45 protein-coding genes and 6 pseudogenes (2 of these 51 cut by a window edge) are annotated in these 57,671 nt (G+C 41.3%); 26 read left to right on the top strand and 25 right to left on the bottom strand.

All coding sequences use genetic code 11. The features are described from left to right. The 3 genes and pseudogenes from HWQ58_RS07575 to HWQ58_RS07565 all read left to right on the top strand — a co-directional run. Positions 1–249, top strand: the 3' portion of a protein-coding gene (locus HWQ58_RS07575) for a CAAD domain-containing protein (RefSeq protein WP_292859808.1). The gene continues 186 nt to the left of window position 1, outside the view; the window shows 249 of its 435 coding nt (coding positions 187–435); its start codon lies off the left edge, out of view; it ends in the stop codon at positions 247–249. A gap of 328 nt (positions 250–577) precedes the next feature. Beyond that, entirely contained in the window at positions 578–985 is a 408-nt protein-coding gene (locus HWQ58_RS07570; RefSeq protein ID WP_292859805.1) for a hypothetical protein, read from the top strand. A gap of 187 nt (positions 986–1,172) precedes the next feature. Next, positions 1,173–1,315 (top strand): annotated as a pseudogene (locus HWQ58_RS07565) (IS701 family transposase); the annotation flags it as partial. 212 nt (positions 1,316–1,527) lie between these two features. Here HWQ58_RS07565 and HWQ58_RS07560 read toward each other — a convergent pair. From HWQ58_RS07560 to HWQ58_RS07545, 4 genes and pseudogenes are all read right to left on the bottom strand, one after another. After that, positions 1,528–2,997, bottom strand: coding sequence for a bifunctional UDP-sugar hydrolase/5'-nucleotidase (locus tag HWQ58_RS07560; RefSeq protein ID WP_292859803.1), 1,470 nt, complete (start codon positions 2,995–2,997; stop codon positions 1,528–1,530). Positions 2,998–3,554: 557 nt separating this feature from the next. Then, on the bottom strand, positions 3,555–4,550 hold the full coding sequence (locus HWQ58_RS07555) for a nucleoside hydrolase (protein ID WP_292859801.1): 996 nt from the start codon (positions 4,548–4,550) through the stop codon (positions 3,555–3,557). Positions 4,551–4,669: 119 nt separating this feature from the next. Next, positions 4,670–5,451 (bottom strand): annotated as a pseudogene (locus tag HWQ58_RS07550) (ISKra4 family transposase); the annotation flags it as partial. A 507-nt stretch (positions 5,452–5,958) separates the two neighbouring features. Continuing rightward, positions 5,959–6,582, bottom strand: a complete 624-nt coding sequence (locus HWQ58_RS07545; protein ID WP_292859798.1) for an NAD(P)H-binding protein — start codon at positions 6,580–6,582, stop codon at positions 5,959–5,961. 198 nt (positions 6,583–6,780) lie between these two features. Between HWQ58_RS07545 and HWQ58_RS07540 the strand changes: the two genes are divergently transcribed. Further along, positions 6,781–7,689 (top strand): LysR family transcriptional regulator, encoded by a 909-nt coding sequence (locus tag HWQ58_RS07540; RefSeq protein ID WP_292859794.1) that lies wholly within the window; start codon positions 6,781–6,783, stop codon positions 7,687–7,689. 93 nt (positions 7,690–7,782) lie between these two features. Here the strand turns inward: HWQ58_RS07540 and HWQ58_RS07535 are convergent, their stop codons facing one another. Beyond that, entirely contained in the window at positions 7,783–9,336 is a 1,554-nt protein-coding gene (locus tag HWQ58_RS07535) for a metallophosphoesterase (protein WP_292859791.1), read from the bottom strand. A gap of 113 nt (positions 9,337–9,449) precedes the next feature. Beyond that, complete coding sequence (locus HWQ58_RS07530; protein ID WP_292859788.1) at positions 9,450–10,421, bottom strand: YegS/Rv2252/BmrU family lipid kinase; 972 nt, start codon at positions 10,419–10,421, stop codon at positions 9,450–9,452. Between the two features lie 188 nt (positions 10,422–10,609). On the opposite strand from HWQ58_RS07530, the gene HWQ58_RS07525 reads away from it, so the two are divergent. The 3 genes from HWQ58_RS07525 to HWQ58_RS07520 all read left to right on the top strand — a co-directional run bounded on the left by HWQ58_RS07525 (position 10,610) and on the right by HWQ58_RS07520 (position 11,669). After that, on the top strand, positions 10,610–10,906 hold the full coding sequence (locus tag HWQ58_RS07525) for a lysozyme inhibitor LprI family protein (protein WP_366837523.1): 297 nt from the start codon (positions 10,610–10,612) through the stop codon (positions 10,904–10,906). Further along, positions 10,881–11,027 (top strand): lysozyme inhibitor LprI family protein, encoded by a 147-nt coding sequence (locus tag HWQ58_RS38370; protein WP_366837521.1) that lies wholly within the window; start codon positions 10,881–10,883, stop codon positions 11,025–11,027. The genes HWQ58_RS07525 and HWQ58_RS38370 overlap by 26 nt, the downstream gene beginning before the upstream one ends. A gap of 90 nt (positions 11,028–11,117) precedes the next feature. Further along, positions 11,118–11,669, top strand: a complete 552-nt coding sequence (locus HWQ58_RS07520) for a Uma2 family endonuclease (RefSeq protein ID WP_292859785.1) — start codon at positions 11,118–11,120, stop codon at positions 11,667–11,669. A gap of 1,236 nt (positions 11,670–12,905) precedes the next feature. Here HWQ58_RS07520 and HWQ58_RS07515 read toward each other — a convergent pair. The 5 genes from HWQ58_RS07515 to HWQ58_RS07495 all read right to left on the bottom strand — a co-directional run bounded on the left by HWQ58_RS07515 (position 12,906) and on the right by HWQ58_RS07495 (position 20,348). Beyond that, on the bottom strand, positions 12,906–13,403 hold the full coding sequence (locus tag HWQ58_RS07515; protein WP_292859782.1) for a hypothetical protein: 498 nt from the start codon (positions 13,401–13,403) through the stop codon (positions 12,906–12,908). An 844-nt stretch (positions 13,404–14,247) separates the two neighbouring features. After that, complete coding sequence (locus HWQ58_RS07510; RefSeq protein WP_292859780.1) at positions 14,248–14,562, bottom strand: hypothetical protein; 315 nt, start codon at positions 14,560–14,562, stop codon at positions 14,248–14,250. Between the two features lie 1,038 nt (positions 14,563–15,600). Beyond that, on the bottom strand, positions 15,601–17,529 hold the full coding sequence (locus HWQ58_RS07505; protein WP_292859777.1) for a TolC family protein: 1,929 nt from the start codon (positions 17,527–17,529) through the stop codon (positions 15,601–15,603). Positions 17,530–17,595: 66 nt separating this feature from the next. Next, complete coding sequence (locus HWQ58_RS07500; RefSeq protein WP_292859774.1) at positions 17,596–18,771, bottom strand: ABC transporter permease; 1,176 nt, start codon at positions 18,769–18,771, stop codon at positions 17,596–17,598. 113 nt (positions 18,772–18,884) lie between these two features. Beyond that, a complete protein-coding gene (locus tag HWQ58_RS07495) occupies positions 18,885–20,348 on the bottom strand; it encodes an HlyD family efflux transporter periplasmic adaptor subunit (RefSeq protein ID WP_292859771.1) in 1,464 nt (487 codons plus the stop codon). A gap of 202 nt (positions 20,349–20,550) precedes the next feature. Between HWQ58_RS07495 and HWQ58_RS07490 the strand changes: the two genes are divergently transcribed. The 5 genes from HWQ58_RS07490 (at position 20,551) to HWQ58_RS38365 (ending at position 27,191) form a co-directional block, all read left to right on the top strand. Beyond that, positions 20,551–20,718, top strand: coding sequence for a hypothetical protein (locus tag HWQ58_RS07490; protein ID WP_292859768.1), 168 nt, complete (start codon positions 20,551–20,553; stop codon positions 20,716–20,718). A 520-nt stretch (positions 20,719–21,238) separates the two neighbouring features. Then, positions 21,239–22,210 carry a hydroxymethylbilane synthase gene (hemC, locus tag HWQ58_RS07485; protein WP_292859765.1) on the top strand — a complete coding sequence of 324 codons (972 nt, stop codon included), beginning with the start codon at positions 21,239–21,241 and terminating at the stop codon, positions 22,208–22,210. Between the two features lie 137 nt (positions 22,211–22,347). Further along, positions 22,348–23,790 carry a glycogen synthase GlgA gene (glgA, locus tag HWQ58_RS07480; protein ID WP_292859763.1) on the top strand — a complete coding sequence of 481 codons (1,443 nt, stop codon included), beginning with the start codon at positions 22,348–22,350 and terminating at the stop codon, positions 23,788–23,790. 667 nt (positions 23,791–24,457) lie between these two features. After that, positions 24,458–25,693 (top strand): FHA domain-containing protein, encoded by a 1,236-nt coding sequence (locus tag HWQ58_RS07475; RefSeq protein ID WP_292859760.1) that lies wholly within the window; start codon positions 24,458–24,460, stop codon positions 25,691–25,693. Positions 25,694–25,772: 79 nt separating this feature from the next. After that, on the top strand, positions 25,773–27,191 hold the full coding sequence (locus tag HWQ58_RS38365; RefSeq protein WP_366837516.1) for a protein kinase: 1,419 nt from the start codon (positions 25,773–25,775) through the stop codon (positions 27,189–27,191). 169 nt (positions 27,192–27,360) lie between these two features. On the opposite strand, the gene HWQ58_RS07460 is transcribed toward HWQ58_RS38365, so the two are convergent. Continuing rightward, positions 27,361–27,840: a hypothetical protein gene (locus HWQ58_RS07460; RefSeq protein ID WP_292859757.1), complete on the bottom strand. Its 480-nt coding sequence runs from the start codon at positions 27,838–27,840 to the stop codon at positions 27,361–27,363. Positions 27,841–28,406: 566 nt separating this feature from the next. Here HWQ58_RS07460 and HWQ58_RS07455 point away from each other — a divergent pair. Then, positions 28,407–29,078, top strand: a complete 672-nt coding sequence (locus HWQ58_RS07455) for a L,D-transpeptidase (RefSeq protein WP_292859754.1) — start codon at positions 28,407–28,409, stop codon at positions 29,076–29,078. 53 nt (positions 29,079–29,131) lie between these two features. On the opposite strand, the gene HWQ58_RS07450 is transcribed toward HWQ58_RS07455, so the two are convergent. Beyond that, positions 29,132–30,403 carry a HEAT repeat domain-containing protein gene (locus tag HWQ58_RS07450; RefSeq protein WP_292859751.1) on the bottom strand — a complete coding sequence of 424 codons (1,272 nt, stop codon included), beginning with the start codon at positions 30,401–30,403 and terminating at the stop codon, positions 29,132–29,134. A gap of 180 nt (positions 30,404–30,583) precedes the next feature. Between HWQ58_RS07450 and HWQ58_RS07445 the strand changes: the two genes are divergently transcribed. The 4 genes and pseudogenes from HWQ58_RS07445 to HWQ58_RS07430 all read left to right on the top strand — a co-directional run bounded on the left by HWQ58_RS07445 (position 30,584) and on the right by HWQ58_RS07430 (position 33,252). Beyond that, positions 30,584–31,411, top strand: coding sequence for a DUF1838 family protein (locus HWQ58_RS07445; protein WP_292859749.1), 828 nt, complete (start codon positions 30,584–30,586; stop codon positions 31,409–31,411). A gap of 348 nt (positions 31,412–31,759) precedes the next feature. Continuing rightward, the gene (locus tag HWQ58_RS07440) at positions 31,760–31,999 is read left to right on the top strand and encodes a hypothetical protein (RefSeq protein WP_292859746.1); all 240 of its coding nucleotides are present in this window, start codon (positions 31,760–31,762) and stop codon (positions 31,997–31,999) included. A gap of 32 nt (positions 32,000–32,031) precedes the next feature. Continuing rightward, complete coding sequence (locus HWQ58_RS07435; protein WP_292859743.1) at positions 32,032–32,940, top strand: HEAT repeat domain-containing protein; 909 nt, start codon at positions 32,032–32,034, stop codon at positions 32,938–32,940. After that, a pseudogene (locus HWQ58_RS07430) lies at positions 32,931–33,252 on the top strand (transcriptional regulator). The gene HWQ58_RS07435 and the pseudogene HWQ58_RS07430 overlap by 10 nt, the downstream one beginning before the upstream one ends. A gap of 50 nt (positions 33,253–33,302) precedes the next feature. On the opposite strand, the gene HWQ58_RS07425 reads toward HWQ58_RS07430, so the two are convergent. The 4 genes from HWQ58_RS07425 to HWQ58_RS07410 all read right to left on the bottom strand — a co-directional run bounded on the left by HWQ58_RS07425 (position 33,303) and on the right by HWQ58_RS07410 (position 35,751). Then, positions 33,303–33,908 carry a HEAT repeat domain-containing protein gene (locus HWQ58_RS07425; RefSeq protein WP_292859740.1) on the bottom strand — a complete coding sequence of 202 codons (606 nt, stop codon included), beginning with the start codon at positions 33,906–33,908 and terminating at the stop codon, positions 33,303–33,305. A gap of 173 nt (positions 33,909–34,081) precedes the next feature. Next, a complete protein-coding gene (locus tag HWQ58_RS07420; RefSeq protein WP_292859737.1) occupies positions 34,082–34,576 on the bottom strand; it encodes a bleomycin hydrolase in 495 nt (164 codons plus the stop codon). Positions 34,577–34,654: 78 nt separating this feature from the next. After that, positions 34,655–35,212, bottom strand: coding sequence for a bleomycin hydrolase (locus tag HWQ58_RS07415; protein ID WP_292859734.1), 558 nt, complete (start codon positions 35,210–35,212; stop codon positions 34,655–34,657). A gap of 371 nt (positions 35,213–35,583) precedes the next feature. Continuing rightward, positions 35,584–35,751, bottom strand: a complete 168-nt coding sequence (locus tag HWQ58_RS07410) for an NblA/ycf18 family protein (protein WP_114081198.1) — start codon at positions 35,749–35,751, stop codon at positions 35,584–35,586. 296 nt (positions 35,752–36,047) lie between these two features. On the opposite strand from HWQ58_RS07410, the gene HWQ58_RS07405 reads away from it, so the two are divergent. The 3 genes from HWQ58_RS07405 (at position 36,048) to HWQ58_RS07395 (ending at position 38,477) form a co-directional block, all read left to right on the top strand. Then, on the top strand, positions 36,048–36,665 hold the full coding sequence (locus HWQ58_RS07405; RefSeq protein WP_292859964.1) for a phycobiliprotein lyase: 618 nt from the start codon (positions 36,048–36,050) through the stop codon (positions 36,663–36,665). After that, a complete protein-coding gene (locus HWQ58_RS07400) occupies positions 36,666–37,208 on the top strand; it encodes a hypothetical protein (protein ID WP_292859731.1) in 543 nt (180 codons plus the stop codon). A 501-nt stretch (positions 37,209–37,709) separates the two neighbouring features. Next, on the top strand, positions 37,710–38,477 hold the full coding sequence (locus HWQ58_RS07395) for a phycobilisome rod-core linker polypeptide (RefSeq protein WP_292859728.1): 768 nt from the start codon (positions 37,710–37,712) through the stop codon (positions 38,475–38,477). 211 nt (positions 38,478–38,688) lie between these two features. Here HWQ58_RS07395 and HWQ58_RS07390 read toward each other — a convergent pair whose 3' ends face one another. The 4 genes and pseudogenes from HWQ58_RS07390 to HWQ58_RS07375 all read right to left on the bottom strand — a co-directional run bounded on the left by HWQ58_RS07390 (position 38,689) and on the right by HWQ58_RS07375 (position 42,532). Beyond that, complete coding sequence (locus HWQ58_RS07390; protein WP_292859961.1) at positions 38,689–39,606, bottom strand: RluA family pseudouridine synthase; 918 nt, start codon at positions 39,604–39,606, stop codon at positions 38,689–38,691. A 275-nt stretch (positions 39,607–39,881) separates the two neighbouring features. Further along, a complete protein-coding gene (locus tag HWQ58_RS07385) occupies positions 39,882–40,232 on the bottom strand; it encodes a DUF952 domain-containing protein (RefSeq protein ID WP_292859958.1) in 351 nt (116 codons plus the stop codon). A 120-nt stretch (positions 40,233–40,352) separates the two neighbouring features. Further along, a pseudogene (locus tag HWQ58_RS07380) lies at positions 40,353–40,922 on the bottom strand (HAD family hydrolase); the annotation flags it as partial. Between the two features lie 95 nt (positions 40,923–41,017). After that, positions 41,018–42,532 (bottom strand): annotated as a pseudogene (locus HWQ58_RS07375) (thioredoxin-like domain-containing protein). A gap of 1,016 nt (positions 42,533–43,548) precedes the next feature. Between HWQ58_RS07375 and HWQ58_RS07370 the strand changes: the two are divergent. Then, positions 43,549–43,737, top strand: a complete 189-nt coding sequence (locus tag HWQ58_RS07370) for a hypothetical protein (RefSeq protein WP_292859725.1) — start codon at positions 43,549–43,551, stop codon at positions 43,735–43,737. Positions 43,738–43,836: 99 nt separating this feature from the next. On the opposite strand, the gene HWQ58_RS07365 is transcribed toward HWQ58_RS07370, so the two are convergent. After that, positions 43,837–44,424, bottom strand: coding sequence for an RICIN domain-containing protein (locus HWQ58_RS07365; RefSeq protein WP_292859722.1), 588 nt, complete (start codon positions 44,422–44,424; stop codon positions 43,837–43,839). Between the two features lie 110 nt (positions 44,425–44,534). Between HWQ58_RS07365 and glsA the strand changes: the two genes are divergently transcribed. Then, positions 44,535–45,449, top strand: coding sequence for a glutaminase A (glsA, locus tag HWQ58_RS07360; protein ID WP_292859719.1), 915 nt, complete (start codon positions 44,535–44,537; stop codon positions 45,447–45,449). On the opposite strand, the gene HWQ58_RS07355 is transcribed toward glsA, so the two are convergent. The 3 genes from HWQ58_RS07355 to HWQ58_RS07345 all read right to left on the bottom strand — a co-directional run bounded on the left by HWQ58_RS07355 (position 45,414) and on the right by HWQ58_RS07345 (position 49,530). Beyond that, positions 45,414–47,228 carry an ATP-binding protein gene (locus HWQ58_RS07355; RefSeq protein WP_292859716.1) on the bottom strand — a complete coding sequence of 605 codons (1,815 nt, stop codon included), beginning with the start codon at positions 47,226–47,228 and terminating at the stop codon, positions 45,414–45,416. The genes glsA and HWQ58_RS07355 overlap by 36 nt on opposite strands. A 175-nt stretch (positions 47,229–47,403) precedes the next feature. Beyond that, a complete protein-coding gene (locus tag HWQ58_RS07350; RefSeq protein ID WP_292859713.1) occupies positions 47,404–47,706 on the bottom strand; it encodes a zinc ribbon domain-containing protein in 303 nt (100 codons plus the stop codon). 27 nt (positions 47,707–47,733) lie between these two features. Next, on the bottom strand, positions 47,734–49,530 hold the full coding sequence (locus HWQ58_RS07345; RefSeq protein ID WP_292859710.1) for a hypothetical protein: 1,797 nt from the start codon (positions 49,528–49,530) through the stop codon (positions 47,734–47,736). Between the two features lie 537 nt (positions 49,531–50,067). On the opposite strand from HWQ58_RS07345, the gene psaA reads away from it, so the two are divergent. The 4 genes and pseudogenes from psaA to HWQ58_RS07325 all read left to right on the top strand — a co-directional run. Continuing rightward, positions 50,068–52,326: a photosystem I core protein PsaA gene (gene psaA, locus HWQ58_RS07340; protein WP_292859707.1), complete on the top strand. Its 2,259-nt coding sequence runs from the start codon at positions 50,068–50,070 to the stop codon at positions 52,324–52,326. A 120-nt stretch (positions 52,327–52,446) separates the two neighbouring features. Further along, positions 52,447–54,678 carry a photosystem I core protein PsaB gene (gene psaB / locus HWQ58_RS07335; protein ID WP_292859704.1) on the top strand — a complete coding sequence of 744 codons (2,232 nt, stop codon included), beginning with the start codon at positions 52,447–52,449 and terminating at the stop codon, positions 54,676–54,678. A 148-nt stretch (positions 54,679–54,826) separates the two neighbouring features. Further along, positions 54,827–56,668, top strand: coding sequence for a DUF262 domain-containing protein (locus tag HWQ58_RS07330; RefSeq protein ID WP_292859701.1), 1,842 nt, complete (start codon positions 54,827–54,829; stop codon positions 56,666–56,668). Between the two features lie 146 nt (positions 56,669–56,814). Then, positions 56,815–57,671: pseudogene (locus HWQ58_RS07325) on the top strand (site-specific DNA-methyltransferase); it runs 48 nt beyond the window's last position.

Below are 57,671 nucleotides of genomic sequence, written 5' to 3'. Positions count from 1 at the left end.
GACTTTTTTCAAGACTACAAGCAGCCTCTAATAACCGTTGCTTTAATTTTGACAGCGATTGTTACAGCTAGGCTAGTACTAGCATTACTAGCTGCAATCAATGATATTCCATTACTATCACCACTTTTTGAGTTAGTTGGAATTAGTTACACCAGTTGGTTTATTTTCCGTTATCTACTCAAGGCTTCAACTCGCCAAGAATTAGCCGATGAAATTCAATTACTGAAAAGCCAATTCCTGGGCGAGTAAATTTACTAACCATTAAACTAGGATTTATACGGGCAAATAGAATTTGCAGCTACATAAATCGTCCGTCTTTGCAGGCTTGGGTAAAGCTTTGTATAGTTGCAGTTTTAATGTTAAGTTGACTTCAACTAAAACTTTGTTATACCAGTAAATGTAAATTCACAGTATTTAATCGGACTCAATTTTATTCTTTTGGATACATCAAAAGATAGAGAATATAGCATTATTTTTAAATTTAAGTCACTTCTCAAGATAGTAGCTCGGAGATAAAAAACAGCCTAATCTGGTTTTTGAAGTTATTTAATAGATTCTTTAACGAGGACATAACATTATGGCTAATGAAGCAGTTAAGAGAGATACAGATTCATCCGATAGAGCGGAAGTCGATACTTATGATCGCGGCATCATCCCAGCTGAAACTGCTGCTCGAATCGAAAGAGAAGGAGATAAGTACAAAACACTCCCCACAGAAGAACGGGAGGCAGATGCACCTACGGATGACCAAACCGATTCAGAAAGTATACGCACCACTGACGGCTATACCGTAGACAGAGAAGGTTTATCTAATAACTATGCAATTGAACCGGAAATGTATTACGAAGAACCGGGTGATGCACGCCAACAAGCGGCAGAAGATGAGGCAGAGCGTATTGAAGAACTTGGAGAAGTTAATCAGGATGAAGAAGGCAAGTTGACAGATAGGGGTGACAGCCGAGGTAGAGGCCCAGGAATAATTTAATTAACAACTTTCTTTTGCTGGGTGCAATTACACGTAAGAAGGCTAAATAAGTGGTTTCTAGAGACGTAATTATTGCGTCTCTAATTTTATGGGCAAATAAAGCACAACCTGACATATCAAAATTAAGGAAATAAAAATACCGTATAATGTCATTGCTAGCAGAGCTTTCACGTTGAAGTAACTCCAGATGAAAGAGACAACCCCCGCAGCTATACCGCCATGCTTTGAAAAATGGTATCAACGGTTTGATGACGTGTTTACTCATAAAGCTGAAAAAATAGAGTTTAGCATTATTTAGGGGGATTATTGGGAAAAAGTGAGAGAAAAAACACGACAGTGGATAGAATGTTGCCCTAGAAAATTTATGCAAGAGTTCTATTCTTTTCTCGATTAGCGCATTTATTGTCTCATTTGTCAATGCGTAAGTTCTGAACAGGTTATCAGACAATGAGAATTTAGAAGAAGCTGCTCACCCAATAAAAGTTGTGGCTATATAGGTATAATCTGCTGCGTCTTGGGTTTAAAACTTCTCTACTTGTAGATCAATCTTCCTTCGATTTGGCTATTAAGATTTTGATGATGGCTAAGTACTCTTCAAGAACATTCTGGCAAGATGTTGAAACTACCTTTGCGTTGTCTAATTTTGTCAATTCTTCAATTGTTATGCCTAGACTATGTAGTGAATTTTTGTAATGATATTCTTCTACACAGATAGTGTATTGAGCATCGGCTTGTACGGATTGTCCATTAATGCTCAAAGATTCAAGCTGATTTTGGGAATTACTATAAATTGCCTGAATACCTTTGCTGACCTGAAAACAACAACTTTCACCGGGTATTCTGTTTTCCAGCCTCATAATATGTGCGAATATTTTAATGAGTTGTACACCTGTAACTTTAAGTTTATAAAGTACATCGTCGTAAGGAAAAACTTCTTTAATATCGCTGAGTGTAACTAACGGCCCTAATTTTGTTCTCCGGATTGAACCACTTCCGATCAAAGTTACATCCAACATATCTAGTTGGTCAACAATATCAACGATTAAGTTACCCAATTCCGTTTCTTCTTCACGCTTAGGATGGGTCAGTTGACGAGCTAATCGTCCAATCAGTCGATTATATTTGCGATCGACTTCTTCTTGAAAAATCGTAATCAACTTTTCAATTTCTGGATCTGGTTCAGCTAGATTATTATCTACAGGCAAAAGTTGCCACTGCCATTCTACAATGCTGTTAGTATCGTCATCTACTACAATATCAAAGCGTCCAATTTGGTCTGTGCCAATTCCAGCTTGTGCGATCAGAATATTGTTAACTTGAGCAGGTTGTTCTAAAAATGTATGGGAGTGGCCGCCAATAATTATATCTACACCCCATTCTGGATCTAGCAATGCTGCTAGTTTTTTATCCTCTTCAAAACCGATGTGAGTCAGGAGAATTGTTAGGTCAATGTCCTCGTTTTTATAGACATTACAAACTTTGCCAACTTCGGAAGCAGCATCCTCAAGACTTACAAATGTACCAATACTGCTGTCACGTTTTAATGACTTAAGAACTTCTTCCGTTATAATCCCGATGAACATAATATCAAATCCATCGACATTCAGGATTAGATAAGGAGTCATCAAACGTTTGTTATACTTTTTGATATACAAGTTGGCATTCACAATCGGGAAATTTGCCATCTTTTCTAAGAATAGTAAGTGAGGCAATCCATAATCCAATTCGTGATTCCCCAGAGTCACGACATCTGGAGCGAGGTAATTCATAATCTCTATAGTTGAAAGACCTTTATATTCTTTATCAATCAGAGAACCTTGGAGCATATCACCAGAAATCACAAAAAGCACATTTTTCTCTTGTTGGCGCACCTTATTTATATAGCCAGAAAGCAACGATACTCCACCAATCAAATGACCTTCTTCACCCCCAGCCTCTGCCAGAAAGTCTCCATGCATATCATTAGAATGCAAAATTGTAACCTTTTTAAATCGCTCTGTGGTCATCATCATCTTTTACCTTTATAAAACTAATAAATTCATCTTTTTTTGATTTAAAAATAGCAAGTGTACCGCAGATTTAAACTGTTAGATATTGCTTTAGAAAAATAGAGTCATTTCATGAGTAAATAACTTTCAAAATTATTAGTCTAGACGGTAAAAAAACTTATAGCATTTCCGTCACAATGCTAAATAGATTGAGCGCCCGATATTGATACTAATAATTTTAGCAAATTCCCTGGAGTAAAAAGGTTGGCTACGGTAGACAAATCCTTCAGCAATATTGTAACGGGTCAAATCAGAAAAATTTTGAGCGATCACCTGTTCTTGCTTCTCGTTTTGAGGATATCATGCTTGCGCTTCCAGAGCTTGTTTGCTCGCAGATAAACCTCTGTAATCGTGAATCCAAGTGAAGCAAATGTCAAATAGAAAATTAGTTGCCTAAACAATTCCATGTTTGAATAAGTTCCTTCTTACAATCGCAGTGGTAACATTTGTGAAATAATTAGTGAATAATAGCCACTAACTACTAACCTAAAATCAAGAGGGAGCGACTCTACAAGAGAAGCTTAGAGCTTGGCGCTTATGAATAGGTGCTTCAAATCTTCAATAAAGCTAGTAAAAAATTTGCCCTCATCTACTTGCAACGCCACCCAGGCATTTGCTACTGTTTTTGTGGCAGGACGACTATCAATCAATGTTTGTCCTAGTGTCCACTGTCCCTTTGTTTCAACCCGGACTTTTGCTCTTTTCAACATCAGGGTTTCTGGATAAAACAGGTATCCTAATGTTGCCGCATCATGAACAAGAAGACCTGGAATTCCTGCTGTCTCTCGATAACTCAAGGCTGTGCCAATCATAAACTCACAAAGATTTGTCAAGAACTGAGAAAGTTTACTCTCTAGATTCGCCTGAGTGACTGCCACAGTCATATCTCGCGTGAAAATTAAGCGTCGGGTCACGTCTAGCGGCAGCACAACAATATCGTCTCGGCTATCAAATACTGTCTGAGCAGCTTCAACATTAAACCAAATATTGAATTCTGCATGGGGAGTCACGTTACCAGGACAGAAGAAAGCACCCCCCATAATCACAATTTCCTTGGCTTTTTTCAGGATACCGGGATTTTTTGTTTCTGCTGCCGCGAGGTTAGTCAAGGGTGCGATCGCTACAATGGTAATTTCCCCCGGAGCAGCGTTCAACTCATCGATAATCAGTTCATCGGAGTAAGCAGCATCCTCAAAAGTGTGTGTGGGAGGGGGTAAAGTATGAGAAAGATTGCCCATCCCATCCGACCCATGAATATGAGTGGCATCTTCTATAACTTCTCTTTTTGCAAGGACACCGCGACCCACCTTAATGTGTGGGAATCCCGCTAAATTTAAAATCTGGCTAGCACTAGAGAACGTGCATTTAGCAGCAACATTGCCATCTGCGGAAGTAACAGCGACAAGTTCAGCCACTCCTTGTTTGACCAAGCTAAGAAGCCACAGGAAGGTATAGATATCATCTCCGCCTGGGTCAGTGTCGAGAATAATTTTGTGATGAGTCAGTTGAGTTTTCATCGGAAAAATTGTTCGAGTAAGGGATGATTGTATAAAAGTCTAATCGGGCATTATCAAAAGCAATTTTTGCTAGATTATCATGCTAATTGCTGCGGGAGCATCCCATTTTTGCAAAAACATTAGATAACAAGTTGACCATTGAGGTAGGCACAGCGAAGTTGTAGTTATGGACGGCACATTGGCAGGATTCCACTGAGCACCAGAAAGTTTCAACCTCAGACCAATTTGTTTGATAGCAGACTCCACAGATCCAGAACCAATAGAGCAAATCTGTTCCGCCTGATAGTAGCCGTAATTGATAATCCGACTTCGATGCTTGTTCAAATATGCACAAAAATTCTTTGCTTGTTTTTTTGCTAAATCAACAAACAAAGCGTAGGCGTAGCCCGCCGCAGGCATCGTTGCATCTACCTCACCAATCCAGAGTAAGTTTTCTGCAAGCTTTAGTCGCTTGAGAGAACCACCAACTTTATAGAGGTTTTCAAAGCACTTGATACCAATCGAGGATCTCCAGTCGGGTTGAGGAACTGCCAATTTCAGTAAATAATTTCCAAACACCATCATGCCCATCCCCCAAGCACACTAATGGGGTGACTAGCCTCTGTGAGTTAACCCAATCTAAAAGGGATTGGCGATCGTGAAAAAAAGCGCCATAATAAATTCCGCCTAAGCGTACCGCTTTATAATCGCGCCACTCACATTCTTGTCCTTTTGCTGTTCGCAATCGTACCTTACCCCCGTCCAAACTCACTTCAGAAACTGCTTGCAATGCCGATGGTTGTGGCAGATCGTGTCTGTTCACCAGTCGGTGTAGTGTGCTATGTCCGACTTTCACTCCCGTTAATGCTTCTAGTTCCAACTCGGCATTTTGATAGGACTCATTGGCACATAATCTCACGCAGAGGAGCCAGTGCGTTGCGCGGGTTCCCCGCGTTGTAGCAACTGGCGTCACGCAAAGACGCACAGAGAGTCAATGTCCGTCAGAGGGCATTCCGTCAGTCTCAAATTTCTGTTTAGGCGTGAAGATAACAAGATATTGACATAGGACACTTCTGTTTAGCTTGCTTGGTTGTGAAAACCGTACAGGAAAGGAGGCATACCGCATGGAAAAGCAGATGCCAAACCTCAACGAACACGCTGCTGACCCCAAAAAGAGAGCGTGTCCGAAAAGTTCTTAGTACAGTTTTGCGTAAAAGCGTAGCGTTGTTTAATGCAGGGGGATGCATTGGCATTGCAGGGGAATGCATTAACATTGTATCGGGATGCAATGGCATTGTATCGGGACGCATTGGCATTGTATTGGGATGCAATAGCATTGTATCGGGATGCATTGGCATTGTATCGGGATGCATTGGCATTGCAAGGTATTGCCAAATTTAATTCGCTACGAATTAATGAAATGCTGTACTTAGCTATTTGCGATAGTAACGGCTTGATGAAGGTATTCGTTATTGGAAAGCTGGGCAAGCATGAAGGCAGCCAGGTCGGCACGTGTAATTTTATGGGCTTTCTCGCCCGTTTTGGCATCGAAGACTCGAACGTTTCCCTTGGCAGGATCGTCGTTGAGGATGGCTGGGCGAAGAATCACCCAGTCCAGACCGCTTGATTCAACAGCGGACTCCATTGCTGCTTTATCCTTGTCCGCGCCGCGCAACAAGGTCGAAACAAGTAAGCGCTCATACAAGGTGGCATTTGCCTCACTCTCCCCTTCGCCAATCATGGAAGTTACTATGAGACGGCGCACGCCGTTTCGCTGCATGGCAGCGATAATTGTGTTGGCGGCACTCGATTCGAGCGTAGTTTCCTTGTAAGGCGTTTTGCCGCCAATTGTATCAACAACAGCGTCTTGACCGACTACTGCTGCGTCCATCGTGGCACTGTCGGTAGCGTCACCTTCAATAACACGAACGTCTGAGACCTCATATTCGTCAGCTTTGTGAACGAATGCCGTGACCTGATGTCCAGCGGCCACACCCTGTTCAACTACAGTTCTACCGGTCTTGCCAGCGGCTCCTATAACTAAGACTTTCATGTTTTAACACTCCTATGTAACACTTAGTGGGTTTTCCAATTAGAGAAATGCGGCTTTGATTAAGACTGTCTCCTTATTTTTGACATCACTAGTATGATTTATCAATTCATGCAGATAAAGATAGTTTTTATGAATTGATTGTTTATAATGCTGGACAATAGCAGAGTTTTGATAATATCAACGCAGTAAGTGCAAGATATGGATGACGTGAACGCTGTTTTAATATTTCTCAAAGTCGCCCAACTGGGAGGATTTGTCGCAGCAGCACGATCGCTGGACTTGCCTAAATCTACCGTCAGTCTGAAGGTGAATGAGCTAGAGCAACGGCTAGGAGTCCGATTATTTCATCGCACCACGCGGCGGGTTTCTTTAACTGAAGAAGGACGGCTGTATTACGAAAACTGTTTACCCATTGTCGATGCATTACATGACGGTGATGATGCGATCGCTAGCTTACAGGGGCATCCGCAAGGCACTGTGCGAGTGACAGCCACCGTGTTGTTTGTGCAGTCTATTCTCGCACCCAATTTGCCGGAGTTTCTGCTGACCTACCCCGATATTCAAGTGATTCTCCATGCAACGACTGAATACAAAGATATTGTCAAAGAAGGGTACGATCTAGCGATTCGGATTGGGGAATTGCACGATTCATCCTTGATCGTACGGCGGATTAGCACAGATCGCATGAAACTCTTTGCCAGCACGACCTATCTCAAAACCGCTGGCGAACCAAGAGCGATGGCTGATTTGACCAGTCATACGCTGCTTTGTCTGGCTCATCGTCAGAACAATGTGACCTGGACATTGCACAATGAACAGCAGGAAACAGTAACGCTCTCCTTTCGTCCACGACTACTCAGCAATGACGTTGCCCCGATTTATCAAGCAATCGTTGCTGGAGTAGGAATTGGGCTGATGCCGGAATTTCTGTTTCAGCAGGAGTTACAGAGTGGGAATATAGTAAACGTCTTGTCTCAATGGTCACTGGCTCCAGTCCCAATTAACGCACTTTATCCTAGCCGAAAATATATTCCCATGAAAGTCAAGGTCTTTGTAGAGTTCCTTGAGCAAAAAATGCGATCGCGTGACTTCCAGAAAATAAACTGATACTGTTGATAAAACTAAGCCTTTTGCTAATACTTCTCTATAAGACGCACTCGCGTTAGCTCAATACAAATGCCCAATTTCCAATGCCATTCCTTAAATGATTAGTGGCTCAAGTTCACGATTATGCCATTGCCGCTGATGCCATTCGGCAACCAAAGGACGGACAATAAACTTGGGCTGTCCATCGCCTTTAACATCAATACGTAAACCTGAATAAGGTCGTCGCTTCTGAAAACCTTGACCGTTGCGACCGATGAAGAGATGCGATCGCGCCACTAATTTTTTCTCTTCCATCAAATCTGCTCCCTCCATCCGTTGTCGTCGCAAACTAAACCCGCTACCGCCACAAACAATCCAGTGGATATGAGAATCAGCGTGTCCTGTATCCATTGTCTCCAGGTGTTCCAAGCAGTGCGCATGACCGTTTAATACCAAATTGACCAAAGGACGTCCCTGAGTCAGGGAACCGATTTCTTTCGCTACCGCATCCAGCACACCACGCAGGCGATCGCGAACGATCAGAGTTTGTGCTTGTTGCCACTTTGTCGCCTCAGTTACATAAGGTGGATGATGGAAATAAATTATTCTTCCCCGAACTTCAGTATTATTCCAAGACTCAATTAATCTTTGTTTGAGCCATTCCAGTTGTTCGATATCCGTTAGCGTTGTTTTATTCGTGGCTAGTTGCTTATCGATATCAACAATAAGTTCTTCAATTTGTGATACCTTGGCGTGGAAGTCGTCTAATTGATCGGCTTCATTGGGATTTTCAGGACGCAGCTTTGATGAATTTTCAATGATTTCCAGCTTTTCTTGCTCGAAATCTTCACGGCGTTTTTCTAAGAGTTTGCGAGCGGCATCACCTTGTTTTGTTTTAGGCAACGGTGGTGGCTCGTTAAATGTATTAGAATCCAAGGCAAAGAAATCAATACCGCCATAGCGAAAAGTGTAATAGCGATTGGGAAGACGGGTAAATTGTCCAGGTTGATAGGAAAGACAACGACCTCCTGTGTCTGTCTTGGCTGTGTAGTACCGATCTAAATGACTAGCGAACTCTCCTGGAAGCTGAAGCGCCTTGAGATAGTCGAGAAATGCCTTTGCGTAAGCATCACCGCATCCTGAGCCATGCAAGCCTACATCTAGGTCTAACCGCGATCGCAACAGGTGACGAATGGGTAATGTTGTTAGGGATGCCAAGCTCAATAAAATCGGCAAGTTATAGTAATCGTGATTTCCCGGTACTGGTAAAATGGGCAGCTTAAAAACCATCTGGTCAAAAGCAATCTGTTTGCGATGCTCTGTGCCCAAGATAAACTCTCGGTAAGGCTGGATGAAGTTTTGCTGGTAGTATTCACTCGATCCCACTAAATAAATCACATCCCCCGTATGCAGCATAAACCGGGATTCTTTGTGATGGGGCAGCATGAGTTCAGCTACCTGTCGCTGGGGATTGTGTCCCCGATGCGCGCCGGAACCACTATCACCGACAACTAAAAATGAGAACTCAGAATTGTCTGTTTGACCATCTTCCAAAACCAGCCGAGTTTGGTCGATATTCCGTTCTACAATCAACGGATCTTGCCACCGTACCCGCTGATTCATTTTCTGAATTTTGTTAGCGATCGTTGGATCAGATACAAGTTTCAATGCAACCTACTCCTGAGTTTTTTACAAGAGATGATGAGGGGGATGAGGAGGATGAGGGGGATGAGGAAGATATTACTATTGCTCCCCCATTTCCCCTATCTCCCCCTGCTCCCTCACTCCTCGATTGTGTCTTTCATCTCAATAGTCAGATTAGGGAGTCCCTCTAGTTTTTCGGTAGGCTCAACTTCTTCTACTAATGGCACAAAAATTCTTAAGCCTGCTGGTACACACTTAATTTCTACAGGTGTTGTGCCTACTATTTCACCATCTAGAACAACTTTTTGTGGTGGCTCAGTCGTAATTTTAAATTGTTTGGCTCGCAAAAAGCCAATATCATCCCGGTCTACGGCGTTACCTGTAGAAGCTGTTTGAAATAGATGAAATGTGGCGGCGATCGCTCCTGCCTTGTTAGTTGGAGCGACAATTGTTAAATCTAGTAGCCCATCATCATAAATTAGACCTGCTGGGCCTTGAGCCAAAACTGAAGTGGGAGGCGCGGCATTTGCTACCGTTACTGCACTGGCACTAGTTTTAATTATCCTATCTTCAGTTTCAATTTCAACATCAAAGTTTTTTAAATTTCTTAACTGCTGGATTCCTGCCAAAACGTAGGCCATCATCCCAAAGCGATTTTTGGCATCTCGGTTTGCCAATTCTACAGTTTCAGCTTCAAAGCCAATACCTGCCAAGAGTACCATTGGCCGATCGTTGCAGTAGGCTACGTCTACATGGGTGGTTGCTCCCTGCAAAATTGTCTCACACGCACCTGCGATCGTGTCAGGAATTCCTAAGGCTGTGGCAAAAGCATTTGCTGTTCCTCTGGAAATGATGCCAAATGGGATATCAGTTCCCACTACAGCCGCCGCCGCTATTGAGAGAGTACCATCCCCCCCGGAAGCAATGATTGCCTCTACTCCTCGCTCTACCGCTGTATAGGCCAGTTGGTCAGCATCGATTTCTTCAGTTGTAAAATAAATATCTAGATCGATATCTGGCTCTAATATTGCCCGAATTTCTGCTAGCTCTGTATCTGGGTCGCCCTGACCCGCAATAGGATTAAAGATGAGACATGCGGAACGATTCATAAAATATAAAAGCTAAACTTAGATTGCTAAAATACCAAATTCTTTTTAGCATTCTTGTGAAATTTAGACTTCCTTCTGACGGCTGGTTTACCTTTTCGTCACAAGTTTAGAAGTCTTCTGCGTTGGAACATACTGATGCTGAGACGTATTGTGGTATTTTTTGTCTCTACTTCAAGAAAAATTTTACCATGCGTCAATTATTACTATTTTTGGCAAGTATGCTAACTCTCAGCAGTTTAGATACCCCCACCATTACCATAGCAGCTACAGCGCCTAATTTACCTCAGATACTTATAACTCAAAAGCTCAACTGCAATAATCCTCAAACTCAAATAGCAATTAATGAATGCACGAAGTTATCTTATCAGAATGCAGATAAAAAACTGAATCAAGTTCAACAATTACTAGCTACGTTAAAAAGCTCTAGGAAACAGAAATTGATTACTGCACATAGCATGGATGAAGTTTCGAGATACCAATTGTGAGTTTGAGAGAAGCAGATATGAGGGAGGAAGTATTGCCCCTACCATTTATTTTGGTTGTCTGGAAAATATCACAAAACTGCGTACCCAACAATTACAGGAATATCTCAAATCCAACTCTTAATTTGATAAAAATTGTTAATTGTTTTTGATATCTGCCAATTTCTATGAATGCGTTAAAATTTGAGGTAAAATACGATAAAAAAGTGCATTTATGACCGTAATTACAGCCAAGTGGACAATAGATGAATATCACCGCATGATTACGGCTGGTATCCTAGATGATCGGCGTATGGAACTTCTAAAGGGAGAAATAGTAGAAATCTTCGCGGAAGGAGAACCTCATGCTTACTTCAGCAGTGAAGCCGGGGAGTACCTGATTCAACTTCTAGGCGAACGCGCCACAGTTCGCTCTGGTAAACCGATTACGCTTCCTAACAACTCTGAACCTGAGCCTGATATTGCTATTGTAAAAAGATTGGGACGTGAATATTTAGAACATCATCCCTACCCTGAAAATATCTTTTGGTTGATCGAATATTCTGATTCCAGCTTAGAGAAGGACTTACAAATAAAGACCAAAGTCTATGCTGAAGTAGAGATTCCTGAATATTGGGTAGTTAATCTTATAAAGCGACAAGTTGTAGTATTTCGAGATCCTCAAGATGGAGAGTATGCCTCAAAAACAACGTTAACTAAAGGTACAATTTCCCCAAAAGCATTTTCAGATTTAGCTATATCAGTAAGTTCGATTGTTAACATTTAGAGATAGAAACTAAAAAATATATAAATTTTATAAAAATTGTTAATCTTTTTGATGTATACCTACTTCTCTAATTGGGTTTATAACGATGAAGTTGAGTGGTGGTAGTAAGCTTTGAATGCTTCACCAATATCTTGCGAGCATTTACTACATTTGATTTATCAAGTTGTCCTTCATCAAACATTTCAAATTTTCGCTTGATTATTTGAGAGAGTTAAAATAGCTCCTCTAAGCTTTTGCTGCATTCCAAGTGAATCAACTGATCAAGCCAAAGCATAACTCATATTGCCAGTGACCTTTGAAACAGCTATTTGAAAGTGAGGATCACAAATTTTAAATCTGACTCCTTGCCAAACAGGCATAGCTCCAGGTATTGAATAGTTTTTAGAATACAAATTTACAATAAATGCCTTATTACCTATCTGTAAATTTTGCTCTGATTGGAATTTTAAACCACCATTATTGATAATTATAAGCTGTTTATCAAAGAATAAACGCGCTATCTAGTACATTGCTGTAGCTATAGATTCATTTTTTATAAGCGCATTCAAGGTAATTGGCTTTGAGAATTCTTTATCTTCTTCAAATTCAATATCAACTGGATTACTTTCCAAGTAAAATTGAAGTGATAGAGAACCATGTCGTGCAGACTTCGTGAAACAGTTCGGTATCAAAGCAAAGTTGGTAATGCCAATTCTACAAGAGAATCGGCAAGCTAATAAACAACGAAATAGCAAAATACCTGCTTCTACCCCTTATCTTTAGGGATTATTGATTGCCGATCAGTGCGATCCCATCCGCATATAGGAATGTTGATAAATTGAGTTGATGAACAATACCTTTACCAAAAAAAGAGGATGAAAAATAGGGCCGATGTAGTGGAGTTATTGTCTTGCATAACGACAACTCAAAAGCTACAAGCAGCCCATGTTCGATAACAAGTGCACTATTACATCGACTTCATTAAATTGCGGGTTAGCCTTTTGAAACAGCACTCTTGTACGTTAAGGCTGAAACTAAGATAGGGTAAGCTTTTCAGCAAGTGCTTTCTACCATAAAATTGGTGAGATAACTATGTTGTGGTGCTAGTTTTGATCTAGTTTGAACCAAAAATCGTCGTTTCAGGCACTTAAAAATTTCTTAGCGTACAAAAACCCCGGATTGGTGCGATGAAGTCTATATTAGCTTTTCAGCCAACACTCTAAAAACTACAGGTTTTAATCTAGATGAAGTTTAACTCTAAGTTGAACCCTTACCTGTTGCTATAGCTAGAGCTTCATTTGCTCTAACAATAACTTGAGTTATTGCTTGCACAGTACCAGCATCCGCTACGGCGTTAGCTTGAGCCTCACCCAGAACCGTTACTGCTAGAGATAGCGCCTTAGCCACTTGAGAGTTATCTCCCTTCTGAGCTGAACTTTCAGCTTTAGCTAGAGATTGTACGGCTTGTTGAAGCTTCGGTAAAACAATATCTCTATACTCTGATGGGACGTTTACTGGTATGGTCCTTGCCACCGTTTGAGATCTAACTACTACTGTATCTAATGCCTTCACCGCAACGCCAATGGCAAAACCTAACGATATATTCTGTTCAACGATCGCGAACTCGGCTTTACCCAGTCCATCCCCATGACTTAAGTCTTTGTTGTTAGATGACAATGATAATGCCTGACCTGAAGAAATTACCAGCAAGCTGATCACTAGAAGAGGTACTTTACTAAAGCAATTGTTTTTCATCCTGCTCATCTCCTGATTTAAAAAACTAGAGGATGGGTTCATCCTCGCTGAACTCAAGGGTTTCGAGCGCCAGGGGAAACCCTCCTATCAAGAGAACACTTTCTAGTACAGCACGGCATAAATAAACCACTCATTCAAAATCAATGAAACGCTTATGTTGTATTCATTTGAAATTTTGCGTCAAGTCTGAGCAAAGGAAACCCCTGCTTATAACTTTCCAAGACGAATACAAGAATTTTGAATTCTGCCTTGCGGTACTAGGTTGAATTGTGCTGACAAAAGTTGCTCTTCAATTCAACTGTCTCTTCATCTTCAACTAGATCACTCATTAGCTCAACTTTATCCATTTTCACAAGACAAGTTTGCATAGCCTAAAACTTTTTTGAAACTTAGGTTTTGACTTTTTCGATTTCATCAAAACTAGTCATGTAGGGAAAAGTTTTTGCCACAAAGCTAGAACTTTTGTAAGATTTCATAGGTTTTGACTTTTTCGATTTCATCAAAACTAGTCATGTAGGGAAAAGTTTTTGCCACAAAGCTAGAACTTTTGTAAGATTTCAAGGCTTACGTTCTTGGATTTGGATAAAGTCGAGATTAGAGGATGTTTTAAAAGTTGATTTTATCTATCTTGGCAATTATAAATTGCATGTCACTCGCTTCTCGTGTCAGAGACGCTACGCTAACAAGTGGGGAAACTTGCTCAACGTAGTGGTTTGGTTACACAAAACAAAACCTGCCAAAGGTTAGCAAATCCTTGATTTTGCATACTTTCCACAGAGGTTGACAAGAGCTTGTGTAGTAGCGAATTATATTCGCCAATGATTTTTAAAACATCCTCTTACTTTTATGAGGCAAAGCTCTCAGCAATAGCAGTCGCTTGGCCCACAGCTGTTGTTGCACTGGCTAGTGAGGTAGCAAGAGCGTTTTTGCCAGGACCACTAATAGCGGTTGATTGCGCTATAGCCAACGCATCACCAAGGACTGTTTCTGCTTGGGATAGCGAACGAGCAGTTGCCTGTCTGTCACTTATAGCAGTTGAACCAGAACTAGCAACAGCACTCCCTATCAATGTTGTGGCTTTAGCAATAGACTCAGCTAAAGCTTGTTTCTTAGGTCCAGCAATAGCTGCTGAAAGCGCAACACCTTGAGCTGGACCCAATGCAGATTGCGCAGCGACTATCGATTGTGCGAACGCTATATTATTGCTTAGAGGTGGTTGGGGGGTAGTAGCAAGGAGCTCGGAGTTACCCAAACGTGTTGCATGGTTTATTACTTTAACATTAGATGTACTTGCAAATGTCGAACTAGAGAAAGTAAGCAGAGACCCGAGAGTTAAAGCGGCAACTTTTTTGAAATGTGCGTTAATCATGTTTTTAGCTCTTAAGGGTTGAACTTGAGTCTATGTAAAACTACTTGCACTATCGACTCCACGAGTTTTTTGACCCGAACTGGAGTTTTATCCTAATCAACAGCAGCTATTTGCTGTCACTAGGCAGTGCGCTAGCATGATAGTACCATCTTTTCATCAGGAGATGTGCATAAAAAAAATAATTTAATCTAATGTAATATAGCATAATTCCGGAGTCATAATTACTTTCTTCCGAAGAAAAACAGGCTTTCTACCTAGCTTTAAAACCTAAATTGTGTTCTTCGCTACCTTTAAATCAATGTATAAGATTAATAAATTAAGTCTGCGTAAAATTTTAGTTAAGATAAGACAAGAGGCAAGAGGTAAAAGGGAAGAGGGTTTTAGCCTAGTACATCTTTCTTCACACAGTTTGGTTTGATTGTGCCAACTTACTTAACGTGGCTCCCCAATGCAGTTTCCGCAGGGACTATCGCCTTTGCGAACTCTAGGTTATCCTTTGGAGCAGTTACTTGGGCAACAAGGATCTCGAGTTACCCAAGCGTGTTGCATGGTTTATTGCTTTAACATTAGATGTACTTGCAAATGTCGAACTAGAGAAAATAAGGAGCGATCCTACAGTTACAGCGGCAACTTTTTTGAAATGTCTGTAAGTCATGTTTTTAGCTCTGAAGAGTTGAACCTTGGTTTATGTAAAACTACTTGCACCATCTCATCCACCAGTTTTTTAATCATGGCTGGAGTTTTATCTTAATCAAAAGCAGGTATTTGCTGTCAATAAACAGGACGTTAAGCTGATAGTACTATCCTTTCAACGGTTACTACGAATGATTAATTTTCGATGGTTACTTGCCAAGTGTTTAATGTAGTGCCAAGTAATAAGTCAAGGTTAGTCAAAGTATTGAGATAGTTAATAGTTGCATCGAGTTCAGCATTTCTTGCTTCTACTAAAGCAGTTTGCTGTTGAATAATCTGGAATATTCCTGAACCCCTGCCCAATTTCTGTTTTTGTTGCTCAACATCAAGTTGTTTTTCAGATAATTCCGTAGCTTGTTGAGCAATTTTTACTTGAGAAAAACTCAGATTAACATCTCTAATTATGTCTGCTAATTGAATTTCTAAAGTTGACCGTGAATCCTCTAAAGAGATTTGTGCTTTGCGTAATTCAATGCGCGATCGCTCCGGCCTTTGTTCTCGACTTAAATCACCAAATGATCGGCTTAAACTTATTCCGGTTCTAACATCAGTTGATGTATTAGTAGTATTATTTAAACTAACATTAAAATTTAAATCCCAGCGTTTATCATTGTCTGCCAGCAACACTTCAATTTTACTTCTTTCCAGGTTTAGCTGTGATTGCAAATAAATGGGTTGATTTTTTAATGCTATTTCCTTCAGGTTGTTAAATTCCAGAATCGTCGGTTTGATCGTCGGAAGTTCAGCCGCAAATATCTTGGTATTTTGATCAATATCAAGAATTTGCAAAAGAGCTAACTTTCTCCCCTCAAGCTGATTCTGAGCGGCTAATACACTTACTTCCTGATTAGCTACAGATGCCTGATTTTGGATAATGGCGATCGGTGCTTCTCTACCTGCGTTGATTAAAGCTTGCGTGATTTGTAATGAATCTTCGGCATTTTTTAGTGCCAGTTGCTGAATTTTCAGTCTTTCCTGTGCCTGAAGTAACTCACGGTACGCCAGGATGGCATTCGTAATCGTTTCACTTAATATAGATTTTAAAGCGAGAATATTGTTTTGTTCATTTAATCGAGCAGCTTTAATATCGGCTTTGTTGATTTGAGTCCCGGCTCCCCTTAATAAAGGTTGGCTAAAACCTAGATTTAAACTCTGTAGGAAGCTATTGTCATTAAGATTTGAAAATTGATTATTGTTTGTCCATCCAAAACTAACCTCTCCACCTGTGGGAATTTTTACAAAAATTTGTGTATCTAGATCGACTCCCGGATTCCCTGATGTGATTCCATTATTACCAAGTTGATCCACCGTAAATGACAAACTTGGTGTGAAGTTAGGTGCAAATTTATTTTCTGCAACCTCCAAGTCTTTTCTTTGAATAATTCTATCGAGATAGGCATTTTTAATTGTTCTATTATTCGCTAAAACCAGGACAACAACATCTGCAAGTTTCAGTTTAATTTCTTGCGGATTTGGTGGTTGATTAATAGGTAAATTTGATTGAAGATTAGTTTCATTAATTATTTGACTTTCTATTTGATTTTGGGGTGCTGACCGCTCTTGAGCTAGCTTCAAAGAACTCTTATGAGCTAATAGTGAAACTGGATCTGAAAAAGCTAGCGTTACTTGTGGTTGGCTGTGGGGATTTAAAATCAGAGGTTGGGAATTGGTAAGTGGTAGTAAAGACGTTTTTGGTGGAGGTATTTTGGATAGCTCCTTTTGGTTGTTCGAGGAATCAGCAAGGGCAAATATTTGATTAAATGGTATAACTTCTTCAGCAAAGGGGATAGCCTTTATTTCAAAGGTTTTAGGTTGCTGATGGCTAATATTATTTTTTTCAATAAGAGGTGGCACTGTTAATTGCTGCTGAAGTTGAACTTGATTATTTTTTGTTTCAATTTGGTGAGATTTGACAATTAATTGTGTCCGAACAGCAGGAATAAACACTACTGCAACGCCTAAAGTTGTAGCAATAACACCTACGCAATTAAGACTGCAAAACAAAATAGAAATAAAAGACCAACGGTTTGAGGATTTGGAATTTTCTTGAGGATGCCGATGCATATTAATACCATTTCGGATTGCTAATTACTAATTGTGAATTGCTTTCCTTGTCTTTTTGCTCATTTACTACGCCTCACGTAATGCTTTAACTGGATCAAGTTGACTAGCGCGTAAAGCGGGGAGAAAACAAGCACCTACGCCTACCACCAAAGCCGCACCCAATGATAATGCAGCGGTTTCGCTCTCAAATTGGTAAGGCAACTCAAACGCATTAACAACCATCAATGTCAAACTATATACTGTGATGATAGCGGCAATTCCCCCCACCAGGCTTAAAATTGCTGCTTCCAAAATAAATTGCGACAAAATGTTAGTTTGAGTTGCACCGAGCGCTCGTCTTAAACCAATTTCTGAAGTCCGCTCAATGATGGCGGCTATGGTAATATTGGCAATACCCACACCGCCAATTAGTAGTGCGATTACTCCCACAACAGTTAGTGCCTGCGTTGCCAAATCCAAAGTTTCTTTTTGCTTAAAGATTGCCTCCACATTGCTTGTAGCGTAGACTTCTCCACCTGGAAAGCGTTGCTTTAATATTTTTTCTGCTTGCTCTTTGATGTTTTTCATGTCTTCGAGGTTTCGCGGACGTATTGAGATTGAGTTAATAGTTTGCTTGCCCGTCATAGCGCTGTAAGTTGATATAGGCATCAGTAAAGCACCTGTAGGTTTCTCGCCACTCATCTGTGATTTGCTCTCCATGACTCCCACAACCAAACAGGGTCTTGCTGTAGTAAAAATCAGTTTACCTATAGGATTTTGACCTTGAAAAAGTTGCTGTGATAGCAATTCATCAATCACCGCTACGGAGCGGTAGTTGGCAAAATCAGCAGTTGAAAAGGCGCGACCTGCTTTGAGTTTTCGGCCTGAAGTCAGCAAGTAATCTTTGGTAACAGCCTGTATATTAGGCTGGGCTTGTCGACCGTAAAATGAAACTTGTTGAGAAGGCACATAACTAGAAGCACTAACTCCTTGCAAACCTTTAAGTCGTTGGCGCAAGAATTCCATGTCTTCTAAGTTTGGCCCCCTGATTTTTTCTCCCACTACAAAAACAAGGATTTGAGGCGCTTCTGTTTCTGACAACTGCTTGGCAATCATCGCCCGACTAATGCTACCCACCTGTAGCGTTGCATTCACCGCCGCCACACCCATGAACACGCCGAGGGTGGTAAGGAAAGAACGCAGGAGATTACTACGTAGTGAGTTACTGGTGAGTCTGATCAGGTCTAGGGGAGAAAGGCTCATAAGCAGAATGGGGAGATGGGGAGATGAGATAAAAAGATGGGGAGATCCCGATCTGAAGCCATCTTTTTTTTTCCAACCTCACAGGAAACTTCTAAACCCTGGTGATTGGGGACTCATGGAATTTTTGTAACTGGCATTCCTGGTTGAAGTTCAATTTCAGGTGGGGGAAGGATGATTTTTTCACCTAGTTTTAAGCCGGATTTTATTTCTACCTTGGTTGGTCCTTCTAGTCCAAGGGTGACTTTCCGCTTTTGAACCAAGCCTTGGTTATCCTCTACCCAGACAAAAGGCTCTGGTTCGGAGCGTTGAATTGCTTCTATGTTTACAGCTACTACCTTCTGCCGTTGCTGTACGATAATTTCAACACTGACTTGGCTACCAGGAATTAAAGTACCACTAGGTTTGTCTAACTTGATAGTAGCGGGGACTTTAGCTGAACCTGATAAACCAAAACTTAAGCCGCTACCCCCAGAACCAATCGCCTGGGGATACAAGCTGGTGACTCGTCCGCTAAATTCCTGAGCATTGGGACCAAGAACTTTGATCTGCACTGGTTGGTTGATTTTGACTTTGGCAGCATCTAGAGTCACTAGCTCTAGTTTCACAATTTCTTGCGTCGGATCACCTAAGGTGAGTAATGTATCACCAGATTTTACACCGTCTCCATCCTGGATTTTTAAATCAAGGACTTTACCAGCGAAGGGTGCGGTGAGTATGTTTTTTTGTAGTTCCTTCTGAAGATTTTGTCTCTCTATTTGTAGGCGTCGAAGTTCCTCACTTTCAGTGTTGAGTGTTGAGAGAGTTTCTCGCAACTGTGAGTGTGCATCCACAACCTTCTGTTGCTCTTCTGTTTGGTGCTTCAACTCTAAATTCAGACGCTGGAGTTTAAGCGTTTCGCTAGTGATTGTTAATTCAGACTGTTTGACGGTAGACCTTGTTTCACGGACTTTTTCTTGTTGCTGTTCGAGTTCATTGCTCGAAATAAAGCCTTTTGCTGCCAAAACTTCCACATCCTGAAGTTCCTTGATAGCCGCAACCTGTTTTTCTTTTGCATCAACAACTTGATCGCGGCTACGTGCTAAGTTTAGCTCCTGTTCTTGGATTTCTAGCTGTTTTTGTGTTACAGGCTCCCGTAGCTCCTTTTGCTCTGTGGCAAGCTTGTTCTGCGCTTCCACAACTTTCTCCCGACTGCGTACTACGATGAGTTCCTGTTTGCGAATTCTTAAATCAGAGTCAGTAAGATTTTTTTGTCCTTCTGGGTTGCGAAAAATCACTAATTGCTGACCAGACTTAACACGATCGCCCAGTTTGATTAACACCCTTTCTATCGTCACTTCTCCAGGAGACTTCAGGGCTTTTTGATTTCCCAATTCTAAGGTGCCACTCTCATTGATTGTAATTTTTACGTCATCAGAGTCTACGCTGATTGTAGGCATTGCTACGGGTTGAGTCGATTTATTGAAACTTTTGATATACATAAACCAACCACCAGTACCTACCAAAGTTATAATTGCAGACCAAACTAACCATTTAACTCCGGTTTGAAATTTATTTTTACTTTTACCGAGAAAATACATTATGAGTTATAAGTTTGAGCGCAACCATATAATCCGCTTTCTTGTCAATAATCTTTTGGGTAATGTCGAGCTGTATTAAGAACGTTGCCGTTGGTGTCCTAAACAGAGTAATAACAATAACATTGCCCAAGTTGCTCTAACACCAGAACTGAAGAATTAAAAATAATAATTGCTACCTTTGCAAAAGTATACCATAACACTATTGGTACTTTCTTTATATGCTGATAGCGATCGCTCTTTTTTACCAGCTAATCAAGGGCGATCGCTAGTGCTACTAACCTCAATCCCGCCAGGTGATGGGCTATTTAAGCACACATATTTTAGTGGAATAAACAAACGTCCCCAACTTTCTTCTTATTATGGCGATTGAATGCAAGCGATCGCAATATAGCTTCTTAACCTATGCATCTGTTGCAGTTTTAGCGTTTTGATAGGCGTGAAATTGGATAATTTATTTTTTGGAGTTTCCTTAATATTCGCACTCAATAGTCTAGTTTTCTTGCTTTTTTCCTACGCCACACACTACTGAATACTAGGTGTTTTTTAATACAAGTTTTTATTTTGATGGGCTTTAAACTCACGCCGGGCATGAACTTTTATTTTCCCTACACCCTATCTCCTACACCCCTAATTACGCTAAGTATTATTAGTAGCATAAAACACTTTCAATAAAGGATAGTACGTTACGTATCTAACGTACCCTACGGGATTCAAAGTTTTGCACTCTATTAAATCCACCTTCCTTAGTATTATTTGAGATTCCTCAAACAAGCTTTTGGTAAAGAATTGTAATCCAAAATCCCAAATCCAAAACCCAAAATTCGTATGAGTCACTGACTACGGTAGTCTAGATGAGAGTGAATTTATCGCCTGTGATATTATATTGTTTTATGACTTCAGTTATTTCTAGTCCCCCACGCACTATTCGGATTGGTTCGCGCAAAAGCCAACTTGCTCTGGTTCAGACCTACTGGGTACAAGAGCAGCTCCAGAAAAGCTTTCCTGATATCACTTTTGAAGTCCACACCATGTCTACCCAAGGCGATAAAATCTTGGATGTAGCATTAGCTAAGATTGGCGATAAAGGACTTTTTACTAAAGAACTTGAACTCGGAATGCTCAATCAAGAGATTGACTTTGCGGTTCATTCTCTCAAGGATTTGCCGACTCACTTACCAGAAGGGTTAACGTTAGCAGCAATTACTGAACGAGAAAACCCAGCAGATGCATTAGTGGTGCATGAAAAGCACAAAGATAAACAAATCGATACGTTGCCAGAAGGGGCGGTAATTGGTACATCTTCGCTGCGGCGGTTAGCACAGCTACGCCACCACTTCCCCCACTTTATCTTTAAAGATGTGCGGGGAAACTTGATTACACGGTTAGCAAAACTGGATGCAGGTGAATACGATGCTTTGATTTTGGCAGCAGCAGGGTTAGAAAGATTGGGAATGGGCGATCGCATTCATCAAGTCTTACCCAAAGAAATCTCCCTCCACGCTGTTGGACAAGGTGCTTTAGGGATAGAATGCCGTGCTGATGATAGTGAAGTGCTATCTCTACTCAAAGCAATTGAACATACCGAAACACGCGATCGCTGTCTCGCCGAACGATCTTTTCTCCGCTCTTTAGAGGGCGGATGTCAAGTACCTATCGGTGTAAATACAGAAATATCTGATGAGAATTTGACATTAACCGGGATAGTCGCCAGTGTAGATGGTCAAAAGTTCGTCAAAGATACCGTCACCGGGCTTGCCAACAACGCCGAAGCACTAGGCACAGAACTAGCAGAACTGTTGCGAAAACAGGGAGCGCAAGAAATTTTATCAGAAATTTTTGCGGTGATTCAGCGCGGTTCCTAAGCAATTGGGCAAGCTGATGTGATTAGATAAGAATTGATCGCTGTTGCACTAAAGATGTGCCACACACGACAAGTCGCGTCGATCGGGATTTCAGAAAGTTAATTTGACAATATAGACTCAGGGAAGCAAAAATTACCATGCGGATTCTATTTGTTGCAGCAGAGGCAGCACCAGTTGCGAAAGTAGGAGGAATGGGTGATGTTGTCGGGGCATTACCCAAAGTCCTGAGAGAAATGGGGCATGATGTGCGGATATTCTTGCCTTACTACGGCTTCCTGCCAGACAAAATGGAAATTCCCTATGAACCTATCTGGTGGGGAGATGCCATGTTTCAGCACTTTGCAGTATACGAAAGTGTTCTGCCTGGTACTGATGTTCCCTTGTACTTATTTGGACATCCGTCCTTCATGCCGCGCCGCATCTATTCTGGAGATGATGAAGATTGGCGGTTCACATTGTTTGCTAATGGTGCAGCCGAGTTTGCCTGGAATTACTGGAAGCCAGATATTATCCATTGCCACGATTGGCATACAGGAATGATTCCGGTGTGGATGCACCAAGATCCTGATATCACCACAGTGTTTACCATCCATAACCTGGCTTATCAAGGGCCGTGGCGTTGGTATTTAGAGAAAATTACTTGGTGTCCTTGGTACATGCAAGGACACAACACAATGGCGGCGGCGGTACAATTTGCCAATCAGGTAAATACAGTTTCGCCTACCTATGCCGAGCAAATTAAGACACCTACTTACGGTGAAACATTAGAAGGTTTGCTGTCTTTTATTAGCGGTAAATTATCTGGGATTATTAACGGTATTGATACCGAAGTTTATAACCCAGAGAATGACAAATACATTGAGCAAACCTTTACTGCTGATACCTTAGAAAAACGCAAAGCCAATAAAATTGCTTTGCAACAAGAACTAGGATTAGAAGTCAACTCCAAAGCCTTTTTTATTGGGATTGTTACCCGATTAGTAGAACAAAAAGGCATTGATTTGATATTGCAAATCCTCGATCGCTTTCTATCTTATACAGATGCCCAGTTTGTACTGTTGGGGACAGGCGATCGCTACTATGAAACTCAGATGTGGCAATTAGCATCCCGCTTCCCCGGACGTATGGCAACTTACTTGCTGTATAACGATGCCCTATCTCGCCGGATCTACGCTGGTACTGATGCCTTCTTGATGCCCAGTCGTTTTGAACCATGCGGGATTAGCCAAATGATGGCTTTGCGCTACGGTTCTGTGCCCATTGTCCGCCGCACAGGTGGATTAGTTGACACTGTAACCCATCACGACCCTGAAAATGCTGCTGGTACTGGTTATTGCTTCGATCGCTATGAACCGTTAGACCTTTTCACCTCTATGATCCGGGCTTGGGAAGGCTTCCGTTTCAAACCGCAATGGCAAGAACTACAAAAACGCGGCATGAGTCAAGATTTTAGTTGGTATCAATCTGCCAAGCAGTACGTGAAGTTGTACAGGTCAATTTTCGGTTTGCCAGAAGAAGAAGAGGAGACACCAGAACCAAAGTTAGTTTTAAACGAAGCAGTCACCAGTAGCAAGTCCTAAACTGCGAGGGCGTGCAGCAAAAGGCGGTTAGAAACCGCGTCTACACAAGTTCAAACCCGCGTAGGCGGGTTTGAAAACCTTAATTTGAGCTTAGTTAGTGGAGGCGGCCTACCCTGCGGGAACGTTAAGGGCAAACGTTTGTGTAGCCGCGACTTCCAGTCGCCTTGGCTATAAGTTGACGGGAGTTCGACAGAACTAAAAAATGGGGTTCTTTCGGTTCTTTTATGGTAAGCCAACATTAGAGGAATTACCCTAGATATATCGAAGTCAAGCCAAATTGCAACTATTACCAAGAATAAGCGTGTAACCTACGCAGTCATAGGTGTTCGGCGACTAGATACCAGTGTAGTAATCATTACTTATTGATTGGGGGTAAGAGGCATCAAGTTTGTCATTGATGTAGGCTCATTTAATGAAGATGGTAGCCCCCGTTTGCTCTGAATTAAAGTTAGGGTCATGCAGAACTTTCCTAAACACAAGGATTACAAATTATTATCTGCAAAAATAATAAAAAAGATAATCATTGCACCAATAAAATATTATTCCAAGCGATGGAATAGCTAGTTTATTCATCACCCTTGTTTAATATTTTTCAATATTGTATGATTTTTCTGGAATCCCCCTCTGATAATCTGTATTAACTAGGAAAAGTTACAGATATAGAACCATGAATCAACTTACTCTACAGTGGGCAATTACCTTCCAATGGAGCGAAACAGGGAATTTAAGAACTCAGCAAATTTCTAAACAACAAGTAAAAAGTAACAACCATAATGGACTAATAATCATTGGTCGAGACTCTAACCCTAAAGTCTGCGACCTAGTGCTTAATAATAGAAGCGTATCTTCTCAACATGTGAAAATTTATTTTCACGAACAGCACCAAAAGTTTTTTATACAAAGTTTGAGTCCGCGAAATCTATCTAATATAGATGGAATAAACCTTGATATTGGTAAAGAATTGCCATTACAAAATAACAGTAGTATTGTTTTAGGAACGCAGAGTCTCAAAGTTATTGATATTCAAATTTACCCGTTAGAATCAACAGCTTATTCAGGGATAGTTCATTCAAATACTAATTCAAGTCAAGTCGGTCAGAGTTCAAATTTACACCAAGTCAACTCTATTCCTAATCTAAGGCAAGTCAGTCCTAGTCAAAATTCAGGTCAAGCCATTCCCTTTTCATCCATCATAAATCCAAATCAGACTAATTCGAGTACCAATATCAATCGCAAGAAAGAACACAGTTGGCAAGATAAAACTATAATAGCTGCAATAGTAGCTGCAACAGCGACGATATTAGCAACAGGTGTAACTGCTTTAGTCACTTATTATACAAATCAACAAACACAGGAAACAGAAGAAAAAAAGGCAGAATTGGAAAATAATACTGAAATACAAAAATCAAATATAGAAACATTGGCAAAAAAACAAGAAAAAGCTGAAGATAGATTTTACGCGCATAAAGCTGAGATTTTAAAGTTACAGCGAGAAAATAAAGGTAATTATTATGAGCAATTAATTATTAAAAATAATTGTGATAAAATTATCAAGATTGCAATTAATTACAATGCTTTAAATGATGTAGAGCAAACTCAAGGTTGGTTGATAATTCCTAGTAATGATCAGACAAGTATTCCTCATAATATTACAAAATTTGAAAGTATATTTTTACATGCTATTAGCAATGACAATAACTATCAATGGCAAGGAGGAAGTTATCGTGAAAAATACACGCCCATAAGCGGACATTTTAATTATATTGCTGATGATATTACTCTTTTTTATCCAGATAAGGAACAACGGGAACTAAGTAAATTTTATGAAGTTAAATATGATAAGGATAATTCTATCACTACTAAAACATTTACTTGTAATGGAGAGAGTCTAAAGTTAAATTAAGAATTGAGATAGGACAATACCAGTTTGTCAAAAAAATAATACAACCCGGTAAATAATATCCTACGGTATCATATAATAAATGTTTATAGACACAGTTTTACGTAAACGCTACAGAATCTTAGGAAGCTTGGGAGGCGGTGCATTTGGCGACACCTATCTAGCTGAAGATTTAGATTTGCCTAATAATCCCAAATGTGTCGTAAAGCAGCTTAGATGTAAAACTTTTGAACCAGAAGTTTTGATAATTGCTAAACGGCTATTTGAGAGTGAAGCAAAAGTTTTATACCGTTTAGGTAACCTTAGCAACCAAATCCCTAAACTCTTTGCTCATTTTGAGGAAAATGATGAATTTTATCTAGTGCAAGAATTTGTAGAAGGGCATAACTTGACCGCAGAAATAATACCTGGTAGCCAATGGAGTGAAGGTCAGGTCATTAAACTTTTGCAAGAAATTCTACAAGTTTTAACTGTGGTTCATCAGCAGAACATCATCCACCGTGATCTCAAGCCCCAGAACTTGATGCGTCGTCGTGATGATGGCAAAATTGTGATGATTGACTTTGGGGCTGTTAAGGAAATTAAAGGTTTAGCTACGAATATTGAAGGTGAAGTTACTTCAACTATTGTTATTGGCTCCAATGGTTATATGCCAAATGAACAAGCTAATTCTAAGCTAAAACTATGTAGCGATATCTATGCAGTAGGAGTGATTGGTATTCAAGCTTTGACAGGTAAATTACCTCGAAACTTCCAAGAAGACCCCACTAGTGGAGAAATAATTTGGCGAAATCAAGTAAATGTAAGCGATAGATTGGCTAATGTTTTAAGCAAAATGGTGCTTTACAACTTTAGCCGACGATACCAAACAGCAAGTGAGGCTTTGCAAGCACTGAGTTCTATATCTCCACCACTATCAAAGCCAACAACTTTATGGAAATTGCCATTCCGTAGAAAACTTTTAGTTGCAGCTGGAGTAGGAGCAGGAATATTTGTAATGCTTGTGTTAGCTCTTTTTATTCTGTTACCTATCAGAACGAGCGAAAAATTTAATAAAGTAACTTGCGATGCTGAACTAGCTTCATTATATTCTAGTAAATTTATAAACCGAAAACCAGACAAAACTTACCGAGATCGTAAATATTATGGAACTTTAGATAAGAATAATCCAAGCGGCAAGGGAACTATGATCTTTCAAGACAATAGTAGGTATGATGGGGAATTCAAAAATGGTAAGCGTCATGGTTGTGGAAAATTTTTATCCCCTCCAGATACCAGTTCGTCTGAATATTCGTATGAATACTATATAGGCAATTTTGTAAATGATAATTTTGATGGTTTAGGAAAAATAAAATGGAAAGATGGTGGTGAATATACAGGTCAGTTCAGAAATGGGAAATGTGAAGGAAAAGGAACATTTAAACTTGCCGATGGCACTTCTAGGAGTGGAGTGTGGAAAAAAGGAAACTTGTTAGACAGTAATATATCGTGCAACAGATAGTTAATATAAATACCATATTTATATATAATATTCATGATTAATTGTAGCAAAAGTTAATGATTGTAACAAATCAATATTTCCAAAAAAATGAATCAAAAACCTTCTAAGAAACCGAAATTTATTTTCACTGTAGCTTCTTTACTGTTTTTCACTCCGTATTTCAGCGTTGCTATTCTCCGAGAAATAGTTGTAGGACAAGTACCACCACCACCAACAATACCAACACCAACACCAACACCAACACCAACACCAACACCAACGCCAACGCCAACACCAACGCCAACGCCAACACCAACACCAACGCCAACACCAACACCAACACCAACACCAACGCCAACACCAACGCCAACACCAACACCAACACCAACACCAACACCAACACCAACACCAACACCAACACCAACGCCAACACCAACGCCAACACCAACACCAACACCAACGCCAACGCCAACACCAACACCAACGCCAACACCAACACCAACGCCAACGCCAACGCCAACGCGAACACCAAAACCAACGCCAACGCGAACACCAAAACCAACACCAACGCCAACACTAACACCAACGCCAACGCCAACGCCAACGCCAACGCCAACGCGAACACCAACGCCAACGCCAATTCCAGGACTAGGGTCAATACCTTCGCCAATTTACGAGGCTTGATATAGAACAAACCTAAGATTTTATACGCTTTTTTTTGTATGATCGCAAAAAATTGAGCGTGTAAAATCTTCTATGATTTTAGTGGAAGTAATTTTGACTATCCTGTACTTCTAGTAAGGGTTCTAGGTTTTGCCCAACGGGACTTAAACATCTTTAAGGGATAAACAAGCCTCAAATCTACGCAGGTAAAGGAAATACACCAAATGCTCAAAAATAGCCCAAACCCAGATATATCAATAAATTAACCAAAACGATGTCAAATTCCTTCTGTATATAGATTTGAGGCGTTTTTTAGGTATTTTTTGTCTAAGTCCCGCTAAGAAATAAGCACACGCTTGTCTTGGGCTATTTAGACTACCTCTGTTTTTAGTAAAGGTATGGTAGGGGAAAACTTGTTTAATTGGTGAAACGTCGCAATCTAGTGATTAAAAATTCAGAGATTCAGACTTCAAGCTCATTTATATCTGAGTTTTAAATTATTTATTTTGGATAAGGCAAATCCTATAACTTAAATAGCTTTGTTATATACTTACGTAATTAGTACAAAAAATTATGAGTAGTAGCGTTTATTGCGTCAATGCTGTCAAGTTTGGTTTGGCTACAATCGGACTACTTTTATGGCTTCAATTGCCTGCTAGTGCCCAAATGACAGTCCAACAAGGAGCAAAGAACCAAATAAATATTAGTCAGTCTGATCAGCCAAACTTTACACCAACTCTAGATTCTCCTCAAGTGCAATCAGCCCTTCCTAATACATCTGAGCGTATGAGGAGCTTACTGATGAGGATCAAGCCACCTGTTAAGCCAAGTCTTCCTCATACTACTGAGCAAAATATTTATTTACTGCTCATTCTTAAGCAACGAAGACTTTACGTTTATCGGGGAGATATTTTACAAGCCAGCTACCCAGTGGCGGTTGGTAAGTTAAAGTGGGAAACGCCAACAGGCAAATTTAAAGTTATTAATATGGTTGAAAATCCAGCTTGGGAAAACCCTTTTGTTCCCAATAGGGGAGTTGTACCTCCAGGTTTAGAGAATCCTTTAGGAGAACGTTGGATTGGATTTTGGACTGATGGAAAAAACCAAATCGGATTTCATGGTACTTACAAGCGAGACTCCGTAGGCAAGGCAGCTTCTCATGGTTGTGTTCGTATGTACAATGAGGATGTGCGGAAATTGTATGAAATAGTGAAAATAGGAACCTCTATAAGGGTAGTTCCTTAATTCGCCCTTTCGTAGCAATGAACACGAATGTACGTTAAGCCCAAGATGCCTAACTATTGCTTACTCGTTGCTTTCGCCCTAATTAACCAGTCAGCATCATGAGCGCAAATTTCTCGACCGGACGAGTCTCCTAAGCGGTCTAGCGCTAATAAACAAGCGTATTTTAAATCCCAAATTGGCGTATTGAGGCAAATTTTAATTTCAGGAATTGCTCGTGAATCACCCAATTCACCAAGAGCGATCGCACACGCAGCACGAGATTTCTGAAACTGAGGTTCACGGTTGTGCAGGTTTTCTACTAATAAATTGTAGGCGGGAGCATATTTGAGCCAACCGAAAAGTTTCATCACATGATAATGAGCGCCATAATCGTTATATGCCTTGTCCGAATAAGTTGCTAAAAGCGCTGCTGGTGCTTCTTGTGCATAGATATCCAATAAAGTTTTTGTCGCTAAATAGCAACGTCCAAAATCGGTTTCGTAGAGTTCGTTAATCACAAAATCTAGAACAGGGGTAGCATCATACTCATGTACTAGATCGAGGTCGTTGGGACGATCGTAGAGTACTTGCTCTAAGTAAGGTTGAATTTCTGTAAAGGTAATTTCACCACTGGGAACGCCTGCATCCAAAAGCATCCGCAATCCTCGCAACCGGAACACCAGAGATACAGGACAACGGGCAATTTCTGGGATGGCTTTGTAGTAGTGGGAATCAATCAGGTCTTGAATACAACCGCGCCGTGCATTGACGCTGGAACTTTGCAGCAGCGCCATCACCTCAGTAATTTGGGAGTAGTCACCCGTAAACCGACAAACTGTAGCGATCGCCGCACTACGCGTAGGTTCATCTTCAACTTTGGTAAACTTCCGTACACGTTCTAGGGACGGCTGATAGTCGGCATTAGCTAAAGTGTGAATAATAACTCTATAGATTTGACCCGGTTTATCCAGCAGTTGTGCTACCTCTTCGAGAATTTCTGGATCTTTAGTCCCGATTTCTCCGATCGCCCACACAGTATTTTCAACAGTATAAATATCATCATCTTTAAGGCATTGCCGAATTACAGGTAAAGCTGATTCAACCTGCAATCGCCCTAAACTTTCCACAGCTTTGCGTCGGACAATGCGGTGGTCTAACTCATCAGGGTTACTAGTTTCAATCGCTCGTACCAAAGCTGCGATCGATTGCTCAGTTGGGAAGTTAATTAAATGGGAAACAGCAATATACTTATCAGAAGCGTCTTCGAGTTGTTCTAATGGTGTATCAATAATTGCGATCGCTTGTTCTTCTGTTAGCCCAAACATTTTAAAAAAACGTTTATCCATTGATCTATAAATGTCTCTTGGATAATTTTAGATGTCACCTTTACTATCGTACTAGGGAGTGGGGACAGGGGAGATGAGGGAGAAATCAATTCAAAATTCAAAATTCAAAATTCAAAATTAAAGAACTTCTGCCTCGTGCCTCGTGCCTCCTGCCTCCTCTTTCCCAATGCCCAATGCCCTATGCCCTATGCCCAATCGAAAATAGATATGAGTGATTATTTAGATGACTACGAATTTAATAACCTCGATTTTTACAGAAAAAATCATGGGTTACAGCTTTATTACAACTGGTCTGGGGAAATTTATTGGCAAGAAAACTCAAAAAAACCAAAGGAGAAATTGTTCTCTATTATTGGGATGAATGCTACCAAAGTATTTATCAAGCCCGATCCTGAGTACGGCGAAGTCGGGTATCGCATCAATAGAGAGTTGGGTTTATTTTGTGACCCGGATACTCAAGAGATTCTCCATTTTTGGAAGTCACCAACCACAAGTCAACCAGTACCAGTAGTACACATTGCTAACCGCATTGTCCAAGGTTCAGTCAAACCAAAGAAATCTGTTATACCCAAAGGCAGCGGATATATTACTTCTGTCATGGAAATTCCTTTAGAATACCCGCATCCCTTAGCAGGAGATAGTAAATATTCAGACTATTGCCCTGGAGAAAAGTTTAAGGGAGTTGAGTACTTTATATCAAATACTTGCCGACCCGATGCAATTGATGTCCCTCCTGCTAAGTGGGCAAGGGACTGTCCTTGGTTGCCCTGGATGAAGTTAGGATATGCTCATCCAGCTAAATTAAGATTTGAAACCACAATATTTAGAGTAGATTCTTTTGAGCAGCTTCATCCTAGCTTGGTCAAGCTAGTAAGGGAAAAAGTACCAATTTATGAATTCACGCCAATGGAAAGTGATGAACCGAATGTGACGAGCATTCAATACTTTAAGAAAAACTTTGAGTCCTACTTACGGGGAGATATTTTTCCACTAAAGGAAACTTCTTGAGCAGTTTTTGCACAGTGCTAGACCATGCTGTGCAATGTCTACGAAGGGCTGTTCGGTGTCGCACTTTCTAGTCAAAAAAACCTAAAAGACTTATCATAACTTGGATCTAAGACTGTAGTTGAGTTCGACTTTTGAAGATTTCCATCAAAAAGCTTTACCAGTGGTAACGCAATCTGAGAAGATCGGAATATATGCATTTGTCAGTTATTAGTTTAGTTGCCTCTTGTCAATTGTTCCATTTTATGTAACAGCTAAGTGCTGGTTTTTAGCGAGTAACCAAATACAAACGATAGTCGAACACTGAGTACACGTGATTCATAATAAACACACATTTAGGAAACAAAAGTTATGGATGAAATCTCAGAACTAACAACAACCAATAACGTAACCGCTCAAGATGTAGCAGAAGTGATTGCAGAACTTGAGCAATATCGAGAACGTCTAGTTAAAGAAACTACGGAAACGGCAAAACGGGCTAAGTTGATGAGAGTAAGCGTTATGGCAAAACTGGAGCCTGAGCTTGCCAAGATTGATTCTGCCCTCCAGGAACTCCGTAATCAACAGGCTGCCCTAAATGTCAGCAACTAGTTATTCGCCTTGATAATTTAGCTAGAAGTTATATGCTCAACTCCGAAACTCAATCCGGGACAGATTTAACGAATCTGTCCCATACAGAAACTGATGCTTTATTTGCAGTAGTGAGCGAGCAATTAAGCTTAAACACCTTCAACTCGGATGAACAAGAGCTACTAAAGCGGATGGTTGAGAGTATGGGAGACTCACGAGGCATGGTTAGGTTGAGTTTTGCAGAGGCTTTGGGTAAAATCGGCAAACCAGCAACCCCTTTATTAATGGAAGCTGTGGCAAATCATCCAAACCCAGTTGTACGCAGAGCCAGCGCTAAAACTCTGACACTGATCGCTGACCCGATCGCAATTCCCACTTTGGTCAATGCCCTGTTAAATGATGAAGATATGGTGGTCAAAACCTCGTCGGTGGGGGGGCTTGCCAAAATAGGTGAGGCAGCTGTACCAGCATTGCTGAAAATCTTAGCGTCAACTGAGTATCCAGAAAGTGCCAAAGGTCATGCTGTATGGGCGTTGGGATTTATTGGGGCAGAAGCGAAGGAGCATTTATATCGAGAGATTAACTCCGACTCGGCTGAAGTTCGGGCTGCTGTGGTGGGTGCGATCGCTAAAATTGCTCAAGAAGGCACTCAAGAAGGAGCGTTTAATATTTTAATTAACGCCCTCAACGATCCATCTGAAATTGTCCGGTGTGAAGCAGCAGCAGCTCTGGGCAGTCTCACCTATAGATCGGCAACTCCTAACCTCGTTGAGTTACTGCATCATCCCGATTGGGAAACTCGAAAAGCAGCGGCTTTGGCATTGATGAAGATTGGCGATGGTGCTGCTTTAGAACCCCTGCAAGCCGCATTAACTGAGGAAGAAGAAGCGGGGGTTCAGGCAGTGATTAAGTTGGCGATTTCTCAAATTGAGAGGCAGTTAGAGGAAGAAACTTGGGAATAAGGCGATGGACGATTTACACTACCAAGGTGATTGAGACGGAAGAAGAGTATGATTGCGCCCTAGCAATTGCAGAGCGCCTAACATTTTGCAAAAACCGGACTCCAGAAAAGCAAGCTCTGCATAAGCTGATAGTAACCCTGATTGAAGCGTATGAGGCACTGAACTATCCAATGGATTGAATCTGCACCGCATGAAATTCTCGGGTCGAGCGGCGTGGTGTCTGAGGTTGTGAACGGTAAGCGGTCGATTAGTAAGGCACAAGCTAAGGCACTTGGAAATTATTTCAAGGTGAAACCCAGTTTGTTCATCTAATGTATCCGCCTTATTAGGATTGATAAAAGTAGTTGTAAGAGCGATCGCTACTATCTGTTATATTTAATCACTTGATCTAATCGGGGCAAAGCACTCACTGCTGACTCTCGAATATAGGGATCGACAGATTCATCCTTTGTCAATGCCGTTAGTACTTCCACCCCTCGGATATCGCCCATCGAACCGAGTGCATTGACAATCGCCACAGCCACCGCAACATTATCTATTGTTTTCAAAGCTTCTGTCAAAATCTCAAAGGCAGGAGAACCAATCTCACCTAATGCCATTACCGATGCAATATAAACAACGGGATTTGGGTCATTGAGCGCTGTTTGCAATCCTTGTAAGCCCTCATTTGGGAAGGGAACATCGGGATGATTAGCAGCAACCTGTGCTAGAGCTTTAGCACAACTACCCCGAATGGTCGCATTATCACTATTTACTAATGACTCTACCAGTAGCGGTACAGCGTCTATACCAATAGCACCCAGTGCTTTTACCGCAGCTCGACGATAAGTGACATCTTCTTCATCTAAAATACCCATCAGCCGAGGAATGGTATTTTCATCACGGACATCAGCCAATTCCCAGATGGCTCGTTCCCGCAAATTGGGGTTGGGGTGTTTTAACTGTGCAAAGAGAGAATCTATTGTCATAAAAGAAAATTTCCCTGTTTAAATCCCCCAAGTTCAATCATTAATTACGAATTAATAATAACTTAGGGACTCTTGGTCAATCACTCAACCTGATACAGGCAAAGCAACAGACTGAGAGTCCCTGAGTTTTAGAGTATGACGATCGCTCGTCTACGTCTAGTCAATCCTTATGATTATGAAAGGGAGTTGATTACGTAGTCGAGGAGATTGCGGAACTCAACCAACGCTTGAGGAGAGAAATCGCGAGGAGCGCAAGCGCGATCGCGAGTGTAAGTTAACGCGGTAACGTAAGGAGCGGTGGGCAGATTCAAAGAGCGATAAACTTCGCGAGCACCTGCAATACCCCACTCATCCAGAGGGCCAGTACCGCCCACAACTAAGCTGTAGTTGATCAAGCGTAAGTAGTGCTTGATGTCGCGCAGGCACTTATCTTTTTTAACTTGAGTGTCGCCAGCTTCACCTTCTTGGTTCAGGAAAGGATATTTCTTGAAGGCAGCATCATAACCTTCCTTAGCTACGGCATCGATACCAGAAGCCAATTTTTCAGCAGCTTCTAGACGAGCATTAGCACGCTGAATGCTACCTTGAACGGATTCTAGATCAGAAGTGGTTGGAAAACGACCTGCTGCATCAGCAGATCCAATAACTGTAGTGATAACTGATTTCATTGCTTTTTATACTCCAGATTAGATTTGATCGAGTTTTAATTTCAGTTGGCTTGACTAATAGGCTTTAGCTGTTAGCGATTAGCTCAGAGCAGAAATAACGCGATCGAAGTAGCTAGCAGCTTCAGAAGCTAGAGCAGAGCAGTCGCCTTGAACAACTTCTTGTTTACGGAATTTTTTACCAGCGTTAGCTTCAGTATTGGTGTTGGTGATGTGAGCGACACTGATAGCCTTCAGGATTTGGAAAGCCCGTACAGAAGAGCTAGTGGGTACGCCCAAAGCTGTGTAGGTTTCTTTCAGACCGTTCAAAGCACGATCGTCCAATACGGAGGAATCACCAGCCAACAGCGCATAAGTTACATAGCGCAGAACGATTTCAGCATCACGCAGGCAAGCAGCCATCCGACGAGTCGGATACAAGTTACCACCAGCTTGAATCAAACCTGTGTTTTCACAAGCAATCCCAGCAATGGCATCAGAAACCGCACAGCTAGCGTTGCTGGCGATCGCATTCACTGCATCAAGGCGCTTGTTGCCTTCAGCGATGAAAGACTTAAGGGCTGCCAAGTCAGCACCACCTATAGGAGCGGTTTTGGCATCAGCCGCAATTACAGCTCTGGAAAAAGCATCAAGAACCATGAGTTCTCCTTAATATTCTCACAAATGGCGGATATTATTTTTGGCGTATTCTCGATCAGGTTAACTGCGAGTAGCCAAACAAAAACATAGGTGATTAAGAGTACCCTAGTCTTTACTATGAGAGACAAAGTAATAATCTGTAATATTTACCTATAGTTTGGCTGTTCCGATCAAAAACAGGACTGACGCACAGGTCATGGAAAATCAAACCATAGAGAACGCAAAGGAATAAGAGTTGGAGAGGTTTTTTGCTTAAGTCCTAGAAAAAATCAAAATTTAGCCGAAATTGGGCAAAAAATTAAGACTTACGCATTTTGATGGAACTTTGCCATTGCGTAAGTCTTAAGGAAAAAATTTTGTTTTTTACTGGATCAAGCTTGTTTTAGCAGATGTTTAACCAAATTATCTTTCACCATCATTTGCCGTAAAACTTCTAGTAAAAATTCTTGAGCTTCTTGTTGACTCAAATTTTTTACCTGGTCTTTCAAATTTTGTAAGCGAAACTGTTGTTCTAAGGTTAATTCGACTGGAAAGTCCATCATTCACTCCTGTGATTGATTGAATCGAAGGGTATTTGTTGTTGTAGAAGACGATCGCTTTCTACTAGTTTAGCACTTGGATATTAAAATGTCTACATTGTCAAGCGATAATAAATCACACTCATAAAAGTTTACAATCAGATGACAACATGTCTCTCTCTCCCTTTCTAGGGTGTTTATTGAAGCTGACTACTAATGGCTGTAATGTTTAGAATGTTTATATACACAACTACTCTAAAAACAAAGAACAAGGTAAACATCATCCGCAGGAGTAATAAGTAGGAGTCAGAAGATTGATAGACGCAATGGAATTTTTTCAGCTAAGTGCTGGTAAGTGGCGATCGCAACGTGCAACTCATCATCTGGCGTTCAAGCGCTCAGAGACGGGAGAATCGGATATACAGGTAGAAACTCTGGATGCCAATCATCCAGAAATCATCGAACTGTGCCGATATCATGAGATTGACCCCAGCCTTTCAGTCGGTGGCTCGCGTGTGCGTTGGCTAGGGACAATGGCTTGGGATCGAGAGGATGAGGAGAATCATCAGGGGAAAACCATATTTGCGATCGTGCCTGATGGCGATAATTCAAGGCAAGGCAAATTACTCCGCGAAAGAGGTTACGCCGAAATTGTCCCTGTAGTCGGTCTTTTTCACATGGATGATGAAGATGGACTAGTGTTGACAACTGAATATGAAACAATGAGTTCCATTGAGCGATTCTGGTTCGCCAGCCCAAATATGCGACTACGAACCAGTACAGTCAAACGGTTTGGCGGCTTTAGCACCGCATCGTTTTGTACTGAAAGCCGCATCGAAACCTCTGTTGAGGCTTCCAGCACAGAAGAAGTAACAGAAAGACAAGGAGCGGATGTTTTAGAAAAAAGACAGTTTTATTCAGTTTTGGGCTGGTGAATGATTCTTAAGCAGAGCGATGCTTTTACTCGTGGGCAAGATTATCTGCGTCTAGTACAGGGACTTGCCCTAGAACCGGGTATGGTGAATGTGTTTGAAAACAAGCGCGATCGCATCCCCATTTGCACTTGGATCGGCGAAAATATTAACGCCGTAAACGCTCAGATCAATGCCTATCTACAAGTTTGTCATCAGTGTTTTCATCCCCAAGAGCGTCGCCAAATCCAAATTTTTGCAGTTCCCATAGCTCAATCTTTCGGCATAGATGGGCTATGCAACATTCTCACAAACCCAATCACTATTTTGGTAGATGTTGGTCGAGTTGCACCTAGAGATTGGTTTGGTGTAGTCGTCCATGAATACGCCCATGCCCATGTAGGAGAGTTTGGTCACAATGAGCAGTTTGCTAGCATCTTATCTCATTTATGCTTAGGGCTGGGATTAGAACCACCCTACTGGGAGACAGGAATGGAAGTAACTTTGCGTAGCTGGCCTCACTGTAAATCAACTATAGATCCCCTGGAATTTTGGATAGGTCACTGAGTCGCTGAGGGAGGCAGGGGAGCAGGGGGAGATGAGGGGGAATTATTGAACACTCCCTTGTCTCTTCTCCATGCCCCTTAAGAGTGCCCAGTCATGTTAGCGGAAGCGGGGCGTTTAGCCCGTGCTGAGTTGGAAATCTCGCTTCTTTACTCAGGACTGGGAAAAGAGGAACTGTTTTGCCCCATGCCCCATTAATTTCTTTTGCTAAATGTTAAAAATTATTACTTCGGTTCAAAAAGGTGAAACTGAATCTCCTAATCTAAAATATGTGAATAAAATTTTTTAGTCATTTACGTAGTCATTAACCTAGAAGCTCAACTCCCTATTTATTGATTAGCTATGGGTTGAATCCAGCAGGCTAATCTTTTATCCTAGGAATACTTAAATTCCCCTTAGTTAAGTTTCGTGAAATTTTATCAGAATCTGAGGTTCTGATACAACTACTCCCTTAATATGTGATTAAAAGTTGTTAACTTTAATTAAGAACATGGAGGCTTTAGAGTGGCAATTCCTCTGTTAGAATATGACCCTTCAAGTCAAAATCAGCGTGTAGCTGCTTATGAAGTACCGGGTGATGAACAGCCCAGGATTTTTTCTACAGACAATATACTTTCTCCGTCAGATTTAGGTGATTTGATCGAAGCAGCATATCGTCAAATTTTCTTTTATGCTTTTGCTGCCGATCGCGAAACATATTTAGAGTCTCAACTCCGTAATGGACAAATTACAGTACGGGACTTTATTCGTGGGTTGGTGCTTTCTAATACCTTTAAGAAAAGCTTCTACGACCTCAACAATAATTATCGCTTTGTTGAGCAAGTAATTCAGCGGGTTCTAGGACGCGATCCATACAACGAGCGAGAAAAAATCGCCTGGTCAATTGTAGTCGCTACCAAGGGTATTGTAGGCCTTATTGATGAAGTGCTCAACACTGAAGAGTACCTGAGCAATTTTGGATACTCCACAGTGCCTTATCAGCGCCGTCGGATACTGCCATCCCAATCTGAGGGTGAGTTGCCATTCAACATCAAATCTCCACGATACGAAGATTACCACCGTGCTAAACTGGGATTCCCCCAAATCATTTGGCAGGTCGAAGTACGCAGATTCCTCCCACAAGAGCAAAAAGCAAAGGCTGGAGATCCATCTCTATTCCTGGGTATGGCACAAAATATCAATGCAACTGGCAATGCTCCACAACGGATCTCGCCATACAACATCGATATCGAAAAGTCTGTACCTTATCGGCAACTGTCAGGAATTAAATAAGGATTTTTGGTCGGTGGCTGGCTAGTACATCCATTTGATCGCTTTATAGCGTGCATAAGTCTTGGGTTATGTAGGAGTTTTATTTAGATATAACTAAGTGAAACAGACTCTATCCCATGTCTAATGCACGCTAGTTGTTAATGGGCATTGTGCATTGGGCATTGGGCATGGTTTTTTGTCAATGGTCGATGTGTTTCAGAGGTGGATGAGCTTAAAGTGTAGTTCGTCTTTTTAGCATCTCTAAAAGTTTTGTAAAGTGGGCGGGAGGAGTAGCTGTCACCTCAATCAACTCTTCAGATAAGGGATGCTGCAATTTGAGTCGCCAAGCGTGTAGTGCTTGACCAGGCAAATTTACCCCGACGGAATGGCCAGAACTATAAACTGGGTCGCCGACAATGGGATGACCAATTTTGCTGCTGTGGACGCGAATTTGATGGGTACGTCCAGTTTCTAATTGAAAGTGAATTAAGGTGAAGTTACCAAGACGTTCTAATACTTTCCAGTGAGTGACGGCGACTCGTCCGCCTTGTTCAACAGGCATAACAGCCATTTTCTTGCGGTCTTGGGGATGGCGACCAATGGGCAAGTCGATAGTGCCACTTTCAGTTTTTGGCGCACCATAAACTATACCTAAGTATTCTCGTCGTGCAGTTTTTGCTTTCAGTTGTGCTTGTAGATGATGATGGGCAATATCTGTTTTAGCGATCGCGATCGCCCCCGTTGTATCCTTATCCAATCGATGGACGATTCCCGGACGTTGGACTCCGCCAATTCCTGGTAAATCGGGACAGTGAGCTAATAGGGCATTTACCAAAGTGCCATCTGGATGACCGGGTGCAGGATGGACAACTAAGCCTGCGGGTTTATTGAGAATAAGTAACTGGTCATCTTCGTAAAGGATATCTAAGGGGATATCTTCTGCTTGCAATTCTAGAGGTTGAACTTCTGGTATTTCGAGAGTGATGCGATCGCCTACCTTGACATTGATCTTCTTAGATGTGCAAACTCGATCGTTAAGTTGGACGTTACCCTGTTCGATTAACTGTTGGACGCGGGAACGGGATAAGTCAGGTAATTCTTGGGAAAGGTAACGGTCGAGGCGATCGCCTTTGGTGTTGACGCAGTGTATCGTACTCTTAAGGGGAAGCAAGCTAAGTAAAGCATCCTCATCTGGAGTTGACAAGCGTTCGCCCTTGGCGTTGGCGTTGGCGAAGCCTCTCGTAGAGAAGCCATCACTATTTTCTTGGATTTGTAAATTAAATTCGGTCACAATTGCTCTAGATTAATTCCCGTTCTTTAAGTAAAGCGCGGAATGCTTTAAATGGCTTCTCGTCTTTCCTCTTCAGCATCCTTGGCGTTCGCGCAGCGTGTCGCAGACAAGCCTCTCGCAGAAAAGGCGGTTCGTTATTCTAAATCTATAACTTCTTGCGGCAACTCAAATAAACCATTTTCCCCAGCTTCAAAATCAATCACCTGATACACAGCATCAATATTTAATTCACCATAAATGTGAGGAAATAATTCCCCTATTTCAGCAGGTTCATAGCGAATTTCAGCTTGGACTTTTTCAGAATCAATAAAAAGTAGTAGCAATTCTCTTTGATTATCAAAAAATCTCTTTGCAACCTTGAGTATTTGCGTTGATTTTGAACAATGTATAAAACCTTCACTATTTAACGAATCAGCGCGATATGTACCAATATTTTTTGCTTGTTCCCATTGTTGACGTTTACTAATGTGGAGAATGGTGTTCATAGAAAATTTTGGAATTACTGCGGATTGTAATAATTGTAGGAAATCTTCTAAATGTGTAAAGTCTTTAATTACTTTGGTAGCGCCTAAATTTGTTAATTTATTATCACCTATTCCAATAAAAGCAATATTCAAACGATAGGCTGCTTTTACATCCAAAACACCATCACCTACAAAAACAACTTTCTGAAACTTTTCAACTTGATAAACATTCTCCGCTTTAATAATAGCTGTCTTAATAATATCTTCTTGCGAAAGTGCATCATTCGCTGAAGCCAACGGAATGCTTTCTATTTGTAAATTAGCTTTTTGAAGTTTTAATTTAGCAGACTCACGCCAACCACCAGTTGCGATCGCAACACACCAATCAGGGTCTAGCTGTAATTTAGCTAATACATTTGCAGAACCAGTAATTTCGCTGAATAAATCTTGGTTATTAATAAATGCTTCCTGGAGTAGGCTAACAAAACGTGCTTTAAGTCTGACTAACTCTTCATCTGAAGGAAGATGTTCTAATTTTTCCTTGAAAATTTGCTGGGTAATTCCAGAATCTGTGGTGTATGCGTATTCAGACCAATTTGTATTTATACCAAAAATGCCAAATTCCAATGCAAAAGCACGTACAAAGCAATTTTCATCAATTTTGTTGGTGTTTGTTAGTGTACCATCAATATCAAAAACGATTAATTGCATACAAGCGATCGCTAAATAATATTATTATTGAAAATTTCATAACCAGACGACTAAATCCAAAGTTTTGATTCGCAACTTTAAGGAAGATGATTATTCTATAAATTCGGTGGAATACAAACATCTGGCGCACATAACCCAGGAAATTGAAGCGTTATTACTTCAAAAGTATTCAAATCTACGCGGCGGATAGCGTGGTTATTAGTATCACTAATATATAGATATGAATCCATAGCACTCAATCCTGAAGGTTCAAAAAAACGAGTGTTCTTACCCTGACCATTTTGTAAACCAGCAGAACCATCTCCCAAAACTGTTTGACAATTACCACTGGGACTTACTAATTTAATTTTATGGTTATAAGTATCTGCCACCCACAAAAAATTCTGAGCGTATTCCACTCCTAAACAGTGTTGTAAACGGACATCTTCACCTTGTCCATCTACATCGCCAAAACCAAATAAACCGCCACTACCGCAAACAGTTCTTACTTGGTACGATTCGACAATTTCAACACCACGAATTGAACTAACTTCACTGTCCGCAATATATAATTCTTGCCCATTATTAGTAATACCGCTAGGTTGGGCAAAGGCAGATTCGGTAAGTGAACCATCAATACACGCTTCTGCACCAGTACCAGCATAAGTTTTGATGATGCCAGTTTCTAAATCCATTTGCCAAATTTGATGCGGCCCAGCCATTGCAATAAATAGGGTATTTCCTACTTTTACTAAATCCCAAGGTGAATTCAGTGCGGTTTCTAAACCAGCACCGCTATGAGGATTGATATTACGGCTTTGTTCGCCAGTTCCTGCAATAGTTTCGACTACTTGGCGCTTTAAATCAACTCGCCTCAGCGCATGATTTTCTGTATCAGCAACATAAAGAATCTGATTTTCGGCATCATAAGCCATTCCTTGCGGTGCAAAAAATTGTGCTTCGTTAAAAGCACCATCGGTTAAGTCAGATTTTCCAGTACCAATTAAATGTAGAATTTCTCCGTCGAAACTACTCATAACTAGGCGGTGATGTCCAGAATCAGCAATAAATAAACCCATTGGAGTAGCTAGAACTTTACCAGGAAAAGCTAAAGGTGTGATTAATGGTTGGCGCTGTTTTTCTAAAGTTAAGCTGATTTCTTGGAAATTAATTGTGCCTTTGTCTTGATGTTACTGAATTAATTTTTGAATCAACTCATCTAAAGTGTCACGATTTCCTTCACCAGAAATCTGGCCAATCACATAACCTTCTGGATCAATAATTATTAATGTAGGCCAAGCACGCACAGCATACTCTTCCCAAATCCGAAAACCGCTATCAACTACAACAGGATGTTCAATGTCGTAGCGCAAAATAGCTTGACGAATATTTTCTGTTTCCTTTTCGTTGTCAAATTTGGCAGAATGTACGCCAATAACGGTAAGACTATCTTTATATTTATGTTCTAAATATTTCAGGCTTGGCAGAATATGCAGACAATTAATACAGCAGTATGTCCAAAAATCTAAAATTACGACTCTACCTTTGAACTGTTTAAGAGACAAAGGTTTATCGGTGTTGAGCCAAGAGTAATTTTGCGGTAATTCGGGCGCTCTGACACGGGGAATCATAAAGTATACTTTGCTCTTAGAGGATATTGATACTAATTTTCTGAAATAGGCCGATGAAAAATAATGATATATAGGAATCCGATTTGATTACTGAACTTACTTCCGTAGGGAGGGAACTCTTAACAGGTAAGAAGGAATAAAGATGTACTAAGTTTTTTTACGCAATCAAATACGAATCCGATAGAGATAATATATTTGAACTTCATACAAGCTTCAGTTTAGTCATGATTGCTTTCATGTTGATGACTAATGTCGTAATATTAATGACTAATATTGTAATGTTGCTGACTGATGTCGTAATGTTTGGTGACTAATGTCGTAATATTACTCACCAATATTGTAACGTTGGTGACTAATATTGTAATGTTGGTGACTAATGTCGTAATGTTTGATAACTAATGTCGTAATATTACTCACTAATATTGTAATGTTGGTGACTAATGTGTAATGTTTTGGCAGTTGCTTAGAGGATGTCTGAGAAGTATCAAATATTTGTTCATCCCCCCTAACTCACGCCACTTGCTCCACTTGGGGAGACCCCTTGGCGCTAGCCTCTCCCTTTGGGAGAAGACCGCAGTGGCTCCCCTTAATAAGGGGGGAATAAGACAATACAGTTCAGTTAAGGCTAAAACTCCTTATCAAGGTCAAATTTTTTAACGAACCGCAGAGGCGCAGAGGGAACAGAGAGAAGAAAAAAATGCTTAACTGAACCGTATTGGGGAATAAGAGTCTTAAAGTCCCCCTTAAAAAGGGGGATTTAGCAGGGTGGTTTCATACAAGCAGAGAAAAACTAAAACTGGGTTTCAAAGCCTCTCCCCCACGGGGGGAGAGGTTTGGAGAGAGGGAAAAAGCCCGGACACAAAACGAGAAATCAAGACTGTATGTATTTTTCTTTTTTCGTATGAAACCACCCTGCTTTTTAAGGGGGATTTAGGGGGATCTCCAAGGATTAGGTGTATACAAATTTATGAAGAAGCCGAAAATTTGGAAATTGTGATTTCAGAACAGGAGCAAAGATGAAAACAATTGAAGAATTAAAGACTCGTATTCAAGAACTCAGTAAACAATCTGTTGAACTCAGGCAGAAAGCATCTGAAGTATATTTAACTAACCAAAAGCAAGCTAAACAATTCAGGGAACAGGCAAGAGAAGCCAGTAAGCGCTGCCAAGTATTGATACAAGAGTTAAAACGCCAACAAGTTTAAAGCTAAAAACTGGCTAGTCTTGAGAACTGCCAGTTTCTAACTTTCAGGAACTGCATAAATTAGAAATGTTTTTAGCGTTGCACCCCATCCCTTAATCTCTCAAAAACTTGGTTGCCACCGCCACCTCTGATCTGAGCTTCTACCAGAACTGCTAAATCCAGATATTTCACAATCAGAAAGTACCAATTGCGTACCATTAGCTGTGCCAGGATCTCCAGATACAGCAATGCATTTGTCGGATAATCCATTTCTCAGAAATCCTGCACCAATGTATTCCCACCTCTGGTCTGTGGTTTCAAAAGAAGGGCTAAATCCAGATACTTCGCAATCATAAAGTATTAATCGCGCACCAGTAACTGTGCCAGGCTGTCCCTCCACATCAATGCATTTGTTGGATAATTTATTTCTGATAAATCCCCCACGAATAAATTCCCATTTCTGATCTGTGATCTTACCAGAAGCGCTAAATCCAGATAGTTCGCAATTAGCAAGTATCAATTGCGTACCATTAGCTGTCCCAGGATCTCCAGATACATCAATGCACTTGTTTGATAGTTCGTTTATTATAAACATTCCCCCTACTTGTGCAATAGCATTTTGATTTTCTAGAACGCAAGTTGTTCCCCATAATAGCGATCCGACGAATCCAACTGCGATCACTGTACACTTTTTTGAATTAGGTTTCACAAGTTTTTTCTCGTTAATCTCGTGTTTATACGGTATTACAAAGCCCTAATCAGGTTCAGAGTATACTGTTACTTACTATCTAATAAATTAACTTTTAGAAAATTTACAATTTGAAAGTATTTGATAAACTAACTACTACGAAGTTATCAGCCTGGGTGCAACTAGTCAAAACCCAAGCTAAACGAGGACAAGTTATTGATCGCATTCCCCAACTAGCTTTAGCCGATCCAGGTTGGTTTGCAGTTCACATCTGCTGTAAATCAGGGAAAAATATCAGCTTTGGGGATACAGCTTGTGTTTTCCCGTTAATGAGCGTTATTAAGACATTCTCTCTACTTTATCTGCTAGAACATCTAGGAGCAGAAACGGTTTTCGGCTGGGTTGGGGTTGCACCATCAGATGCACCCTTCAATTCTTTAGAACAATTAATTAGCGATCGCGGCCATCCCCGCAACCCGATGATTAATAGTGGGGCAATTACCCTATCTGATAAGTTACCAGGAAAAGACGCTAATCAACGCACTCTCTTATTTTGTCAATGGCTCAACCAATTAGCAGGTTGTCAACTAAGCTTAGATGAGGTGATGCTGGCTTCGGTGCGATTAACCCGCTCAAAAGCCAATGAAGCGATCGCCAATTATCTCGCTGAAGCCGGACATCTAGAAAATATTGAAATAGCACTTGACATTTATGAGCAAATATGCTGTATATCTGGGCGAGTTGAAGATTTAGCCCTGTTAGGAAAACTCCTAGCTTTTAACAATGGCTGTATATCAACACAAAACCGCCAGATTGTCAACGCTGTGATGTTAACTTGCGGACTGTATGAAGCTTCTGCCGAGTTTGCAGTTAGAGTTGGTTTACCGATGAAATCAGGGATTGGTGGTGGGCTTGTAGCAATAGTACCAGGAGAGGGAGCGATCGCTTGTTATAGTCCAGCTTTGGATGGGGTAGGAAATCCGGTAGCAGGGCTTGTCTTTGTTAAGGCTTTAGCACAAGAGTTGCAGTTGAGTATTTTTAGCTAAATCCTGCTTTTGAACGGGGAGAGAAATGATAAATTCCGTACCACTACCCACCTCAGATTTACAAGTTAGTCGTCCTCCATGTTTTTCGGCAATAATCTGATGACTAATCGAAAGTCCCATACCAGTGCCAACGCCTGTTGGTTTGGTGGTAAAGAACATCTCAAAAATTTTCTCTTGAGTCTCAGGGGCAATACCAGAACCGTTATCAGCAATACGGACAACTACCCAGTTTTTGTCTTGAAGTTCGGTAGCGATCGTAATTCGTGGTTTGTCTTGAGTATTGTGCTGTTCTTCCAAAGCATCAAGCGCATTGTTGAGAATGTTCATGAACACTTGGTAAAGCGAGCTAGAAAAACCTTCAATGGTAGGAATATCACCGTAGCAGCGCTCAATCGTAATCCCTTTTTTGATCCGGTTATTGAGGATGAGTAGCGTACTCTCTATACATTCATGCAAATTGACTGCATGGGCTTCTGCTTCATCTAGACGAGAGAAGTTTTTCAAACTCAAGACAATTTGTCGGACGCGATCGGCGCCAAACTTCATTGACTGCAAAACTTTAGGTAAATCTTCTTCCACAAATTCTGCATCAATTTCGGTGGCGTAGTCTTGTACTGCTAGAGGTGGATTAGGTACTTCTTGGCGATAGGTTTGTAACAATGCTAATAAATCGTCTACATGCTCAATAGCAGGTTCTAAATTGCCGTAAATAAAATTTACCGGATTATTAATTTCGTGAGCAATGCCAGCTACCATTCGTCCTAAACTAGACATTTTCTCACTTTGAAGCAATTGCGCTTCTTGCATTTGCTGCTGACGAAAGGCAGCTGCTTGCTGTTCTTCCAGTAAGCATTTAACCCTGTGCAAAACTTGGTTAAATGCAGTAGCAAGTATGCCAATTTCATCTGTAGTTATGACGGGTGCTTGCAGATCAAAGTTAGATTCTTTGGTGACTCGCTGCGCTACATTCGTCAGCACTTCGACGGGATGGGTAATGGTTCGACTCGTCAAAAAAGCTAAAAGAGTAGCAATTACTGCTGACAACAGAATGCTAGCAACAATAATTTGAATCCGTATTTGTGCTACTGTCTTGAACGTCGTCGTTGCTGCTTGTAATTCCTCATAAGAGGTATTAATGACAGTAACCAGTTGATCAGAGATAGCGTCAAACTTAAGTGCTAAATCACTGTTGGTAAACTTCAACAGCCGTCGTTGAGCGATCGCAATTTTATTCTCAGTTGGAGGAGATAAATCAAGTTGCTGAAATAGTTCCTCAAGTTGCTGGATATAAGTTTGTGTTACACCTTCATAAGTTTTTAGAAGCCGGGGAATATTCTCAGTGTTCTTTTGGTTGGCATAATCTACAGTTTTTATATATATTTGGAGTTCCAACCAAACCTGCTTAATTTCAGGTGCATGTGTATTAGTAATGTGGGTATATTCCTCTGTGTACAGCTTTAGATTTCCCACTAATGGAATGAGTTGCTGCTGGTGCGTCCGGGTTTGCAGGATACTTGTCTGGAGGCGATAGAGCAAATTGAGTTCCTTAAAAGCATTTTGTTGCTGCTGCAACGCCTGTTGCTGATAGCGATCTCCTAAAACTAACCCAATTGTGGTTCCGATAATTCCCACACCAAGGGCAATACCATAGCCACATTTAATTTTGTTGCCAATATTCAGACTGTTGGTAATTTTTGAGAACCACCCTTTTCGACTCGATTGTACGACGGCGATATCACCGGAAACTGATGGAACCGAACCTGGAGTCTGGAAAGTCATATTAATCCTAAGTAAGCAATAAGAGCTAATCTTTACTTAGAATTCCCTAGTTATTCAGTAAAAGCAAAATTTTTGAAACTTTTTACCGCACATTGCTGAGTCTGATGACGCAGCAGAAGAAGTGATTTATTTCACTTCTCCTGCTGCCTCTACCAGCCTTCAAGGTATAAGTGAACTACCTACACTGACCTTGCGGTACAGTGTAGGCTTCCTGTCCAACAGAAAGCGCAGTAGTAGATTTCTTGCGTCCTCTATTACTGCGACTTACATTTGGGCGACAGGCTTTATCCCCCGTTCCAGAGGTCAAAATTCGTGAGCCACTGCGTTGGACGGGAACACCTGCTTGAAGCAAGTGGCGTAGTCCTTCATTGCGAAGGTTAATGCTTGCATTGATGTCCCTATCATGTTTTGTATGACACTTTTTACAAGTCCAGAATCTTGTATCTAGTGGTAAGCTACCGATTTGGTTAAGGCACACATAACAGGTTTTTGAACTAGGAAAAATCTATCTACTTCTTGGTAAATCTTCCCTTGGCGTAATAATTTCTGGTGCTGGAGACTCAATAATCTCTGGCAGCGTTGGTGGCAAACTAGGAGATGGGGCAACTGTTACTTGGGGAGTAGGTGTCTTGGCCGTTCGACGGTTAAAAAAGCCACCAAATCTAAATTTTTTTGGCTGAGGGGTTACTTTTTCGGGTAATGGTGTTGATTCAGGAGTTGGCGTTACCGTTGGCTGTGGTTCTGGTGTGGGAGACTCAATAATCTCTGGCAGTGTGGGTGGCAAACTAGGAGATGGTGCAACTGGTGCTTCTGGGGTGGGAACTTTACCAGCCCCACGGTTAAAAAATCCACCAAATCTAGGTTTTGTCGGCTGAGGGGTTACTTTTTCGGGTAATGGTGTTGATTCAGGAGTTGGCGTTACCGTTGGCTGTGGTTCTGGTGTGGGAGACTCAATAATCTCTGGCAGTGTGGGTGGCAAACTAGGAGATGGTGCAACTGGTGCTTCTGGGGTGGGAACTTTACCAGCCCCACGGTTAAAAAATCCACCAAATCTAGGTTTTGTCGGCTGAGGGGTTACTTTTTCGGGTAATGGTGTTGATTCAGGAGTTGGCGTTACCGTTGGCTGTGGTTCTGGTGTCGGAGACTCAATAATTTCTGGTGGTGTTGGGGACAAGCTGGGAGTTGGTGTAGCCGTTGGAATTTCTAATTTTGGTTGTTCTGGCTGTATTTTGGATTTTTCTGGAATTTCAGTTTTAGGAATCGGCTGTTTTTCTACCTTGGGCTGTGTTGGGAGTGTTTTTTCAACAGAAGGTGTGGGTGTAGGTTTAGGTGCAAGTTTATAATTCGGGTCTACAATCAGGCCTACCTCAGCTACTGTGAGTTCTCCTCTGACAATTCTCGACAGAGTGTCTTTACCCTTTGGCTGGTAGTCGATCAATCTAACTGTAGTATTAAAGGCATTTTTGACAGGATTTCCCTGATTATCGAGAAATTCTAGCTTTACCCAGTTTTTCCCTGGACGGAAGCCCTTAAGGTAAACTGCTTGCCAGCGATCGAAAATAAAGCTTTCACCATTAATAGTAGAGCGGATGCGCCAATCACTGAACTCGTCATTGGGGTTTTCCTTACCAACGAGGTGCAGAGGAGCGTTAGTTAGGTAAAAGTCCAGTAAGATTGGTTCTGCCCCGTAGCTACTTTGAGGACGGCTGTAAGTTAGCAGAGGTAATTTAGGATCTGGGGTGTTGTCGTCGGTTTTGGTGAAGACGTGAAATGTTGTTTGGGCATAAGCACCTTCATTCTTAAAGCTTTCATGCCAAGGACGAGAAGCAAAAACACGCAGGGTATGACTACCTGGAGATAAGTCTGGCAAAACCAAGGGCTGATTCAGGTCGTAAACAGGTATATAAGGTTGATTATCCAGAATTACGTGTAGATGTGGCCCCAGTTGTAATTGTGGGTCTTTAAATATTGGTAGATCCTTAACCTGAAAACTGGCTGTGACTTTGTTGTCTTGAAGAACTTCATCAACTTTTGGAGTAACAATTGTCACTTGTGGCTGATAAACTTCCAAAATTGGACGCAGTTCTTGAATAACAGATGGAGGGGAAACTTCCGAAAATTGCTTGGAAATTTGAGAAATCTGTGGGGAGTTTTCTCTATAGCCAGAAGATACTTCCTGACTGTCGGCTTTTTCGCCGCAACTGGTCAAGCTTAATACCAGCACCAATGTTATTACCCACCTGAGAATTGGCAACCTCTCAGGGAGGAGTTTCTCTAACACCCTTTTCTGCCACAAATTCATGTGTTGCACCAGTGATAGTCTTCGACAATTGACAGATTATTTTGGCTCAAACTGTCCATCTGGAACTATAGCCCAAAGGGTGAAATCTGCCTCACATCCCATAAGTTTTCCTTTGTATTTCAGAAAATTTTAAAATAAGTCATATTCCATACAGCCTTTTACTTGCAAAAATTGAAATATGACATAAATGTTCATGAGTAATAGCGGTAAAAACTGGGACATTGGCTACATCCAGCCAAACCATAAATTTTACGAATTGTTATTCTTTGTAAATTAAATAGATAAACTATTGACTTTTGGACAAATACTTTGAAGTTAAAAGCCAGTTAAGGCATGAATTTCAGCAATATTTGAGCAAGTTTGAATTATTGTTAAAATATCTCTAACAATGTACAAGTGAAGACTTTATAATTCAACGAGAAAGCAACTCTCCACATCGGGTCTTGATCGCGGCTTCAGTAAAATTCTGGAGTATACGGTAATGGTTCACTTTGTGGTATACATGATTCCTCATTCCTTATCAAGAGAGGAGGTCGAATGACAATAAGTCCTCCGGAGCGAGAGGAAAAAAAGGCAAGAGTAATCGTCGATAACGACCCGGTTCCAACCTCATTCGAGAGATGGTCACAACCTGGGCACTTTGACAAATCCTTAGCCAGAGGTCCCAAAACCACCACATGGATTTGGAACCTGCACGCACTCGCCCATGATTTTGATACACATACAAGCGATTTAGAAGACATCTCCCGCAAGATATTCTCAGCCCACTTCGGCCACTTAGCCGTCGTGACAATTTGGTTGAGCGGGATGATTTTCCACGGCGCGAAGTTTTCTAACTACGAAGCTTGGTTAAGCGACCCGTTAAACGTTAAGCCTAGTGCTCAAGTTGTTTGGCCCATTGTGGGACAAGACATTTTAAACGGTGATGTTGGCGGTGGTTTCCACGGTATTCAAATCACCTCCGGTTTGTTCCAAGTATGGCGTGGCTGGGGTATTACAAACTCCTTCCAGCTTTATGTAACTGCGATCGGTGGATTGGTATTAGCAGGCTTGTTCCTATTTGCTGGCTGGTTCCACTACCACAAACGCGCTCCCAAACTGGAATGGTTCCAAAACGTGGAGTCGATGCTGAATCACCACTTGCAAGTATTGCTAGGTTGTGGTTCCTTGGGATGGGCAGGTCACTTAATCCACGTGTCCGCACCGACCAACAAGCTTTTGGATGCAGGCGTTGCTCTCAAAGACATACCTCTGCCCCACGAGTTCATCTTGAACAAAGACTTGTTGACCGAACTGTACCCTGGCTTTGCAGCTGGTTTAGCACCTTTCTTCACCTTGAACTGGGGTCAGTATGCTGACTTCCTGACCTTCAAGGGCGGTCTGAACCCGGTAACAGGTGGCTTGTGGTTGACTGATATTTCTCATCACCACTTAGCGATCGCAGTTCTCTTTATCGTTGCTGGTCATCAATACCGTACCAACTGGGGTATTGGTCACAGCATTAAAGAGATCCTAGAAAACCACAAAGGTCCTTTCACCGGTGAAGGTCACAAAGGTCTCTACGAAAACCTGACCACATCTTGGCACGCTCAGTTGGCTACTAACCTGGCCTTCTTGGGTTCGCTGACCATCATCATCGCGCATCACATGTACGCGATGCCCCCCTATCCATATTTGGCAACTGACTACGCTACGCAGTTGTGCATTTTCACCCACCACATGTGGATTGGTGCATTCTGTATAGTCGGCGGTGCGGCTCACGCTGCCATATTCATGGTGCGGGATTACGATCCGGTTGTGAACCAAAACAACTTACTGGATCGGGTGATTCGTCACCGAGATGCGATTATTTCTCACCTTAACTGGGTGTGTATCTTCCTTGGCTTCCATAGCTTTGGACTTTACATCCACAACGATACAATGCGTGCCTTGGGACGTCCCCAAGACATGTTCTCTGATACAGCAATTCAGTTGCAGCCAGTGTTTGCCCAGTGGATACAAAATATCCACGCCTTGGCTCCTGGTACAACTGCACCCAATGCCCTAGAACCCGTTAGCTATGCTTTCGGTGGTGGGATTTTGGCAGTAGGCGGTAAAGTAGCGATGATGCCCATTGCTTTGGGTACGGCGGACTTCTTAATCCACCATATTCACGCATTCCAAATACACGTTACTGTCCTAATTCTGCTCAAAGGTGTGCTATATGCCCGTAGCTCTCGTCTGATTCCAGACAAGGCAAACCTGGGCTTCCGCTTCCCTTGCGACGGCCCTGGTCGTGGCGGTACATGTCAAGTGTCTGGTTGGGATCATGTATTCCTCGGACTTTTCTGGATGTACAACACAATATCCATCGCAATTTTCCACTTCAGCTGGAAGATGCAATCAGATGTCTGGGGAACTGTAGATTCAGCCGGTAATGTCACTCACATCACTGGTGGTAACTTTGCCCAAAGCGCCATTACCATCAATGGTTGGTTGCGAGACTTCTTGTGGGCACAAGCTACGCAAGTCATCAATTCCTATGGCAGCGCGCTATCTGCCTATGGTCTACTCTTCTTAGGCGCTCACTTTGTCTGGGCATTCAGCTTGATGTTCCTGTTCAGTGGTCGCGGCTACTGGCAAGAACTGATTGAGTCCATTGTTTGGGCGCATAACAAACTGAAGGTAGCACCAGCAATTCAGCCTCGCGCTCTGAGCATTATTCAGGGTCGGGCTGTAGGGGTAGCTCACTACCTCTTGGGAGGAATTGCCACAACTTGGGCATTCTTCCATGCACACATCCTTTCAGTAGGGTAGCAATCAGTTGTGGAGTGCTGAGTGCTGAGTGCTGAGAAAATACTCAAAACTTGGTACTCAGAACTCAGGACTCTAGACGCTGGTATTTGATGGCTAAAGGTCAGAGGATTTATTAAACCTATGGCGACAAAATTTCCCAAATTTAGCCAGGATCTCGCACAGGACCCGACGACTCGTCGGATATGGTATGCGATCGCTACAGGCAACGATTTTGAAACCCATGATGGCATGACGGAAGAAAATCTTTACCAAAAGATTTTCGCAACTCACTTCGGTCACGTGGCAATCATCTTCCTGTGGGCATCCAGCCTCCTGTTCCACGTAGCCTGGCAAGGTAACTTTGAACAGTGGATTAAAGATCCCATTCACATCCGTCCCATTGCCCATGCGATTTGGGACCCCCACTTCGGTAAACCAGCGATCGAAGCTTTTACCCAAGCGGGCGCTAGCAATCCGGTAAACATTACCTACTCTGGTCTTTACCATTGGTGGTATACCATCGGAATGCGGACCAACGGCGAACTGTACAACGGTTCAGTGTTCTTGCTGTTATTCGCAGCTGTATTCTTGTTCGCTGGTTGGCTACACTTGCAACCCAAGTTCCGTCCCAGCTTGGCATGGTTTAAAAGCGCAGAACATCGCCTAAACCACCACTTAGCAGGTTTGTTTGGTGTTAGTTCTTTGGCGTGGGCTGGTCACTTAATTCACGTTGCTGTCCCCGAAGCTCGCGGTCAGCACGTAGGTTGGGATAACTTCCTGTCCACCCCACCCCACCCAGCAGGTTTGACACCATTCTTTACAGGCAACTGGGGTGTTTACTCTCAAAACCCTGACACTCCTGGACATATATTCGGGACATCGCAAGGTGCAGGAACTGCAATTCTGAGTTTCTTGGGTGGTTTCCATCCCCAGACAGAAGCTTTGTGGTTGACTGACATAGCTCATCACCACCTAGCGATCGCGGTTATCTTCATAGTTGCCGGTCACCAGTACCGGACTAACTTCGGAATTGGTCACAGCATCAAAGAAATGCTGAACTCCAAATCCGGTTTAGTACCTGGTACTAATAGTGAAGGTCAGTTCAACCTGCCTCACCAAGGGTTGTACGACACCTATAACAATTCGTTGCACTTCCAGTTGGGTATTCACCTAGCTGCTCTGGGAACCGTCACCTCTCTGGTAGCGCAGCACATGTACGCCATGCCTTCCTACGCATTTATTGCGAAGGACTACACGACTCAAGCAGCGCTGTACACGCACCATCAATACATTGCTGGTTTCCTTATACTTGGTGCTTTTGCTCACGGAGCAATATTCTGGGTACGTGATTACGACCCAGAGCAAAATAAGGGCAACGTCCTTGAGCGCGTGTTGAAGCACAAAGAAGCGATTATCTCCCACCTTAGCTGGGTATCCCTTTTCTTGGGCTTCCACACCCTTAGTTTGTACGTACACAACGACGTAGTAGTTGCTTTCGGCACTCCTGAAAAGCAAATCTTGATTGAGCCAGTGTTTGCTCAATTCGTCCAAGCTGCTAACGGTAAAGTACTGTACGGTTTAGATGCCTTGCTATCTAACCCAGATAGTATTGCTTACACAGCATGGCCCAACTACGCTAACGTTTGGTTGCCAGGCTGGTTAGATGCCATCAATGCTGGTACTAACTCCCTGTTCTTAACAATTGGCCCTGGCGACTTCTTGGTACACCATGCGATCGCCTTAGGTCTGCACACCACCACCTTGATCTTGGTCAAAGGTGCTTTGGATGCCCGTGGTTCTAAGCTGATGCCCGATAAAAAGGACTTCGGCTATGCCTTCCCTTGCGACGGCCCTGGTCGTGGCGGTACTTGCGACATCTCAGCTTGGGATTCCTTCTACCTCGCTACATTCTGGATGCTCAATACCCTTGGTTGGGTTACCTTCTACTGGCATTGGAAGCATCTAGGTATTTGGCAAGGCAACGTAGCTCAGTTCAATGAGAACTCTACATACCTCATGGGCTGGTTCCGCGATTACCTCTGGGCTAACTCTGCTCAGTTGATTAACGGTTATAACCCGTATGGCGTGAATAACCTGTCTGTCTGGGCTTGGATGTTCCTGTTTGGACACCTAGTTTGGGCTACTGGCTTCATGTTCTTAATCTCCTGGAGAGGTTACTGGCAAGAGTTGATTGAAACCCTTGTTTGGGCACACGAACGCACTCCTCTAGCTAACCTAGTTCGCTGGAAAGACAAGCCCGTGGCTCTGTCCATCGTTCAAGCTCGTGTAGTTGGTCTAGCTCACTTCACTGTTGGCTACGTCGTAACTTACGCCGCGTTCTTGATTGCTTCTACTGCTGGTAAGTTCGGTTAATTCGGCTGCTAGTTTTGTAGGTAAGTAATAAAAATCCCCTGCCGCAAGGTAGGGGATTTTTATTACTTAATCCAAGTAATGACTACATACAACATTTCGTCTTGTTTGTTACATTAATAAAATAAGATACGAGCTTTGTATAAAAACTATGACTATGCAGCCTGAAAGTACATCATTAGGAGATTTGTTTTGTCGTCGAATTCCTTTTAAAGTACCAAAATATCAAAGAGCTTTTGATTGGGAGCAAGAAGAAATTGATGATTTTATCAAAGATTTACTGGTGCTATATAATGCAAGAAAAATTAATTCTAGTCAACCAAGAAAACATTTCTTTGGTGGCTTAGTAAGCATAAAACAACATATACCCAACAGTTATACGGGAAATCTTTACGATTTGGTTGATGGCCAGCAAAGGCTAGCAACTTTCACAATGACAATTGCTTCTCTTGTTAAGGCATTTGAATCACTTGCTAATGAAGCTGAAGTTGAAAAAGATACAGAAACCTCGCAAGCAGCTAAATCTTATGCGAGTACAACAAGAGATGAATATTTAGAATACAAAGAAGTAATAAATAACCAATTACAGCCGCGTCTTCGTCTTACTCTCTCAAAAGCTGATTATGTCTTTTTTGAAGACCTGATAAATGGTCGCAGTCCTAAATGTTTACGAGATTCTCATAAAAAATTACAATTTGCATGGGATTCTATTAGGACAAATCTTATTGCTAAAATACTGAATGAGATTAGTAAATCTAGTGTCTCTGATAAACTTAATTCTCTTCTACAATTACGAAAATCTGTTATTGAGGATTGTTATGTAATTTATATCGTTAGTGAGGATAGAAGTGAAGCTTACAGGTTATTTGCGGTACTAAATGATAGAGGGAGAGAGTTGAGTGATGGAAATAAGCTTCGTTCAGATACTCTTGAATTATTAGAAAAACACGAGAGAGAACAAATACTTGCAGAAGATAACTGGGACACAATACTTAGCTATCCAGCAACAGAAGTGGAGCAATTTTTTAGAAATTACTATGCATCTCATTATGGTAAGGGTGCAGCCAAGAGAAATTTAGCAGATACATTTCGAGATGATATATTTAAAGTTCCACCTGGAGTTGTTTTAGAGATTGCTGAAACTGAAGAAGCTAAAAAACTATCCTATATTATTTCTGATATAAAAGATGAGCAACAAGTTTTTATAGAAATATCAGAACGACGGTGGCCTTATCGAGATGCGACTGCTTCAGACTGGCAACAGGAAAGACTACAACGTTTAATAAAAGTATTAAGGCATACACTTTGTATACCACTTTTACTCAGTGCATACCATTGTCTTTCGGAAAGGGAATTTATAGAAATCATAGACATTCTAGAACGCTTTGCTTTTCGCTACATTACTATTGTTGGAGCGCACGCTGAAAAAATATCTATAATATATTATGACCACGCAAAGTTGATTAGACAAGCACCACAAGAATATAAAATTCCTACTTTAAGAAATGAATTAAAAACAGTACAGGAAAAGTATGCTCCTGATGAAACTTTTGAATCTCTATTAATACAAAAATTAAGCTATCAAGATAATTCTTCAAAAAAGATAATTATCAGACACTTTTTAACTACATTAGAGGATCATGCTGAGTGGTACTCTAATGGCGCTAATGGTAAACCAAAACCAAATGAAATAAGTATTTTTGATCTAAGCAAAGTTACGATAGAGCATATATATCCGCACAATGCTAGCAGTGCTTCGCTAATGGAAGACCTTGAATTATTGAAGAATGACATTGGGAATCTGTCTTTTTGGCCTGGACGTAACAATAATAGTGCAGGTAATAAGTCATTTGCTGAGAAGAAAAGTCTTTACGAACAGTCAAACGTAACACTTAATCGAGAGCTAGCCAAATTTATCGACTGGGATAAGCAAAACTTTCAACAAAGGAGAAATAAATTATTGAAGATGGCAAAAAAGATTTTTACTGTTTAGATATAAGTCAGCTAGCATACAATCGGCTATTTGAGAAGAAGAAGACCCCAAGGGCAATTACGTTGAAAAAAGAACTTTTAAAATTAAATACTTGGACAATACCAAAACAAGTTATAACTATGAAAAACGAGATAACTTTATAAGTCTTGCAAGAAGAACCAATAACGCCACCAAAAGAAATAGTTTTTAATCCCTCTTATACCTAGTAAAACGGAGCCGCATATTTAGGCGATAGCCTTAAACTTATTAAATTCATTGATGATAATAGTATTAATTTAATTATCACCTCACCTTCATTCGCACTCACCCGAAAAAAAGAATACGGTAACAAAACTGCTGAAAAATATATTGAGTGGTTTCTACCTTTTGCATCCGAATTTAAAAGAGTACTGGCAGATAATGGCTCATTCGTACTAGATTTAGGTGGTGCTTACTTACCTGGTAATCAGGTGCGGAGTATCTACCAATACGAACTTTTAGTAAGATTATGCAAAGAAGTAGGTTTCTTTCTCGCTCAAGAATTTTACCACTATAATCCGGCTCGGCTGCCAACCCCTGCTAAGTAAGTGACAATCAGGCGAATTCGTGTGAAAGATTCTGTAAATACAGTTTGGTGGTTATCTAAAACACCGAATCCTAAAGCAGATAACAAAAAAGTTTTAAAGCCTTATAGCCAAAGTATGAAACAGTTACTCAAAAATGGCTATAAAGCAAAAATACGTCCTAGTGGACATGATATTTCTGATAAATTTCAAAAAGATAACCAAGGTGCAATTCCGCCGAATTTGCTAGAAATTGCCAATACTGAATCGAATAGTGCTTATTTAGACGCTGCAAAACAGCAGAAATTAGACCTCATCCAGCACGCTTTCCTCAAGGGTTCGCTGAGTTTTTCATCAAATTTTTAACTGATGAAAGTGATATGGTATTAGATCCATTCGCGGGTTCTAATACAACCGGCTTTGTTGCTGAAACTCTGCAACGCCGATGGATATCTTTTGAA

It is taken from the genome of Nostoc sp. LPT (assembly GCF_017115165.1).
In the GTDB taxonomy this organism is placed as follows: Bacteria; Cyanobacteriota; Cyanobacteriia; order Cyanobacteriales; family Nostocaceae; genus Nostoc.
This window is presented reverse-complemented; position numbering and strand designations above follow the sequence as displayed.

Bases quoted from the DNA above. Each gene is read 5' to 3' on its own strand.
- HWQ58_RS07425 (WP_292859740.1), bottom strand. From the start codon at position 33,908: ATGACAATAGATTCTCTCTTTGCACAGTTAAAACACCCCAACCCCAAT.
- HWQ58_RS38370 (WP_366837521.1), top strand. From the start codon at position 10,881: ATGAAGTTTCGAGATACCAATTGTGAGTTTGAGAGAAGCAGATATGAG.
- HWQ58_RS07330 (WP_292859701.1), top strand. From the start codon at position 54,827: ATGACTATGCAGCCTGAAAGTACATCATTAGGAGATTTGTTTTGTCGT.
- HWQ58_RS07450 (WP_292859751.1), bottom strand. From the start codon at position 30,403: ATGGATAAACGTTTTTTTAAAATGTTTGGGCTAACAGAAGAACAAGCG.
- HWQ58_RS07415 (WP_292859734.1), bottom strand. From the start codon at position 35,212: ATGGTTCTTGATGCTTTTTCCAGAGCTGTAATTGCGGCTGATGCCAAA.
- HWQ58_RS07410 (WP_114081198.1), bottom strand. From the start codon at position 35,751: ATGGACTTTCCAGTCGAATTAACCTTAGAACAACAGTTTCGCTTACAA.
- HWQ58_RS07435 (WP_292859743.1), top strand. From the start codon at position 32,032: ATGCTCAACTCCGAAACTCAATCCGGGACAGATTTAACGAATCTGTCC.
- HWQ58_RS07540 (WP_292859794.1), top strand. From the start codon at position 6,781: ATGGATGACGTGAACGCTGTTTTAATATTTCTCAAAGTCGCCCAACTG.
- HWQ58_RS07570 (WP_292859805.1), top strand. From the start codon at position 578: ATGGCTAATGAAGCAGTTAAGAGAGATACAGATTCATCCGATAGAGCG.
- HWQ58_RS07475 (WP_292859760.1), top strand. From the start codon at position 24,458: ATGAATCAACTTACTCTACAGTGGGCAATTACCTTCCAATGGAGCGAA.
- HWQ58_RS07555 (WP_292859801.1), bottom strand. From the start codon at position 4,550: ATGAAAACTCAACTGACTCATCACAAAATTATTCTCGACACTGACCCA.
- HWQ58_RS07385 (WP_292859958.1), bottom strand. From the start codon at position 40,232: ATGAACACCATTCTCCACATTAGTAAACGTCAACAATGGGAACAAGCA.
- HWQ58_RS07520 (WP_292859785.1), top strand. From the start codon at position 11,118: ATGACCGTAATTACAGCCAAGTGGACAATAGATGAATATCACCGCATG.
- HWQ58_RS07525 (WP_366837523.1), top strand. From the start codon at position 10,610: ATGCGTCAATTATTACTATTTTTGGCAAGTATGCTAACTCTCAGCAGT.
- HWQ58_RS38365 (WP_366837516.1), top strand. From the start codon at position 25,773: ATGTTTATAGACACAGTTTTACGTAAACGCTACAGAATCTTAGGAAGC.
- psaB (WP_292859704.1), top strand. From the start codon at position 52,447: ATGGCGACAAAATTTCCCAAATTTAGCCAGGATCTCGCACAGGACCCG.
- glgA (WP_292859763.1), top strand. From the start codon at position 22,348: ATGCGGATTCTATTTGTTGCAGCAGAGGCAGCACCAGTTGCGAAAGTA.
- HWQ58_RS07440 (WP_292859746.1), top strand. From the start codon at position 31,760: ATGGATGAAATCTCAGAACTAACAACAACCAATAACGTAACCGCTCAA.
- HWQ58_RS07400 (WP_292859731.1), top strand. From the start codon at position 36,666: ATGATTCTTAAGCAGAGCGATGCTTTTACTCGTGGGCAAGATTATCTG.
- hemC (WP_292859765.1), top strand. From the start codon at position 21,239: ATGACTTCAGTTATTTCTAGTCCCCCACGCACTATTCGGATTGGTTCG.
- HWQ58_RS07355 (WP_292859716.1), bottom strand. From the start codon at position 47,228: ATGACTTTCCAGACTCCAGGTTCGGTTCCATCAGTTTCCGGTGATATC.
- HWQ58_RS07455 (WP_292859754.1), top strand. From the start codon at position 28,407: ATGAGTAGTAGCGTTTATTGCGTCAATGCTGTCAAGTTTGGTTTGGCT.
- HWQ58_RS07500 (WP_292859774.1), bottom strand. From the start codon at position 18,771: ATGAGCCTTTCTCCCCTAGACCTGATCAGACTCACCAGTAACTCACTA.
- HWQ58_RS07530 (WP_292859788.1), bottom strand. From the start codon at position 10,421: ATGAATCGTTCCGCATGTCTCATCTTTAATCCTATTGCGGGTCAGGGC.
- HWQ58_RS07445 (WP_292859749.1), top strand. From the start codon at position 30,584: ATGCCCTATGCCCAATCGAAAATAGATATGAGTGATTATTTAGATGAC.
- HWQ58_RS07345 (WP_292859710.1), bottom strand. From the start codon at position 49,530: ATGAATTTGTGGCAGAAAAGGGTGTTAGAGAAACTCCTCCCTGAGAGG.
- HWQ58_RS07495 (WP_292859771.1), bottom strand. From the start codon at position 20,348: ATGTATTTTCTCGGTAAAAGTAAAAATAAATTTCAAACCGGAGTTAAA.
- HWQ58_RS07505 (WP_292859777.1), bottom strand. From the start codon at position 17,529: ATGCATCGGCATCCTCAAGAAAATTCCAAATCCTCAAACCGTTGGTCT.
- HWQ58_RS07420 (WP_292859737.1), bottom strand. From the start codon at position 34,576: ATGAAATCAGTTATCACTACAGTTATTGGATCTGCTGATGCAGCAGGT.
- HWQ58_RS07545 (WP_292859798.1), bottom strand. From the start codon at position 6,582: ATGAAAGTCTTAGTTATAGGAGCCGCTGGCAAGACCGGTAGAACTGTA.
- psaA (WP_292859707.1), top strand. From the start codon at position 50,068: ATGACAATAAGTCCTCCGGAGCGAGAGGAAAAAAAGGCAAGAGTAATC.
- HWQ58_RS07370 (WP_292859725.1), top strand. From the start codon at position 43,549: ATGAAAACAATTGAAGAATTAAAGACTCGTATTCAAGAACTCAGTAAA.
- HWQ58_RS07560 (WP_292859803.1), bottom strand. From the start codon at position 2,997: ATGATGATGACCACAGAGCGATTTAAAAAGGTTACAATTTTGCATTCT.
- HWQ58_RS07515 (WP_292859782.1), bottom strand. From the start codon at position 13,403: ATGAAAAACAATTGCTTTAGTAAAGTACCTCTTCTAGTGATCAGCTTG.